The sequence below is a fragment of the Pontibacter sp. CAU 1760 genome (genome assembly GCF_054482735.1).
Window position 1 is genome coordinate 288,357 of the sequence record NZ_JBTLRL010000003.1, and the last position, 57,671, is coordinate 346,027.

Here is a 57,671-nt window from a genome sequence, read left to right on the forward strand (position 1 = left end):
TGACCAGCATTGCATTCCTGTGCAGATTTAGTTAATATTAGCCTACACTTTTAGCTCCATGTATTACCGCTTCATCACCCTACGTTTACTTTGCTTTTCGGCCCTCGTTACTTTTGCTGCCTGCCAGGAAGACAGCCGCACCGTGCAGGAGGGGAAGCCCGCAACTGACGCAGCGGCCGTTCCAGCACTCTTCAGCCTGTTGCCTGCCGCTACCACCCACATCAGCTTTACCAATACCATCCAGGAAAACCCATACGGTAATATCCTGGCCTATCAGTATTTCTACAATGGCGGCGGCGTGGCCGTTGGCGACCTGAACAACGACGGTCTGGACGATATCTACTTTTCCGGCAACATGGCCCCTAACCACCTATACCTGAACCGGGGAGACATGCGGTTTGAGGAAGTGAGCGCACAGGCCGGGGTGGCAGGGCGACCGAATAACTGGAAAACGGGTGTGAGTTTGGCCGATGTGAACGGTGACGGACTGCTGGATATCTACCTATGCTACTCCGGCAACATGCCTCCGCAGGCACGGGCCAACCAGCTGTTCATCAACAAAGGCGTGGACAAGTCCGGTATGCCGCGGTTTGAGGACCAGGCACCTGCCTATGGCCTGGATGATGCAGCCTTCAGCACCAGCGCCACCTTCTTTGATTATGACCTGGACGGTGACCTCGACATGTTCCTGCTGAACCACAACCCAACCACTTTCCAGAACCTAGATGAGATCAGCATACAGGAGATACGGAAGCAGACGGAGCCGACCATGCGGGTAAAGCTATACCGGAACGAGGACGGTAAATTTACGGATGTGTCTGATAAAGCAGGGCTTGAAGGTTCGCCCTTCACGTATGGTTTGGGAGCTGGCATTGCAGACCTGAACCAGGACGGATGGCCGGATATCTATGTGTCCAACGATTACTCTGCCCCGGACTACCTGTACATCAACAACCGCAACGGCACGTTCAGGGAGGAACTGAAGCAGCGCCTCGGGCATACCTCGCTCTACTCGATGGGCAACGACATCGCGGACATCAACAACGACGGCTTTCCGGACATTTATACCCTCGACATGTTGCCGGAGAATAACAAGCGCCAGAAGCTGCTCTTCTCACCGGACAACTACGAGTATTTCGACGTGTTTGTGAAGGCCGGCTTCAGTCCGCAGTACATGCGCAACATGCTGCACCTGAGCAACGGCGACGGCACCTACAGCGAAGTAGGGCAACTGGCCGGGATTTCGAACACCGACTGGAGCTGGGCCCCGCTGTTCGCGGATTTCGACAACGACGGCTGGAAAGACCTCTTTGTGTCGAATGGCTTTCTACGTGATTTCACCAACCTGGATTTTATCAAATACAAGAGCTCCTTTATGCAGGCGCAGCGCGGCAGGCCTAACCCACGGGCCATTCTAGATGTGCTGCAAAAAATCCCGTCCTCCAACGTGACCAACTACATTTACCGCAACAACCAGAACCTCAGCTTCAAAAACCAAAGCGCCGCCTGGGGGATGGAGGTGCCGTCTAACAGCAACGGAGCCGCCTATGCCGACCTGGACAAGGACGGGGACCTGGATTTGGTGGTGAATAACATTAACCAGCCAGCCTTTATCTACCGCAACGACGCGAACGCCCAGCTAAAGCACGGCTACCTGCGGGTAAAACTACAGGGAGAGGGCAAGAACACGTTTGGGGTGGGTGCAAAGGTGCTGTTGTACCAAAAAAGGCAGCAGCAGTACCAGGAGCAAATGCCCACGCGTGGGTATCAATCCAGTGTATCGCCGGTGCTGCACTTTGGAACAGGCGAAAGCAGTACGATCGATTCGGTGCGGGTAATATGGCCAGGCGGGAAGCAGCAGGTGCTGCGTGACGTTAAATCAAACCAAGAGCTCACGCTCCGAGAGCAGGATGCCGCAGGCACGTACCGTTACCCAAAGCGTGCGTCCGACCCTGCCTTTGAGGAAGTGAAGTCGCCGGTGGTGTTCACGCATCAGCAAACGGGTATAAACGACTTTAAGCGGCAACCCCTGTTGGTAAACCCTGTCTCAGACACCGGTCCGGGTATGGCCAAAGCCGATGTAAACGGTGATGGCCTGGAGGATGTGTTTATAGGGGGAGCCGCGGGGCAGGCAGGCAAATTATACCTGCAGCAGCGCAACGGCCACCTTGTACCGCAGCAGGCAAGCCCTTTCGAAGCAGACAAACTGAGCCAGGATGCCGCTGCTACCTTCTTCGATGCAAACGGAGACGGTAAACCCGATTTATATGTATGCAGTGGGGGGTACGGAAACTTCGCGCCAGCCGATGCTGCTTTGCAGGACCGGCTGTACCTGAACACGGGAAACGGGAAGTTCTCTAAAAGCACAGGCGCGTTGCCTGCCATGTTGACCAGCAGCAGTACGGCCCGGGCCACCGACATCAACGGCGACGGGTATTTGGATTTGTTTGTGGGTGGCCGCGTGATTCCGGGCCGCTACCCGGAAACCCCGCGCAGCTATGTGTTGCTAAACAATGGGCGTGGCGAGTTTAAGGATGCGACAGCGACGGTAGCACCCGGTTTGCAGCAAATGGGCATGGTGACAGACGCCGCCTGGCATGATTTAGATGGCGACCGGCAGGCAGAGTTGGTGATAGTGGGTGACTGGATGCCGGTAACGGCGTTTAAAAACAAAAGCGGGAAGCTGTCCGATGCAACAAACCAGTACTTCGCCAAAGCGCAGCGCGGCTGGTGGAACACGCTTGCCATCGCCGACTTCAACGGCGACGGCAAGGCTGACTTGCTGGTGGGCAACATGGGCCTGAACACGCAGGTACGGGCATCCGAAAGCCAACCGGCAGAGCTGTTCTCCAAAGACTTTGATGAGAACGGCTCTGTTGATCCGATCCTTACTTTTTACATCAAAGGCCAGCAGTACCCTTACGTTACCCGCGACGAACTGCAGGAGCAGATCAGCATGATGCGGACCCGCTTCAGCAGCTACGAGGCCTATGCCAACGCCACGCTGCAGGATATCTTCACGGCAAAGGAACTGAGCGGGGCAAAGCGATTGTCTGTAAATAACTTACGCACCACGTATTTCGAGAGCACCCCTGACGGCAAGCTGCGGGAAAGGCAACTGCCCATACAGGCACAGTTTGCACCGGTGTTTGCCATACAGCCGGTTGATTATGACCAGGACGGCAACCTGGATGTCGTGTTGGCGGGGAACATGGCCCGCGCCCGACTGCGCTTCGGGAAATACGACGCCAGCTATGGCGTGCTGGTGCAGGGCGACGGGAAGGGAGCCTTCCGGTACGTGCCGCAGGACCAAGCGGGCTTGCAGTTAAAAGGTGACGTGCGTGGGATCCTGCCTATCGGCAACGTACTGCTATTTGGGCTGGATCAGGCGGAAATTAAAGCTTACAAACTGACGCGATGATGAGAAATGTACAGTCTTGCTTCCTGCTATTGCTCCTGTTGTTCGGTTGCACAGCAAAGGAGCAACAGCCCCCGGAGTTTACAGCACAGCATATCAGCCAGGTGATCGATGAGATGACGGACCTGATGGTGAACGACGTGACCAACCCACCTTTGGCTGCCCGCTTTTTCGCCTACGCCACCCTGGCCGGGTATGAGGTGATGGCCCAGCAGGACAGTGCCCGCCCCAGTATGCACGGGGTGCTGCGCGATTTTCCGAAAATCGCCTCACCCGCCACCGACAGCCCCTATGCTCCGCAGCTTAGTGCCTTGCTGGCCATGCTGGAAACCGCACAAAAAATGCAGCCGTCCGGTGCCTTGTTGGCCACTTACGAGGAACGGTTGCTGGATTCCTGCAGGAAAGCCGGCGTTTCAGAGGATTTAATTACAGCCTCGTTAGCGCATGCCCAGGCGGTGAGCCGCGATATCCTAGCCTATGCCAAAGCCGACAGGTATAACCAGATGAGCAATTATACCCGGTATACCCCATCCGGAGAAACAGGTGCCTGGAAACCGACCCCTCCTGGCTTTTTTGCGCCCGTGGAGCCTTATTTCAACACCATCCGCTCGCTTACCCTCGATACCTGCAGCCAGTTTAAGCCGTCGGCACCTGTGGCCTTCTCCACCCAGCCGACGTCAGCGTTCTATGCCATGCTGCGCCAGTGCCAGTCCAAAAGCGCCACCAGCCTGACGGAGGAAGAAAAGACAATCGCGGCTTTCTGGGACTGCAACCCCTTTGCCCTGCAGGACAACGGCCACCTGATGGTGGGGATGAAGAAAATATCTCCCGGCGCACATTGGCTGGGCATTACCGGCATCGCTTGCCAGCAGGCAGGCAAGAGCTTTGCCGAGGCAATGGAAATCAACACCATGGTGTCGGTGGCGCTGCTGGATGGCTTTATCGCTTGTTGGGATGAGAAGTACCGCAGCAACCGCGTCCGGCCGGAAACGGCCATTCGCCAGCACCTGGACACGTCCTGGAAACCGTTCCTGCAGACGCCGCCCTTTCCGGAATACCTGAGCGGCCACTCGACCATCTCTGCAGCCTCGGCCGTGGTGCTGACGCATTACTTTGGGGAGGGGTTTTCTTTCTCGGACACCGTAGAGGAACGTTATGGCCTGCCCGCCCGCCAGTTCCGCTCGTTCGACGAGGCAGCCGTAGAAGCAGGTATCTCCCGGTTCTATGGCGGTATCCACTTCATGGACGCGATCGAAAACGGGCGTACCCAGGGCCTGCAGGTAGGGGAGTGGGTGCTGTATAAAACCGGTAAGAAGGCCACTCTTTCTCCGGCAGTTCTTGCCCGGCATCGGTAGCAAAGCCCCGCGAGCACAGCATCAGCACAAAACCCAGCCCTGAAAAGGAGACCTGTTAACCCCGAAGGCATACATCCGAAACATACCGCCCCCTGTTCCCTGGCAGCAAAAGCTTACTTTAGCCTTGCCAGTGCAGGCGCTTTGCGTCAGGTGCTGGGCAGGTACAATCCATGTCAGATAAAACCAGATAGGTAAATGAAAAAAACAATACTCAAGCAGGTCCTTTTCGGTTTATCCGTAGGGTTGTTATGCGCTTGTTCTAGCGCGTTTCAAACATCAGGCAGCAACACCGAGCAGGTGCAGCAGCAATTGACCGAGCAAATCCGGCTGAACCAGGTAGGTTTTTACCCCAATGCGCCCAAGCTTGCCGTGGTGGTGGGAGAACATGCTGGCGGGGCCTTTCAGGTGAAGACGGCAGATCAGCAGAAAACGGTTTTTACAGGGGAGCTTTCCGCAAGTAAACCGAATGAGTTCTCGAACCGCCCCACCCGTGTAGCCGACTTCAGTGGCCTCACCACGCCGGGCAAGTATGTGCTGTCTGTTCCCGGAATCGGGCATTCTTATACCTTTGAGATAGGGGCCGATGTGCACCAGGAGGCGGCAGCGGCGGCTATCAGAGGGTTTTATTACCAGCGCGTCTCCACAGATTTGCCTGATAAGTACGCCGGTGCCTGGGCCCGCCCTGCCGGGCATCCGGATGACAAGGTAATGGTACATGCCTCGGCTGCCACCACTAAACGACCGGCCGGTACTGTCTTTTCGTCGCCGCGCGGGTGGTATGATGCCGGGGATTATAACAAGTACATCGTCAATTCCGGCATCACGATGGGTACCTTGTTTTCCGCTTACGAGGATTTTCCGGCCTACTTTAAGGAGCTGGAGCTAAACATACCAGAAAGCGGCAACGCTGTGCCCGACCTGCTGGATGAGGCGCTCTGGAACCTGCGCTGGATGCTAACGATGCAGGACCCCAACGACGGCGGGGTATACCACAAGCTCACCAACCCGGCTTTTGACGGGATGGTGATGCCGGACAAGGCCACGAACCCGCGCTATGCGGTGCAGAAAGGCACTGCCGCTACCCTCGACTTCGCCGCCGTAATGGCGCAGGCCAGCAGGGTATATCGAAACTATAACCAGGCGTTTCCGGGCTTGGCGGACTCCTGCCTGACGGCGGCCACCAAGGCCTGGGCCTGGGCGAAGCAGCACCCGGATGTGAAATACGAGCAAGACGCACTGAACAAGCAGCACCAGCCCGCCATCTCAACGGGGGCTTACGGTGACGGAGAGTTTGGCGATGAGTTTATCTGGGCGGCCGCCGAACTGTACGCCACCACTAAACAGGATGGTTACTACACCGCCGTGAACATGCTGCCGGATGCCCAGATGCCGCTGCCAAGCTGGGCGCAGGTACGCCTGCTGGGCTATTATACCCTCATTCGTTCCGCCGGTTCGCTGACCCCGGTGGCACAAAAAGACTTGCCTGAGCTGAAAGCGCGTGTGATCGGGATGGCCGACGACCTGCTCGCGGATACGGATACGCGAACCTACAGAACCGTGATGGGCAAGACGGAGAAGGACTACATTTGGGGCAGCAGTGCGGTGGCGGCTAACCAGGGAATTGCCCTACTGCAGGCCTACCAGCTAACCGGCGACAGAAAATACGTGCATGCCGCCCTGGGCAACCTGGACTACCTGTTGGGCCGCAATGCCACGGGCTATTCTTTCCTGACGGGCTTTGGCAGCAAACCTACCATGCACCCGCATCACCGGCCATCCATTGCCGATGGCATCGTGGCACCTGTGCCGGGCTTGTTATCAGGCGGCACCAACGCACGCGCCGACAAGCAGGACAACTGCACGACCTACACCTCAGCGTTTGCCGATGAGATGTATACCGACGATGATTGCTCCTATGCCTCCAACGAGATTGCCATCAACTGGAATGCTCCTTTTGTATACCTGGTGGGTGCTTTGGAAGCACTGCAGAGCAAGGCAGCTTTATAGTAAAATCGCCTCAGCCTAAAAGCCCGGCACCTGCTTTTCTCTAAGCAGGTGCCGGGCTTTTTTAACCTTGGCCAGGAGTGTATAAATCTTAGATGATGACGCAGGAACTGGAGTAGTTCTGCCGGAACTCCTTGGGTGTGCAGCCTTTTTCGCGCTTAAAAATGCGGTTGAAGTAGGACAGGTTGTTGAAGCCGCACTTATAGGAAATCTCAGAGATCGTTTCGGTCGTGTCTATCAGCATGCGCGAGGCGTGGCCCAGCCGAATCTCGTTCAGGCTCTCGATGAACGTTTTGCCAGTGCGCTTTTTAATGAACCGACTGAACGACACCTCCGGCATGCTCACCACCTTGGAGAGGTCGGCCAGCGAGATGTCCTTGTCATAATAAGTTTGCATGTACTCAAACGCTTTCTCGATCCGGCGGCTATAGTAGCTGAACTGCTCGGAGGTAAAGGAGCTGTTCGACAGGGTGCGCATGTTGCGCGAGGTCGACAGGTCGTGCAGGATCGAGATCAGCTCCAGCACCGAATCGAAGCCGCTCTTTTGCGCAAGCTGCTCAAGGCGGGGTTTAAAAGCCTCCTTCGTTTCGCGGGAGAAGGTGATTCCTTTGGCAGAGCGCTCCAGCAAGGTCCGGATAAAGCTGAGTTGGTTGCGCCGCAGGAACTTCTCGTCAAACAGATCGCGGTGAAACTGAATCGTGATCTCATGGATATTCTCGCTTTTGCAGTTGTGGGTAAACCAGCCGTGGGGAAGGTTGCTGCCCACTAACACCAGCTCCAGGTCATCGAGCTCCTCCATGTGGTCGCCCACCATACGCTTGGCACCGGCTGCGTTCGAGATGAAATTCAGCTCATACTCCTCGTGGTAGTGCAACGGGAATTTAAACTCCTGCTTGTTCCGCGAGAAAATCGTGAAGCAGTCGTGTTGGGTCAGCGGGGTGATTTCTCTATAGACAGTTGTCATTTTATATAGTGCGTTGGCGGGAAGTCCAGCTAGCGCGCTTTTGCGCTTATAAGTCCTTGCCGATAGCCTTACTTCATTCAAAATTCAGCCACAAGCTACCTGTTTTATGCTTAATAAGGTGCGAAAGGTGTCGAAATATTATGGTGCACCTTTAAACAGCTTTCCATTAGGGTATAAGACTGATTACAAGTTGTATAAAAATAATGAATACCTGATAAAGTTACTTGTTAATCAGCGGGTCTGGAGTATAAAAGCAAGAATTTGATAAAATTGTGTCATAAATCTGCTACGATTCTACTTAGTTTTGTTAGCAGCCACTTGATAGGATTCAGGCATACAGTCCAGCCTTATTTTTTATCACCGGACACACCCAAAACCCGTGGGGAATGAAACCGGCTATTGCTCGCTGAAGCTGCCAAAGGATTGTTTTAAAATAGGTATACCACCCTTATTCATCGATAGAACTTGCCGCCTATGATTGCCCGCGTATGTATTGCCCTTTTAGCAACAGCCCTTTTCCTGCAGACCGGGTGCTCCCCCAAGATGTATGGCCTGGAGCCGGAGGATTTACCCGTGGACCCAAAGGCGACCAAGGAAACCAAGTTCCTTTACGCCAACCTGAAAAGGGTGTCGCAGGAAGGAGTAATGTTCGGCCACCAGGATGATTTGGCCTATGGCCTTGGCTGGAAATACGAAGAAGGAAAATCAGACATCAAAGCTGTGGTAGGCGAGTACCCTGCGGTAGTGGGTTGGGACCTGGGGCACTTGGAGCTGGATAAAGCAGCCAACCTGGACAGCGTTCCTTTTAACCAGATGCGCCGCTATGTCCAGCAGGTATACGTGCAGGGAGGCTTGAATACCTTCAGTTGGCACCTGAATAACCCGCTTGACCCCGAGAAAACCAGTTGGGACCCGATGGATTCCACGATCAGCCGCCTTTTTACAGACAAAGCAGCCTTGAAGCGCTATGACGACTGGCTGAATAAAGTCGCCGGTTTCCTGACGAGCCTGAAAGGAGCCGAGGGAGAACTGATACCTGTCGTCTTCAGGCCGCTGCACGAGCATACAGGCAGCTGGTTTTGGTGGGGCCGCAACCATGTTTCCCCGGAAGACTACAAGAAGATGTGGCGCTATACCATTGACCGGCTTCGCCAGGCGGGCGCGCACAACCTGCTCATCGCTTACTCCACCGACCGCTTTACTTCAGCCGAAAATTACCTAGAGCGCTACCCCGGCGATGACTATGTGGACATTCTGGGCTTTGACCTGTACCATCGCCCGAAGATAGACTCCACAATAATTGCTCCGGCACCAGACACGGCTTTTATACAGGATGCCCGCCGGATGGTGGAAACGGTGCGCCAGTTGGGGCAGCAGAAAAACAAGGTATGGGCCTTTACAGAAACGGGTTTAGGGAACCTACCCCTGGCCGAATGGTGGACGAACACCCTGCTGCCGGTAGTGCAGAATTCCGGGCTGGCTTATGTGCTGGTCTGGCGAAACGCGAATAACAGCCATTACTTTGCGCCTTTCCCGGGGCAAAAGAGTGCGGTTGACTTTAAGGCCTTTTACCAGCAGCCGGGTGTGTTGTTCATGCAAAAAGTGAAACGCGCCCAACTCTACAAAGCGCCAGCCACCCTGTAACGCGATCAAAGAAACGAACCTCCAAAGAAGATAAATATGAAACTAACTGCACTTGACGTCGGAATAGTGCTCCTGTACCTGGTAGCCGTGGCCGCAATCGGGCTGGTGATGCAGCGGCGGGCGCGGGAGAACAAAAACGCGTACCTGCTGGGGGGGAACACCCTGCCCTGGTATGCGCTGGGTCTCTCGAACGCCTCCGGTATGTTTGATATCTCCGGGACGATGTGGATGGTGATGTTGGCCTTTGTATATGGTCTCAAAAGCATCTGGATTCCCTGGCTCTGGCCTTCCTTCAACCAGGTGTTCCTGATGATGTTTCTGGCTGCCTGGCTGCGCCGCTCAAACATAACTACCGGGGCCGAGTGGATGCTGACGCGCTTCGGGAGGGGCGGCTATGCCAACAAGTCGCACGGCATTGTGGTGGTGTTTGCCCTGATCAGTTGCCTGGGTTTCCTGGCCTACGGCTTCATCGGCCTCGGCAAGTTCGTCGAGATTTTCGTTCCCTGGGCCTTGGTGCAGCCCTACCTGCCCTTCACGATCCCGGCGGAGTTTGTGCCGCACTTCTACGGGTTGGTGTTCACTTCTTTCGCTGTTTTCTATTCGATCCTGGGGGGGATGGCCAGCATTGTGTGGGCCGATGTGCTGCAGTTTGTCATTATGACGGTGGCAGCAGTAGTGATTGGGGTGATGGCGATGAACAACCTGGAGGCTGCCTCGCTCAATGTACCCGAAGCCTGGAAGACGCCCTTCTTCGGAGCAACGCTTGACGACCTGAACTGGGTGGGCATTATAGATGAAGTAAACGATAAAATACAGCAGGACGGGTATTCGCTGTTCGGGATTTTCTTTACCCTGATGGTGTTTAAGGGCATCTTGGCAAGTATTGCGGGACCTACGCCAAACTACGATATGCAAAAGATCCTTTCGTCGCGCTCGCCCCAGGATGCCGCCAAGATGAGCGGCTTCGTGTCGCTGGTCCTCATCCCGACGCGTTACCTGATGATTATGGGGTTTACGGTACTGGCTCTCCTGAATTACGAGCAATTGAACTTGCAGTCGGCCTCAGGCATCGATTTTGAGCGCATCCTGCCAGCGGCCATCCAGAACTTTGCGCCTACCGGTGTGATGGGCCTGATCTTAGCCGGCCTGCTGGCAGCCTTTATCGGCACGTTTGCGGGCACCCTGAATGCTGCCCAGGCCTACCTGGTGAACGACATCTACCTGAAATATGTAAACCCCAACGCCTCGAATCAAACCGTGAGCCGCATGAACTATACTACCGGTATTGTGGTGGTGCTGCTCAGTGTGGTGATCGGATTTTTTGCCAAAGACGTAAACACTATCTTACAGTGGATTGTAGCCGGACTTTACGGCGGCTATATCTCGGCCAACGTGCTGAAGTGGTATTGGTGGCGCTTTAACAGCAGTGGCTTTTTCTGGGGGATGCTCGCCGGGATTGTGCCGGCTCTGGTGTTCCCGTATATTTTTGACGGGCTGGACTTATACTATTTCCCGCTGTTGCTGTTGCTGTCGCTGGCCGGCAGTATCATCGGTACGCTAACATCCCCGCCAACCGACGAGAAAACCCTGAAGAGCTTTTACAGCACTGTGCGGCCATGGGGTTTCTGGAAACCGATTGCAGAACTGGTGAAGGCCGAGAACCCGGAGGCAACTGAGAACAAGAACTTCCGGCTCGATATGTTTAACGTGCTGATCGGGGTGTTGGGGCAGATGTGCCTGACGCTGGCGCCCATTTACCTGGTTATTAAGATGCACACCGAGTTATACATCACCACCGGGGTTTTGCTGGTGGTGTGCCTGATCCTGAAGAAGACCTGGTGGGACAAGCTGGATACAAACAACGCCGCCATCCCCAAGCCGAAGAAAGACACGCTGGTTACCCGCTAACGGAAGCCAGCCACAACATACAGCCCGGCAGGGTATAGCCTGCCGGATCAATTCCATACTATTAGCAAAGTTTCCATGAAAACTGCATTTAACCAAAGACTGGAACAACTCCAACGTGCACACCAATCCCTGCTGGTCCGCCCTAATGCGCCTGAAGCACTGGGGAATGGCATTTATGAGCGTTATACATACCCGATTCTTACGGCCCAGCATACGCCGCTTGCGTGGCGCTACGACCTGAACCCGGAAACAAACCCTTACCTGATGGAGCGCATCGGCATCAATGCCGCGTTCAATGCAGGCGCCATCAAGCTGAACGGCCTTTACCTGCTGGTCGTGCGGGTAGAGGGGGCGGACCGCAAGTCGTTTTTTGCCGTGGCGGAGAGCCTCAATGGCGTAGACAACTTCCGGTTCTGGGACCGCCCGATCACGCTTCCGGAAACGGGGGAGCCGGATGTGAACGTGTATGACATGCGCCTGACGCAGCACGAAGACGGCTGGATTTACGGCCTGTTCTGTACCGAGCGCAAAGACCCTAACGCGGCACCGGGAGACGAATCGGCGGCAAACGCCCAGTGCGGTATTGCCCGCACCAAAGACCTGATAGCCTGGGAGCGGCTGCCCGACCTGAAAACCAGTTCGCCGCAACAGCGCAACGTGGTGCTGCACCCCGAGTTTGTGGAGGGCAAGTACGCGCTGTATACCCGTCCGCAGGACTCCTTTATCGAGGCGGGCACACGGGGCGGTATCGGGTTCGGGTTGGTAGACTCGATGGAAAACGCGGTAGTGCCTGAGGAGACCATCATAGACGAAAAACGCTACCACACGGTGTATGAGGTGAAAAATGGCCAAGGCCCCGCCCCACTGAAAACAGCAAAAGGCTGGCTGCACCTGGCGCATGGCGTGCGCAACACCGCAGCCGGCCTGCGCTATGTGCTGTATGTGTTCATGACCGCCCCCGACGACATCACTAGGGTGATACATAAGCCTGCGGGCTACTTTATTGCGCCGGAAGGCGAGGAGCGCGTAGGGGACGTGTCGAATGTAGTATTTGCCAACGGCTGGATACTGGATGATGACGGAACCGTGTTTATTTACTACGCCTCCTCTGATACCCGCATGCACGTCGCTACCTCCACTCTCGACAGGCTGCTGGACTATACCCAGAACACCCCAGAGGACGGCCTGCGGTCTGCAGCCTCGGTAGCGCAGATCAACAAACTGATTGACCAGAACCTGGCTTACCTGGAAACTGCCCAGGCAGCGCCGCTGGCGCAGCACTAAAAACAGCCCGCATGGAAAAAGCAGTGACAGACACGGCAAGCACCCTGGCGGCCTTTCGGCAAGAAGCCGCGGCTGAACTCGACCGGATACTGGATTTTTGGATGCAGCATGCCGTGGATGCAGCACGGGGTGGTTTTGTGGGGCAGATGGATCATGCCGGTCGCGTTAACCCGGACGCCCCCAAGGGTGGCGTGCTGAATGCCCGCATCCTTTGGGCCTTCTCGGCGGCATACCGGCACACCCAGGACCCCGAGCACCTCTGGATGGCCGAGAGAGCCTTTGACTATGTGCAACGGTATTTTCTGGACGAGGAGTTTGGCGGCACTTACTGGGCTGTGGATGCAGTGGGTAATCCGCTCAGCACCCGCAAACAAATCTATGCCCTGGCCTTTACAGTGTACGGCTTAGCTGAATACTACCGGGCAACGGGCGAGGAAAAAGCACTCGCCTCGGCTAAAGCACTCTTCTTTTGGATAGAGCGGTATAGCTTTGACCCGGAGCACGGCGGGTATTTCGAGGCGTATAGCCGGGAAGGCGAACTGCTGGAAGACCTCCGGCTGAGTGAGCGGGACCGCAACGATCCTAAGACGATGAACACGCACCTGCACATCCTGGAGGCTTATGCGAATCTATATCGGGTATGGCCGGATGCCCGTTTGGCGCAGCAATTAGAGGCTTTGCTGCAGCTATTTTTGCAGCATATCGTGGCACCCGACGGCCATCTAAAGCTTTTTTTTACGGCGGATTGGACCCCAACCGCTAACCTGGTATCGTATGGGCATGACATCGAGGCTGCGTGGCTGTTGCAGGAGGCGGCAGAGGTGCTCGGGAAACCGGCATTGTTGGCTGAGGTAAAGTCGGTTGCCTTGCAAATGGCCAGCAAGACGGCCGCCGCTTTGCTGCCCGACGGAAGTTTATACCACGAGCTAAACCGCGACGAAGCGCACTACGACAAGCACCGGGAATGGTGGGTAAGTGCCGAGGCGATGGTGGGTTTCCTGAACGCTTACCAACTCAGCCAGCAGGACGCTTTCCTGGGGTATGCCGTGAATGCCTGGAAGTTTGCCGAAATGCATTTGCTGGACAAAACGCGGGGAGAATGGATTTGGGGCGTGAACGATGACTATAGCCGCATGGGAGCCGAAGACAAAATCGGGTTTTGGAAGTGCCCCTACCACAACACCCGGGCCTGCCTCGAGGTAATTGATCGCATCGAAGGGCTGCTACCTCACTAAATATGTGTAACTTCAGGTATGGCAGGGCATTTTGAAAGCCACTCGTAACTGTCAACCAAACTTATAAACAAATCAGACGCATGAAAAGACTAGCAACGTTTCTTCCTGTCCTGGGCATGCTCCTGCTGGGTATTGCTCCGCTGGCGAAAGCCGTGACGGTTCCTTCCATCTTCGGTAGCCACATGGTGCTGCAGCAAAATGCTGAAATCACAGTCTGGGGATCTGGTAAGACTGGCGAAGAAGTCACCGTGACAGGCAGCTGGGACAATAAAGCCATCACTACAAAAGCCAGCAACCAGGCCAGGTGGCAGGTAAAGCTGAATACGCCCGCTGCCGGCGGGCCTTATACCGTGACCATCAAAGGGTATAACACCATCGTGCTGGAGGATGTGCTGATTGGGGAGGTATGGCTTTGCTCGGGGCAGTCGAACATGGAGTGGTCGGCGGCGGCAGGTATAGAACACGCGGAGGAGGAAGTGGTTAAAGCAGACCACCCGGAGATACGCTTTTTCAGCGTAGCCCACCAGACAGCCGACGGCCCGCAACTGGATGTACAGGGCGAGTGGGTAGTGAGCACGCCGGAAACGATGAAGCAGTTCAGCGCTGTGGGCTATTTCTTTGGAAGAGAGGTACAGCAGGAACTGAATGTGCCCGTGGGCTTGATCAACAGCAGTTGGGGCGGCACCCCGGGCGAGGTATGGATGAATCCGCAGACCATTGCTCAAGACCCGGTGCTAAAAGCGGCGGCCGCCAAGCAGCAGGAAGTGCCCTGGGGGCCAAGCCAGCCAGGCAAGGCCTACCATGCCATGATCGCGCCCCTGGCTCCGTTCCGCATTGCGGGGGCTTTGTGGTACCAAGGCGAGTCGAACACCGGCACACCGGAAGCTTATGAGACGTTGCTACCAACCCTGATCAAAAACTGGCGCAGCGACTGGGGGTATGAATTTCCGTTTTACTTTGTGCAGATTGCCCCTTACAAAGACTACGGCCCGCAGGCGGGTGCCATCCTTCGCGATTCCCAGCGCAAAAGCCTCCAGACACCTCAGACCGGTATGGTGGTCGTGTCCGACATCGGCAACAACGACGACATCCACCCCAGAAACAAGATAGACGTAGGCAAGCGATTGGCGAATCTGGCGCTGAACAAAACCTATGGCAAGACCGATCGCCCGGCTTCAGGCCCGTTATACCAGGCAATGCAGGTAAAAGGCAACAAAGCCATTATATCCTTCGACCATGCCGATAAAGGGCTGGAGGTAAAGGGCAAGTCACTGCAGAACTTTGAAGTTGCCGGTGCAGACAGGAAATTTGTGAAGGCGCAGGCGAAAATTGTTGGCAACAAGGTGGTTGTACAGGCAAAAGGTGTAAGGGAACCTGCTGCTGTGCGCTTTGAGTGGAGCAACACGGTTACCCCCACGCTTTTCAACAAAGCTGGTTTACCGGCCTCTTCCTTCCGCACCGATTCCTGGCCGATACACCCGGAGCAGGCAGAGGCAAAAGCTGAATAGTGCCCGGACTTATAACGCAAACAGCGCCACCCATCTGGAATGAGTGGCGCTGTTTGCGTTTGTATAGCAGTGGTTTTACTCGATGAACACCCTTTTTGGTTTCTCTTCCTGATGCAGGTACTTGCTGGCCAGGAAGCCTCCTAACACCACACCTCCAATAGCTAATGCGCTTTTCAGTACGCTGCCGCGGTGCAGGCTGAGCCATACCTGTGGGCTGGAATAAGTTGCCTTGTCATCGAAGGTGCCGTGTGCGCCATGGTCGCCGGGGATCGGCTCCCAGAGGTTGTGCTTGCGGTTCGGATCCTCGGGTTCATTCGTCTGCTGTCCTTCGATGCCGGTTTTGGCCAGCACATAATCGGCAAACCCAGGCGCTATCTTATTGCCGATGATCGCTTGCAGCGTAGGATACCCCACACGGTATTCGCGGCGGTTGTGCTCTGCGGCATACAGGATGGTTTTCGCGGCTACTTCCGGCTGATAGATCTTGCCCATGGGTTGCGGCTTGTTGGGCAGGCGCGATTTCACGAAGCTGAACTGCGTGGTGTTCATGGCGGGGAGCTGCACCATCGTTACCTGCACATTGCTCTTGTCGTGCATCAACTCGGTGCGCAGCGAGTCATAAAAGCCCTGGATGGCATGCTTGGAACCGCAGTAAGCCGACTGCAGCGGGATACCACGGTAAGCCAGCGCGGAGCCTACCAATACAATAGAGCCTCTGTCGCGGGGCAACATGCGCTTCAGTGCTGAAAGGGTGCCGTATACCTGGCCCAGGTACGTTACATCGGTTACGCGCTTATATTCTTCGGCTTTCATCTCCTTTACCGGGCTGAAAACGCTGTTCATGGCGTTGTTCACCCATACATCAATCTCGCCCAGCTGCTCCTCGGTTTTGGCAGCGGCATTTTCAACGGCATCGGCGTCAGCCACGTCCACTTCAAAATACACTGCTTTTCGGCCCAGGGCCTCTACTTCCTTTTTCGCACCTTTCAGGCCATCCACCCCGCGGGCCAGCAGGGCAACGTCGTAGCCGTTGCTGGCAAACTCGCGGGCAATAGAGCGGCCCAGGCCGGCAGAGGCGCCCGTTATCACGGCCACACCTTTGCGGCCTTTGTTCTCATAGTTATCCATAGTTCTTAAGCAGATTTGTCGTTTGTTTTTCTCTTGCTGATGGTACGCCTGCCCAGCGCACTTAGTTGTAAGCGGGCCGTATGATACCCAGGAACCCATACCCCAGGCACGCGTAAACCCTTGCAAAACCTAACAAGCTATGAAAACAGAAAAATCATTGATAGACGACCTCCGCAAGCAGTCCTCAGAAGCACACTCCTTTCGCCGCCAGATTGCGGCCACCTCGGCCATAGGGCTGGTAGATTTCAGCCTGATCTCCCTGTTTCAGTTGGGGGCTATCAGGCACCTGCCGGATGTGCCGGGCAGAATATTTGACACCGAGCAGGTGAACAGCTCTAAAAACGCTGAACTCATGGGTATGCCCGACGGCGTCATCAGCCTGGGGAGCTATGCAGCCACTATGTTCCTGGCCACGGCCGCCAACCGGTTTAACAGGCAGTCGCGGGTACTGGACGTGGCTATGGGCGCCGTGTTGATCGGCCAGGCAGCCGGAGCGGCACAGTACCTCTACAAGATGGCGTTCGTGGAGAAGAAAGTCTGCGTGTACTGTGTAGCAGGTGCGGTTCTGAATTTTGCCTCCCTCAGCCCGCTGTACAAACTGTTCAAGCGCCGCGGGTAAAAGATATCAGCAGAAGGTGTTTTGACGTTACCTCATCCTTGCCAATCTATACCCTTTGGCTGCTGATTACTGCCTCTTACTGACAGGGCACAATCACAGACAGGCATGAAGGAAGGTGTAAGGAAGTGCACAAGAAAAGAGCCGGAACGATTAGCTAATTGGCAATCGTTCCGGCTCCTTATATGCTTTGCAGCGGTGGCTGTATGGGTCTACGCTGCGGTTTCCTCGGCTTCCTCCAGGTGCACGAGGTAACGGGTCAGTTTGTCCCATTGCAGTTCCTGCACCCCGGCCCAGCCGCCCTCGGCCACCAGCGTGTTCATCAGGGCGCGGTCACCAGCCTCTTCGCCCTGGTTATTAATGCCCTCATTCTTGCCGATCTCATACCCATACAGGGTGTTACCCTCGCGCACTACCCGAAACGTACTGCTGGCCTCTTTAATAAAAAAGTGCTCGATCACGGTATCGTCGTGGCTAAGCTCGGTGGGCTTCTCGCTGGGGTGCACCACAAATTCAGCAAAGTCCTCCTCATCCCGCACAGCGGTTACCTTCACCCAGTTTTCCAGGCGAGAGGCAGGCAGGATGATCTCGATATAATAGCCCACCTTGGGGCGCGTGGCCGTGGTGCGCCGGCCCCGGTTGTCGAAAAGGTGAAACTCGGAATTGAACCCCACCATTTTAGACCACATGTTCACATCAAAGAGCTTCTGCTTTGCCCGTTCAAACGCTTTTTTAGCCGTGGCCTCATCGGCGAACTGGTTGCTGTTGCTGTAAAGCTTATCCTTTGTTTCCTCACCCTGCATCACCTTAACCTCTTTCTTGAGGCTGTCAAACATATCCTTTATTCCCATAGCATTCTGCTTCCTCCGTAAGCTTTTGTTAACACTTTTTTGTACGTAAATCCAGAGAGAATACGGCTGCAGATGGCATAAGTTGGTCTGTATGGGGAGTATAGACGCGAAATATCCTTGCAAGCTCTGTCAGCGTATGCCCAAAAAACGTGTTATAAGATTGTAAATTTCCGAACCTGATACCATGGAGCAAAACGAACAGCAGGACAAAGGCAAAAAAGGGGAGATGGGCATGCGGGGTGTTACGCGCCCGATGGCAGAGAAGGAGGTGCGGCAGCATCAGGAGAAAATGCAGCAAGGCGACCAAAAAAAGGAGAAAGGAAACCACCACAGCGCGCACAAGCGGGGCGACTACCAGCACGGCGACACACAGAAAACCAAAAGCGAGCACCACATGAACATGACCTCCGAGATGCGTGAGCAGATGCTGAAGATGCACCACATGCAAACGCTCTGGGTGTATTGGATGATTATTATACTAGGCGCTTGGGTGCTGCTCTCCCCTTTTACCTTCGATTACAGCATCGGCACGGTAGAGCCCTCAGGCGGGCGCAGCGTGTGGCTGTCGCTCGACCAGCGGATTGCCGTGATGAAATGGAGCGATATCATTAGTGGCGCGCTGTTGATTGTTTTTGGCTGGCGCGGCCTCACGCCCAACCGACCGGTCAGCCTGTGGATTTGCTGTTTTATAGGCATCTGGCTGACCATGGCCCCGCTGCTTTTCTGGGCACCCACGGCCGTCGCTTACCTCAACGATACTATGGTGGGGGCCTTGATTATTGCCTTAACCATTTTGATACCGGGTATGCCCAACATGATCCTATACATGAAAATGGGCCCTGATACCCCTCCGGGCTGGAGCTATAACCCCTCTAGCTGGCCGCAGCGCTGGATTATGATGGTGCTGGGTTTTCTGGGTTGGGTGGTGTCGCGGTACCTGGCGGCTTTCCAGCTAGGGTATATCGATTCGATGTGGGACCCGTTTTTTGGAATTTCCAGTGAGCAGGTCCTGAACTCCAGCATGTCGCACTCCATGCCCATCTCAGATGCAGGCCTTGGCGCAATCGCCTATACATTCGAGTTTCTGATGGGCTGGATGGGGGCACCTTCGCGCTGGCGTACCATGCCCTGGATGGTGGCCATCTTCGGCATCCTGGTGATTCCGCTGGGGCTGGTGCATATATTTTTAGTTATCAGTCAGCCTATTATCGTGGGGGCCTGGTGCACGTTCTGCCTGTTGGCGGCTATCATCATGCTCCCGATGATCCCGCTGGAAGTGGACGAAGTAGTGGCCATGGTGCAGTTCATGAAAAAGAAGATGCAGCAGGGCGAAGGTTTCTGGAAAATCTTCTGGAAGGGCGGCACAATTGAGAGCGATGCCAAAGACGAGGCCCCTGACGTGATGGCCCTGCCCGATAAACCCATGGCAGTGTATAAGTCCTCTATCTGGGGTATGAGCTTTCCCTGGACGCTTTCGGTGGCCACGCTGCTCGGGGTGGCTTTGGTGGCAGCACCGGCAGTTTTCGGCGTAGGTATTCAGGAAACCGTGGCCGATGTCTTTCACCTGAGCGGCTCGCTGATCGTGGTGGTGTCGGTGGTATGTATGGGAGAGCCCCTGCGGGCCGGCCGTTACCTGAACATCCTGCTTGGGCTGGTGGTGGCAGCGGCTCCCTGGTTTCTGGGGGGCAGCCCTACTGGCCTCAGCTTAGCAGGCGTGGTGCTGGGCCTGGCCGTGGCAGCATTGGCGCTGCCTTTGGGTCCGGTTACCCAACGCTATGCGGGCTGGAACGCCTACATCAAATAAGTCATTCATTTCAGCAGCTCAAAGCACACCACAGTGGAGGTATTATCCGACGAGGAAATAGAAAAGCAGGTACGGGATATCCTGTACCAGAACATGATCGAGGGCCGGAACGGAGGGTATACCTTTCACTATACCAAGCCATCGCCGGGCACATACCCGTTCCAGTACTTCTGGGATACCTGCTTCCATGTGTTTACCCTCACAAGCCTGAGGGAGTATGACATGGCCAAGAAGCATATCCGCAGTTTATTTAAGCTGCAGGAGCCAGATGGCTTTGTCGGGCACATCCTGTACTGGAAGCGCACGTTCCCGGCACGGGCTACGGATATTTTCCAGCTGAAACCTGCCGTGCTGCTCCGGTTGGGCGAACCCCACATGTCGGCGCTGGTGCAGCCGCCGCTGGTGGCGCAGGCAGTGCAGCGCATCTACCAGCACACCCACGACAAGGGCTTTGTGCAGGAGATGCTGCCGCCGCTAAAAAGTTACTACAAGTGGCTGATGCGCAACCGCGACTTTGAGCAGGAGGGTTTGCTTACCATTATCACACCCTATGAGTCGGGTATGGATTGGAAAGCGAGTTTTGACACAGTGTTGGGCTATCAGAAACAGAAGGCGGGCCCCTGGCTTTTCCTGAAGGTGCTGTGGCTGGAGATGGGTAATTTCAGGAGGAGGTATAACCTGCCTAAGATTTATAAGGCCGATAACTTTATTGTGAAAGATGCGGCTTTTAACACGCTGTATGTCCTGAACCTGCTGGCCCTGGCCGACCTGTGCGCGGAAGTGGGAGACAGCGAGGAACAGCTTTTCCGGGAAAAAGCCCAGCAGTGCAGCGACAGCATTTTGCGCTATATGTACAATGCCGACGACCAAGCCTTTTACGATCTCGTCGGTCATGGACTGAAGCAATTGAAGACGGCCACTGCCACCATCTTCTTCCCGGTTGCGCTACCCACAGTGCCCAAAGACATTTGCAAGGCTGTTTTAGAGCGTCACTTGTTTCAGGGGGATGGCTTTGATGTGCCCTACCCTGTTCCGTCCCTATCCACAAACGAGCCTGCTTTTAATCCAGACGAGTCGGTATACATATGGCGTGGCCCGACCTGGGTGGTCTTTAATTGGTTTCTGCACCAGTTTCTGCTCCGGAAGGGGTATGGCCAGGAGGCCGGCAAGCTGCTGCAGAGCGTGAAGAAGCTGATCTCTAATGGGGGCTTCAGGGAGTACTATGATCCGTTTACCGGCAAAGGGCACGGGGCGAAAGCGTTCACCTGGTCTGGCCTGGTGCTGGACATGATTCAGGCGCAGGACCGTTACCAGGAGCAGCAGAACCTTGAGTAGGATTTTTTAACTTAAACCATATCAGCTCGTTAGTAAAAAAGCAAATAGGATTTAATCAAAAAACAGTAAAACTATGGACTCAGCCGGAGAATTTTTCTTAGGGTTTGGCATCATCGGGATTGTGCTCGCACTCATAGGATTTGTGCTTTACCTCTGGAGCATTGTATGGTCGTACAAAGACGCTGAACGCCGTCGCCGTCCGGGCTGGCTTGTAGCCTTAGTCGTGGCATTTCTGGCCTGGCCGGTGGGCTTGATTGGCTGGCTGCTTATCCGCCCGAAAGACGAAGTGAACTACCGTCGCGATTACTAGCAAGGCTTAGCTTTGCCTAACCCAAAGCCAGGGGTCTACTTGCGGTTGATCAGGTATGCCCCTAAAATCAAGCTGGCTACGCCTACTAATCGTGTGAGCGTGATCGGGCTCTGCCGCACGCCCAACAGGCCAAAATGATCATAGATAAGCGCCATCACAAACTGGCCTGCCACCACCAGGGCAAAGATGTTGGCCACACTCAGGCGCTGCACCGAAAGGATGATTATGGTGATAAATATTGCACCGAGCATGCCACCCATAAATTTATAAAGCTCAATTTCTGACAGTTGCCTCAGGGACGGAAGTTCCTGTTTGGTTACGAGCACCAAAGTTCCCAGCAAAACAGTGCCGACGCAGAAAGAGATAAAAGCGGCCACCAAAGGGCTGTGTACCGCGGTGCGCAGTTGTCCGTTAATGGCTGTTTGGGTGGTAACGGCTATACCGGCCACAAAGGGGAGCAGAATAAACCAGTTCAGAGGGATTGTAGGCATCGTTGATAAGCTTAGAAACCTAAAGATAGCAAATTATGCCGGGTCAGTTTTCTGGCTACTTACATATCAAGCAAAAGAGCCACAGCTTATGCCGTGGCTCTTTTGCGTACAATACTTTTTCTGTTGCTTAATTCCCGCCGGTTCGGTTCAGTTCCTCCAGATTGGTGTTGCGTTTCTTTGACTCAAACTTTGCGCCTTTACTAAAGCGGTAGTTTAGGTTCAGGCGCACATCCTGCTGGCCCTGGTACTGGGTGATGGTGTTCTTGTTTCCGTTCATCTCGGAGTCTACCACCATCCAGCGGCTTTTAAAGATGTCGCTCACGTTCAGGGAAACACTCAGCTTATCATCCAGGAAACTGCGCTTGATGCCTGCATCTAACCACGCCTGAGGCGAGATGTTGTAAAGCCCGAAGACCATGGCACTCTGGTAGTTTGCGCTTGCCTCCATCCGGAAGCCGTGCGGCAGCAGCAGGGTATGGTTGGTATTGGCAATCACCGAAAACTGGTCTTTTACTACAGCTTCTCCCTGCGCCATGGTGGTGTACTGTTGGTACATACCTGTCAGGTTGTTGCTGATCTCCCACTTGTCCGAAACTTTGATGGGGGCTACCAGAGTGGCGTTGGCGCTTTTCAGATCCCGGATATTGCGCTGCTGGAACACAGTTACGTTGGTTTCAGCATTTTGCTCAGGCACCTCCCCAATAAAATCCTTCGTCAGGGCATAACCCAGCACCAGGTTGTAGCGCTGCTGGTAGGTATGGGTCATTTCAAACGAGTTGATATACTGCGGGCGTAATTTTGGGTTGCCTTGTATATAGCTATAAGGGTCGACGTAAAAGATGAACGGGTTCAGGTTCTCGTAGTAAGGGCGACTGATGCGGCGGCTGTATTTATACCCTACCTGGTAGTTCTCATTCACCTTCTGCTGCACAAACAGGGTCGGGAAAAAATTCAGGTAGCTTCGGTCGTTTTTCTCCCGCTTCGTCAGGGAGTTACCGCTGGAGTTGGTTTGCTCGGCACGCAAGCCGGCTTGCAGGCTCCAGGCATCGCTGAGGGTGGCAGACAAGCTGGCATAGGCCGCATAGATGTTCTCCTTATAAATAAAGTGGTTGCTGCGCTTGCTGTCCTGGGTTTCCTGCTCATCATTCATCTCAAAAAAGCGCAGCTCGTTGTCAGAGGTCACATGGCTGGCTTTGGCGCCCAGTTCCAGCTTGGCTGCTTTGCTGAGTTGCTTGGTGAAGTCTACTTTGGCGGCGTAAATGTTATAGCGGGCAGGGTTTTCGTTGCGGAGCAGCTGCATCGAGTCGGGGGTTGCGTTAAGGGCTGGCGCAAAGGTGTTCAGGAACGAGGCCTTTTCCGTATTGTCGATCCGCACGTAGTCCAGGTCGGCAGAGAGCTGGGTGCCCACGGTATCCAGCTTGCCCATGTAGTGCACGTTAAAGGTGTTGTTGGCGTAGTTGCCCTTGCTGGTGTTGGTGGCGTCGATGTAGCGGTTCTGTTCGGTGCGGAGGACAGACGCGGTGTTAAAAGCCATTTCGTTCTCGCTCAGGTATAAGTTGGCAAAGCCGCCAACACTGTGGTTTTCGTTCAGGTCATAATCCGTGCCCAGGCGCAGCGACGGTTCCAGGCGCTCCATCTGCTGATACCCCTTCTGAGTGAATTTCGCAAGGCTACCTTCTGTGCCCAAGAACACCCGGTCCATCTCCATGTCGCGGTAGCGCATGCGGTCGTTCAGGTTCACGCTTCCAAACGAGCTCCAGTTCCCTTTTTTGTGGCTGATCTCCGCACCAGAGGTAAATGTGCTCAGGCTGTTATACTGGTATCCGCCATACACGCTTCCGTGCATCCCGGTTTCCTTGCCTTTTTTCAGGTTGATGTTGATGATGCCCGAGGCGCCCTCCGCATCGTAGCGGGAGGAGGGGTTCGTGATGATCTCCAGGTCCTTCAGGTTCTCGGCAGCCATGCCCTGCAGCAGACTCTGAAGCTCTTTGCCCGACAGGTAAGATTGGCGACCGTTCAGCATCACCTGCACACCGCCCTTGCCGTTCAGTTGAATGTTGCCATCCTGGTCTACCCATACCCCCGGCGATTTGGCCAGCACATCAAAAGCTGTGTTTCCGGCAGCCATAGCCGTGTTCTCCACGCTCACCACCATTTTGTCGGGGTGTGTGGTAACAGTGGGGCGCAAGGCCTGTACCTGCACTTCGCGCAGGGTTTGCACATCCGGTTTTAGCTGAAGCTTGCCGAAGTCCTTGCTGGCGTTGGCCCGGGCTATGTCAAAGGAAGGGGACAAGTACTCGAGGTAGCCCAGGCCATTTACTTTCAGCCTATACTGCCCGGCAACTGGCGTTTTGATCTGGAACAGGCCGTCCATGTCGGCAATTGCTCCGGTTACTACCTTGCCGCTGGCAGTTTCGATTACCGCCACATTAGCAAAGCCCACGGCCTGGCCATTCTCTTCCACAATGCTTCCGCGCAGCAACCCGTCTGTTTGGGCAGCTACTAGGTTGGGTAAGCTGACCAGCAGCCAGGCGAGAATCAGGTATACTTTTTTCATAGTTGTATTTTATTGCGTGTAATAGGTTGATTATCTGGTGTAAAATTAATCTATAGTACTTGGTAATGCAAGGTACTGTTTGTTTCTATTCCCTTGTTTTCGACGAACTCCCTGAAATTATCTTTGAAATCTCGCTCCTGACAGACAGTCAGGAAATCTTCATTTTATCCGGGCGTGGGGTAACAGTGGGGCGCAAGGCCTGTACTTCCACCTTTCTTTGCAGGCTTAAGCGTCGGTTATACTCGAATAACTGTCTTGTTCTTCGGGTGTCAGTATTGCTATAAACTGTTCTGCTATAAATCGCTTCCATTACTTTAATGCTTAAGGTCTTTAACTTTTTACATCAGGATGACGGGGAGTGCAGGTAAAAGACGCAGGCCAGAAGAAATATTTGTTTGCTCCACCCTGGTTCAGACAAACTCCCTGGCATTGTCTTCGAAGTGTCGCTCCTGAAGAAGAGTTAGTAAGCGCGGGCAGGCGGGCTGTTTTTACCTATCCGACAAAAAGATGCCGCGTAATTGTGCAGGGTTGCATGGGCCTTAGAAAAAAAGTTGAGTACTGTTTTACAGCTTTGGTAATCAGTATTGTACCAAAAGCCTGTGAGTGGTTAGCGCACAAAAAAAGGCGGTATAGCCTGAGCCATACCGCCTTTTGAGAAGCGAGGTTTGTGCAAACGGGTTATTTTTTGAAAACCTCCTCGGTGCTGCCGCAAGTCATCATCTTCGCCCCGAAATATGGGTTTTTGATGTCCTTGTCGGAGCTTAGCCAGTAGCCACCTTTGTTGTTGTTGGCCATTGGGCAGTGCTGGTAGTACAACTCACTGTCTGCAGCGCCATAGGCTTTAGCCATCGAAAATACTGCCTCTGAGAGTAACTCCAGGCTTTCGCGCTGTCCTTCAATGGCGCTCGCCCCAGCAATTTTCGCGGCGCTGCTCACCACTTCTGCGGTATGCTCCTCGGCAAAAGCCTTTTCGTCGGTCGTGAGCGTGGCGATAGGCATTGCCTTTGCCACCCGTAGTACTTCGTTGGCTGCGGCTTTTGCCTCCTCGGCATTCGAGCTAACCAATGCGTTCTTCAGCTTCATGTATTCGCCCACCAGTTCTTCCACTTGGGTCCGGAAAGGTGCAGCCACCGACTCAAAACGCGGTGTTTCTACAACCACTGCGGAGGTCATCTGGGCATGGTCCATCCCTTCGTGCTCCATCCCTTCGTGGTGCTCCGTGCTGGCTTCTGTGTGCTCGGTTGTGCTCTCAGAACAAGAGGTAAAGGTAAATGCTGCGATAACTGCTGCTGCTAATAGGGTCTTTTTCATGTTTAGAATGTTGAGTGATAAAATTAATTGATTTAGGTTAAATGTATGCTTTCTGCGCCAGAGCTAAAGTCCAGCTCCGGCACTCTTGATTTCTGGATTAATGGTTATGGCCAGCCATCGGGTTGGCTCCTTTCTTCAGCACAAACTCGCTATAGAGCAGGTAAGCACCGGAGGTAACTACTTTTTCGTTTTCCTGCAGCCCGCTCAGGATAGCGACCTGCTCTGTGCCTTCTTCGCCCAGCGTTACCATGCGTGCCTGGAAGGTTTCCTTCCCTGTCTGCACCCATACATGGCTGCCGCTCTCATCCCGGATCACCGCATCCGTGGGCAGCACCAGGTCATTGCCGTTTTTTCCTGGCAGCGTCACACTGGCTTGCATACCCGGCAGGTATTGGCCATCAGGATTTGGCAGCTCCGCCCGAAGCGTGGCTACCTGGCTGCCCTGCCGGTATTCGGGGCTGATAAAGGTAACCTTGGCCGGCACCGCCTGCGCATGCCCCTGCACCGAAACCAGCACCTGGTCACCGGCATGCACCGTGGCGACCTCCTGGGGGTATAGCTCGGCCTCTACCCAAATCTTCCCCAGTTTGCCCAAACGGTACAACACAGAGCCCTCACTGACATACTGCCCCTCTGCAGCGGCAATGTCCGTAATCACCCCCGAAGAAGGCGCAACCAAAGTCACGCGGGCATCTACGGCTCCACTTCTGGCCAGGCTTTTCACCTGGCTTTGGGTAAGGCCAAAAAGTAGCAGTTTTTGCTTCGCGGCTTCTAAAAAGGATGCAAATCGCGGATTTTCCCGGCCAAGCGCCTGTTGCTGCTTCAAAGCCAGCAGGTACTCCCGCTGCAGGGTCAGGAGTTCCTCGGAGTAAAGCTCGTACAGCGGTTGCCCTTTCTGCACCGACTGCCCGGTTTCCTTGATGTATAAACGCTCCACACGGCCCGTGGCCCGGCTGCTGATGACATCAGTCTGTGTTTCATCCAGCACGAGCTTGCCAGTCAGAAGGATATTGCTGCCCACATCCCCTAATTTTACGCGCTTCGTCTGGATATTGCCCAGCGCCATCTGGCTTTGGCTCAGCATCAGCTCTCCGGTATCTTTGCCGCTCTGCGACACCGGTACCAGATCCATGTGGCATACCGGGCAAAGGCCGGGCTCATTCTGGACTACCTGTGGGTGCATGGGGCAGGTATAGGTCGTGCCTTCCGCGTGCTCATGTTCCTGCTCCGAGCAGGCACTGAATGCCACGAGCAGTAAGAGAAATAGTATGTTCAGGTATCGTTTCATGTTTTTCTAATTTTGATTGAGTGATTGAGTGAATGTGCGAATAGAAATAGAAATCACTCACTCGCTCATTCACTCATTTATTTTTACAAAGCTCTCGCTGTCTATCATAAACTGGGCGTTGGCGGCAATACGGGTGTCTGGGGTCAGGCCCTCCAATACCTGCACTTGCTTGCCGCTGGTGTTGCCGATTGTAACGGCCGTAGGCTTGAACACGCCATTCGCGTATTGAAACACGACTGAACGGGTGCCTGCATCCAGTACCGCCTCGCGGGGCACCCAGAGGGCCGCAGCAGCGGTATAGGTGGCTATGCCCGAAACCAACTGCCCCACGCGGGCAATTTTCTGCTGGCCAGGCAGGTATGCCCTGATCTTTGCAAAGTTCTCGCCAGCTTCGTAGAAGGGCTGCAGAAAATCTACCTGCGCCTCCAGTTGCTCGCCCGGCAGTTGTGGGAAGGAGATCTGCACGGGTGTTCCCTTAGCGATAGCGGTTACCTGGCCTGCGGGTATATTAAACTCTGCCCACAGCTGGTTCGGGTTCACGACACGCAGCAGCGGCTGGCCGGTGGAAATATACATGCCCTCGCGCAGTTGCAACTCGCTACCCGGTGCCGGTGTGGCCGTTGTCGGGTTTGCCGTACCGGAGTTTGCCGTGCTGCCCATACCACTCATACCGCCCGCATTGGCGGCTGTAACAGAAGTGGTGCTCGGAATAGCCGAGGGGGGCGTAGTGTTCAGCCCGACCACATACCCATCGTAAGGGCTGTGAATGGCAAAGGTATAACTGGCCTCTCCTGACCGAATAATGCGCTTCAGCTGGTCGTCTGTTGCTCCGAGCAGGCGTAGTTTCTGCTTGGCCGCCTCCATGAGCATTTGGTCCTCCGGGGCCGACTTAACCAGGTATAGCAGCTCCTTCTGAGCCGTTACCAGTTCCGGGCTGTATACCTCCAGTAGTTTCTGGCCTTTGGCGATGGGCTGGTAGTTGTACTTTACAAACAGCTTCTCAATGCGTCCGCCCACCCGCGCCGGGATGGCGTAAATGCGGCGCTCGTCGTAGGTAATCAGGCCTTCCATTTCCACAGAGTCAGGCACGGCTTTCATTTCCGGGGTAATGGTCCTGACATCGGAAATGACGGTTTCGTTGGTAGGCTGCAGGAGGTAAGCCAACTCGTCGGTCACCTCCGTTTCGGTATCCGCTACTGATTGCGGCACCAGGTCCATCCCGCAAACCGGGCAGGAGCCAGGCTCGTTCCGGATCACCTCCGGATGCATGGGGCACGTATACGTGATGCCTTCCGGGTGCTCATGCTCCTGCTCCGAGCAGGCGCCGAAAACCACCAGTACTAGCAAAAAGAGTATGCTCAGGTATCGTTTCATATTTTTCTAATTTTGATTGAGTGGTTGAGTGAATGTGTGAATTAGAAATTAAGAATCACTCATGCACTCATTCGCTCAATCACTTATTTATTTCTCCAACTCCTTCTCGTAGGTCACGGCCAATTGGTACAGGGCCTGCAGGTTATTCAAGTACTCTAATTGGGCCATGTTCAGGGCTTCCCAGGCATCAATCACCTCGGGCAGTTGAGCGCTGTTTTGCTCATAGGCCAGCATTGTCACGTCGTAATTCTTTTTAAGCGCGGGCAGGATCTTGGTGCGGTAATTTTCTACCTGCTCACGCTTGGTGTTCAGCTCCAGGGCCATGGTCCGCACCATTCCCTGTGCCTCATTCAGGATGCCTTCGCGTTCCCGTTGCATGGCCTCAATCTCCAGGTTCATGGCCTTGGTATTGGCCTTGTACATCTTGCTCGACCAAGGCGCAATCGGGATCGTGACCATTCCCATGGCCGTGAACATGCCTGGCATCATGCTGTTGCGCGGGGTCATGTGGTCGAAGCGAACGCTGAAGTCGGGTTTGCGCTCCAGCTTTTCCTGCTCCACGCCCAGGCGCATGCTTTCAATGGTGGTGTCAAGTTGCCGAATGTCGCTGCGGGTGCTGTTAAGGTATGCTGTGTCGGCGGCCAAGGCCACGGGGCCCGGAATACTGAGCAGGGTATCCACTTCCAGGGTGCGCTCTTTCGCTGCATTCATGAGGGTGTTCAGGGTCACAGTCTGCTGCAAAAGTTCGTTCCGGGTCATCAGTTGCATGTTCTCCACTTCGTGCAACCGTGCCTCGGCTTTGTAAATGCTGCCTAGTTTGCCCTGGCTGTAAGGGTAGCGGATGCGGGCCAGCTTCAGCATGTAGGCCATGATTCGCTCGCTATCCTCCAGCGCGTCCATTTTTTTAGTCAGCACTACAGCGTTATAGTACGCCGATTTTGCCTGCGCCCGAAGGTCATTGTACAGCACTTCTCCCTTCGCCTGCTCAATCGCGGCCTTCGAGTCGAAAACTGCTTGCCTGGCGCGCTGCTTGGCCGGGTTTGGGATGGCCTGCTCCGCCGAGAGCATATAAGAGCCCTCGCGCTCATCGCGTTCCACATCCTGGCGGGAATAGGGAGTCATGAACATACCTCCGCCTACCATCGGGGCCATCCAGCTCGTAGCCCCTTCGGCGTAAGCGTCCTGTGCTTTGGCGCGCAGGTCATACTGCTGCAGCATGGGATTGTTTTTCCGGATCGCCTGCAGCACACTGTCCAGGGGCACAGGCTTTTGCTGCGCGTGCACCGCTATACTGCTCCACACAACAAAGAGCAGTGACATAGCTGCCAGCAAACATCCCCCTGCCCCCTTTGAAGGGGGGCTCATCGACAAGTATTTTTCATTAGTGCTTAACATCGTAGATCTCTAGTTTTCCGTGTTTCTTCAATTCATGTTGCTTCGTCATCTCGAACACCACCGGCGTTACCAGCAGGATGTGGATAGATGAAGTAAATACACCGCCAATCATCGGCAGCACAATCGGCAGCATTACATCCGTGCCCACGCCAGTGGCCCAAAGCACAGGGATCAGGCCAAACAACGCCACCGAAACAGTCATGATTTTCGGGCGCAGGCGCTTGGCAGCTCCCATGAACACATAGTCGCGGATGTCCTGCTTCGTGATGGTTTCGGAGGAATTGCCTTTGGTGTCCACGAGTTGCTTCATCGCCTCGTTCAGGTATACCACCATCACCATGGCTGTTTCGATGGCCAGGCCAAAGAGGGCAATAAAGCCCACCGCCACGGCTACCGACAGGTTCACATCATAAAAGTAGACGATGAACACGCCACCCACCAGCGCAAAGGGGATAGTGATCAGGTTCAGCAAAGCCTCTTTCAATGACTTAAATGAAAAATAGAGGATAAGGAAGATGATGACCAGCACCAGCGGGATAATGAACTGCAGCGTTTGGGTCGCCCGTACCTGGTTTTCCCATTGCCCGCTCCACTCCAGGTAATAGCCGTCCGGCATGATCTTCCCCTCGGCATTAATCTTCTCCATCGCTTCTTCTACCGTACTGCCCAAGTCGCGGTCGCGCACGTTGAAGAGCACGGCCCCGCGCAGTTGCGCATTTTCTGAATTGATCATCGGCGGGCCATCCGTAAAGTGAATATCGGCTACCGCGGAAAGCGGCACTGTACCCGCAGCGGCAGTCTGCAGCGGAATACGCTTGATGCGCTCCACACTGTTGCGGTAATCCTGGGCTAGCCGCACATTGATGGCAAAACGCTCCCGGCCCTCGATGGTATTGCCGATAGTGGCACCACCCAAAGCCGACTCAATCACCAGGTTCACATCATCCACGGTCAGGCCATAGCGCCCAAGGGCACTGCGGTTGATGTCGATTTCCAGATATTTGCCTCCCGTAATCGGGTCTACGTACAGGTCTTTTACGCCCGGAACTGTCTCCAAAGCCGACTTTACCCGCTCGGATACCACATAAATTGAATCGAGGTTCTGGCCATATACCTTCACGCCCACATCGGTACGGATACCGGTAGCCAGCATGTTGATGCGGTTGATGATCGGCTGAGTCCACCCGTTCACCACCCCCGGGATCTGCAGTTTCGTGTCGAGTTCCCGGATGATATCCTCCTTCTCGATCCCCTCGCGCCACTCGCTCTGCGGCTTCAGCATGATGATGGTTTCGATCATACTGATAGGGGAGTTATCGGTGGCAGTGCTGGCCCGTCCGGCTTTTCCCAACACACTCTCTACCTCGGGCACGGACTTAATGATCTTGTCCTGCACCTGTAGGATGCGCTTGGCTTCGGCATTGGACACATCAGGCAGCGTAACGGGCATGAACAGGATGGAGCCCTCATCCAGCGGCGGCATAAACTCCGTGCCCAGGCTAAACAGCATCGGGATGGCCACGAGCAATGCCAGGATATTGATGCCGATCGTGGTCTTGCGCCACTTCATGCACCATTTCAGCACTGGCCCGTAAACCCGCTCCATTCCCCGGTTGATGGGGTTGGCATTATCGTCCTTAAACCTGCCCTTCAGGAAAAAGGAAATCAGAACCGGGGTCAGCGTGATGGCCACCACGGCGTCTACGATCAGGATAAAAGTCTTTGTCCAGGCCAGTGGGCTGAAGAGCTTGCCTTCCTGCCCTGTCAGCAAGAATACCGGCAGAAAGGAGGTGATCACGATAATCGTGCTCCAGAACACACTCGGTCCCACCTGCTTAGAGGCTTGCTCGATGATGCGGAGTCTTGTTTCTTTATCTAGTTTCATATATTAGTTTCGAATGAGCGGGTGAGTGAATGAGTGAATTTATCTGGTAGTATTTTTTCTGGCCTTTGCCAAAACAGATAAAATCTCGGTTGTTTCTTTTACCAGTGGTGTTGTGGTCAATTTGCTGGTGATGCCAGATTCCTCAAGTAGCTCAAGCCAGAAAATTGTTTCATCAGCCTCCTCAATCACGATGCTTATCTTGGAGTAAAATTATGCTGCTGACCTTGCGCGGCAAGCGGCTCTATAATTTGCTCCTACCGATGTGGCTGAGCGCAATAATTGCCTTTTCATGATGTTAGCCTCCTCTGATTTGGGTAAGCTTTGGCTAAAGCGAATGACATCGAGTGCAAGTTTTTTGGTTCGCTGGCGGAATCGTTCAACAAACTCTTCCTTAGGGGTATTATTTAAATCACTCATGGCTAACCCATTTAAGATTCACGCATTCACTCAAACACTCATTCATAATTAACTATTCACCTCATCGTCCATCCACTGCTTGCCCTTAGCGGCGTCTGCCAAGTGGCGATAGGAGTTTTCGACCATCACGATGGCATCGTCCACGATCACGCCGACAGACAGGGCGATGCCTGTGAGTGACATGATGTTGGAGGAGATGTCGAAGGCGTTGAGCAGTATAAAGCCGATGGCAACGGAAAGCGGCAACTGAATGAGGATGACCAGGGCGCTGCGCCAGTGGAAGAGGAACAGGAACACCACAATGGAGGCCACGATCATCTCCTCGATCAGCGTTTTTTTAACCGAGTTGATGCTTTCATTGATCAGACCGCTGCGGTCGTAGACGATGTTGAACTTTACGCCCTCGGGCAGACCTTTAGAAACCTCCGACATCTTTTCCTTCACATTGCCGATCACCTCTTCGGCGTTCTCGCCGTAGCGCATTACCACGATGCCGCCCACCGCTTCCCCTTCGCCGTTCAGGTCGAAAATGCCAAGGCGGCTCTCACCGGTCATCTGCACGGTGGCCACGTCCTGTACCCGCACCGGTATGGTGTTGTTGGTGGTGATGGCTATGTTTTCGATTTCTTCGGCAGACTCAAGGTAGCCGGTGGTTTTGATGATATAGCCAATGTCAGAGCGCTCGAACTTGCGGCCACCCGCCTCGTTGTTGTTGGCGCGCACGGCCTGTATCACTTGTGGCACCGTGATGTTGTAGTAGGTGAGTTTATTCGGGTCTACGGTAACCTGGTATTGCTTCTGAAAGCCGCCAAACGAAGCCACCTCGCTTACCCCATCCACGTTCTGGAGCGCAAACTTCACATACCAGTCCTGCACGGCACGCTGCTCCCCCAAGTCCATCCCCGGCGCATCCAGGGTATACCACAGGATATGGCCCACACCCGTGCCGTCTGGTCCGAGGGTAGGGGTTACCCCTTCGGGCAAGGCATTGCCCACCGAGTTGAGACGCTCCAACACCCGTGAGCGGGCCCAATACACATCGGTGTCATCCTCAAAAATAATGTAGATGAAACTCATCCCGAACATGGAGGTGCCCCGCACATACTTCACGTCGGGCAGGCCCTGCAGGTTGGTCACCAGGGGGTAAGTGACCTGGTCCTCGATGATCTGCGGGCTACGGCCCATCCATTCCGTAAACACGATGACCTGGTTCTCCGAAAGGTCTGGGATGGCATCGATCTTATTGGTTTGCACCGAGTAAACACCCCACCCAAACAGGATGGCGGAAACGAGCAGCACGAGTACGCGGTTGCGCAGCGAAAAAGAGATTAACTTTTCAATCATGAAAATGATGTTATAGAGCTTAACAGAAAGCATTGTAGCCACTTACAGGAGGCGGCAAGCCAGGAAAGGGTCTTAGGAAACAGGTAGCGCGAAGTGGCACTGCCAGACCACTAGGGTCGCAGCGACGCGCAATGCCTGTCCGGCACCGGGTTCTGTTAAGCTATAGCAAGAAAGACTGCACCAGCACAGGAATGTTGCGGGGCAATGGGGGAGACTCGTAAAGCGCATAACGGGGCGCTTCGGTTTGCTGATGCGGATAAAATTGCAGCACCACCGCCTTCACCACGGCGAAAAGCTGCAGTTGCTGGATTTTGCTGAGGGTTGTTATTTTGTGCGGGAAGGCATCCCCCAACTCTCTTACCTGAAGTTCGTGGTCTTCACAGCAATTTTGGGCAGCCTTTTTCTCTTTAGGAGCATGGCACGGTGGCAGGGCCTCCTTCTTTTCCATCGGGCAGTCAGCCTTGGTGCCAAAGAAGGTTATGTCGCGCAATTCACCGCCACACACATGCATCCCCATGGCCATACCCGTCGAAGAGACGAGCACAAGCAGCGTAAGGGTGAGCAAAAGTAGCTGGCGGTATAAGTTCATGCGTTTGTTCTGTGCTACAAAGATAACAGCCCTGCAGCGCGGGCTGTTACAAAATTAGTAAAAAGATTTACATATAAGGGGTGTCAGCCCAAAAGGAATCTACCTGCTGATCATGAACAGGTATACCCGCAAAGAAGTTGCAGCAATCCCACTGCCAGCAAACTATACCATGGTCAACCTTTGTCGCTGAAGCCGGGGTAAAGTGTCATGCCGCCGTCCACATACAGGGTGGTACCGGTAATGTAATCTGCCTCGTCGGTGGAGAGCCAGACGGCCACTTTGGCAATATCCTCAGGCTCCCCGATACGGCCGTAGGGTATCAGGGAAAGCATGTCCTGCCGGCCCTTCTCTGTTTCCCATACCTCCTGGTTGATGGCGGTTTTAATGGCACCGGGCGAGATGCTGTTCACCCTTATTTTGTTCGGAGCCAACTCCTGGGCCAGCGTTTTCATCAGCATCTGCAAGCCTCCTTTGGCCGTGGCATAATTCACGTGCCCTGCCCAGGGTATAATATCATGCACGGAGCTGATGAACAGGATATGCCCGGCGGCCTTGCGTTCCATAGGGTTCACTTTCCGCTTTACAAACTCTTTGGCAGCTGCCTGCGCGCACAGGAAATGCCCCGTCAGGTTCGTGCTGAGCACCTGGTCCCAGTCCTCCAGCGACATCTTCAGGAAATCGGCATCGCGCTGAATCCCGGCGTTGTTCACCAGAATGTCCACTGTCCCGAAATTATCAGTCGCTGCTTTAAAGAGTCTGGCTACATCAACCGGGTTACCGGTATCAGCCTGTACCACCACGGCCTGGCTGCCTGCCTCCTCGATCTGCGCTTTCAGTTCCTGTGCAGGTACCTCCTGGGTGTGGTAATTGATGATGACGTTGGCGCCTTCCGTGCCCATGGCCAGGGCGATTGCTTCCCCGATGCCCGAGCTGGACCCCGTTACGATGGCCGTTTTTCCTTTAAGTCGCTTGTTCTCCATAATCTGTGGGTTGAGTACTCCGCAGGGCGCGTTGACGCTTGCCTGTAGTACTGCCCATACGTGCTGTGAGGTTATGTAGCCACGAAATCTTTTATAATGCCGCTAAAAAAGCCGGTGGCGCTTTCAGCAAAGTCGTGGGCTGCGCTGGCATCCTGAGGGAAACCAGTGGGGTGGCCTGTTATTTGCTTCTCCACTACCTCCATAAGTAATTTGACTGCTAAATCATGTCACCTGTAAATCGATTTTAGTAGTTTTGAGGAAATCATAGAACGATGAGTGCATTCATTTTCCGATTTAAGTTAGCCCGACTAGCGCTCTTACTGCTCTTTTTCCTGGGTATAGCTTTTGCCCCGGTACTGGCGGCCCCAACACCGGCGGCTGGCTTCCCATACGTGCAGAACTTTGAGAAGCGCCTTTACCAGGCAGGCAACCAAAACTGGTCTGTTACCCAGTGCCCTTACGGTGTGATGTACTTTGGTAATTCCAACGGTTTGCTGTCTTACGACGGGAGCCACTGGCAATTATTCCCGCTGCCCAATAACCAGATTGTGCGTGCCGTTGCCTCCGATAACAAAGGGCGTATCTATACCGGTGCCTACGGCGAGATGGGGTATTGGAGCCACAACAAGGCCGGGCGCTTTGTTTATACCTCCCTGAAAGACCTGATCCCGGCAGGATATCCCCTGAACGATGAGATATGGAAAATTTATACCGACGGAAACCGCGTGCTTTTTCAGTCGTTTGGCAGCATCTATATTTATGAGAATGGCAGGATAGATGTGGTCAAGGCTGCTGGTCCTTACCTGTTCCTGCTGCAGGCCGGTGGCCGCTACTTTGTGGAGGTGATCGGCAGAGGATTGTATGAACTGAAAGGCAGGAAACTGGTACAACTGGTGCCTGCCGGTGAGCCGGGTACCTCCGGCATTCTGTCGGTGCTGCCTTTCCGGGAAGGGCAGTTTTTGATCGGCACTAACCGGCATGGCCTGTTTCTGTACGATGGGCAGTCGCTGAAGCCCTGGCAGAACGAGGCCAACCAGCTGCTGATGGAGAACCAGCTCAACAACGGGGTGCGGCTCCCGCAGGGCGTTTTCGCTTTCGGTACTATTCTGAAAGGTGTCGTGATGGTGGATGCCGCTGGCAAGCTGGTGCAGCAGATCAACAAGAACAGCGGCTTGCAGAACAACACTGTGCTCAGCCTTTTTTCGGGGGCGGACAACAACCTATGGCTGGGCCTCGACAATGGCATCGACCACATTGATGTCAACTCGCCGCTGTACTTCTACTTCGACAAGACTGGCAAGTTCGGGACGGTATATGCCAGCAAGATCCACCGGGGCAAGATATACCTGGGCACCAACCAAGGGCTTTTTTACAGTGATTGGTCTGGCAATAGCCCTGCCCTTTTCCAGAACCTCGACTTTAAGATGATTCCCGGCTCACAGGGGCAGGTATGGGACCTGTCGCTGCAGGACGGCGAACTGCTTTGTGGCCACAACGACGGTACGTTCCGGGTAGAAGGGGACCGGTTGGTGAAGATATCGCACATCAAGGGCGGCTGGGTGATCCAAAAACTGCAGGCCAACACCGATTACCTCCTGCAGGGCACTTACAACGGGCTGGCGCTGTTCCGGAAAGATGCCCAGGGGCATTGGGAACTGTGGCGCCAGGTAGAGGGCTTCGGGGCACCCTCGCGGCACGTGGAGCAGGATAACAGCGGCCACATCTGGGTGAGCCATGCCTACAAAGGGCTCTTCCGGCTGACGCTGGGCAAGGAGCTCTGGAAAGTGAAGGAAAGCACCACTTTCAACGAAGCCCAGGGCCTGCCTAATGATTACAAAGTCAATATCTCCCGCCTGTTCAACCGCATCTTGTTTTCGTCGGATAACGGCTTTTATATGTTTGATGAGGTAAGCAATAAGTTTGAACCCTACCGGGAGCTCAACCGAAAACTGGGCAGCTTGGCCACCTCTAACCGCGTCATCAAGGCCAACGACTCTACGTATTGGTTCATCAACCACGGCAAAGTGGCGCTGGTAGGCTTTGGCGGGGCGGGCAAACTCCGCATCAACACCAACCAGTTCAGCATCCTCGACAACCGCATGGTGCAGCAGTACGAGAACATCAGCCAGATTCGCACCTCCGACTACCTTATCAGCACCGACAACGGCTTTGTGGTATACAGCAACAGCACGCCACCGCCGTCGCTGCAGCTGCCGCAGGTCCTGATACGTAAGCTGGAAAACACAACCGATGGCACCAGACTGCTGCGCGACAGCGGGGATAGCAGCCATACCCAACTGGAACTGCCCTATGCCAGCAACAACATCCGGATTGCCTATGCGCTGCCGCTGTACCAGCAGGCAAACGTGAAGTTTCAGTATTTCCTGGAAGGCTACTCGAAACAGTGGTCAGGATGGAGCGCCGCTGCCCAGAAAGAATTCACCAACCTGCCCCACGGCGATTATGTGTTCCGGGTGAAAGCCCGTGTGAACGACCAGTTGCAGACCGAAGCGGCTTCTGTGGCGTTTCGGGTGCTGCCGCCCTGGTATGCTACTACCTGGGCTTACCTGGGGTATGGGGTGCTGGCTCTGCTATTGGCCCTGCTGCTGCGCAGGCTCTATTTCCGGAAGCTGCAACGCGACCAGGCCCGCATGCAGTACAGGATGGAGCAGGAGAAGCAGGAGCAGCTGCGGCAGGAAGCCCTGCTGCACGAGCAAAAGCTGGTGAAGCTGCGCAACGAGCAGCTGAAGTCGGAGCTCTCCGGGAAGAGCCGCGAGCTGGCGAACACCGCCCTGAACATTGTGTACAAGAACGAGCTGCTGCAAAACCTGAAGGTGGAGCTGAACAAACTGGAGGACTCCGAAGGGAAAAAGATTCCTTCGGCTAAGCTAAGGAAAATTCAAAAAATAATAGAGGAGGGTATGGGCGAGAAGCAGGACTGGATGCTGTTCGAGAAAAGCTTCGACGAGGCCCACGAGAACTACTTCCGGAAGCTGAAAGAGGGGTATCCGGAGCTTACGCCAAACGACTTAAAATTGAGTGCTTACCTACGCATGAACATGAGCAGCAAAGAGATCGCGTCGCTGCTAAATATTACGGTGCGCGGGGTGGAACTTCGCCGCTACCGCCTGCGCAAAAAGCTGAACATGGAGCATGACAAAAACCTGGTGGAGTTCTTCATGGAGCTGTAACACCACTCATACGGTGCGAAAACACTACATCATTACCACTCACAGCCCCTGTAATTTGCCTTACAGGGGCTTTTTGTTTTCAGAAGTCGCCTGAGGCATACCCAGCGACGTATACCCTTTAATAGCCCCAAAACCTTGTTTACCGACGAATAAGTGTTTGCTCACCTTTTGCTGTGATGTTATTTTGGGTGTGATGTGGCTTTGTAGAGGTGCCTTTTTTGGGGCTCTCATTTTATAACCTGAATTTTGATTCACTTATCAGTTCATACAAACCATAATCTAACAGCATATGAAGAAGTACTTTTTACTATTCTGTATGTGTCTGCTTACAGTTGGGATGCTCTACGCACAGGGCGATATTACTGTGCAGGGCAAACTGACGGACGCAGGCAGCGGCCAGCCTCTCATTGGAGCAGGGGTGAGCGTGAAGGGAACGACACGCGGCACGCAGACGGATGCAACCGGGAATTTTACAATTACGGCTCCCTCCACCGGCACGCTTGTCGTGAACTACCTGGGCTACGAGCGCAAAGAGGTTCCGATCAACGGGCAGCAAACCCTGAACATCCAATTGAACTCTGATACCAAGCTCTTAGAGCAAGTGGTGGTAGTGGGGTATGGCGTGCAGGAGAAGCGCGACATCACAGGTTCCATCAGCTCGATAGAGGGAGAGGAGCTGAACAAGCAGGCGTCTCAAAACCCGGTTAGCTCGCTGCAGGGTAAAGTAGCCGGTGTGCAGATCACGAACAGTGGCCGCCCGGGTTCTTCGCCAAGCGTGCGTATCCGTGGTACGGGCTCTGTGTTCGGTAGCGTGGAGCCGCTTTACGTGGTAGACGGTACCTTTGTGGACGACCTGAGCTTCCTGAACCCGAACGATATCGAGTCGATGGAGGTGTTGAAAGATGCTTCTTCGGCTTCTATCTACGGTTTGCGTGCTGCCAACGGCGTGATCTTGGTAACCACCAAGCGCGGCAAGGAAGGCAAGCCACGCATCAACTACAACGGCTTTGTGGGAACAAAATCAGTTACAAACAAGCTGGAGCTGGCCAATGCCAGCCAGTATGCCACTTTGCTGAACGAGAAACTGAACACCGACCGCTTTAACCCGAATCAACCGTCCACGGACTGGTATGACGAGGTATTGCAGTCGGCTACCGTGCATAACCACCAGCTGAGTCTCTCGGGCGGTTCCGAGAAGATCAGCTATAGCTTTAGCGGCGGTTACCTGAACGAGGAAGGCATTGTGAAGGGCAACGATTACGAGCGCATCACGGCCCGTTTGCAGACAGACGCCCAGCTTTCTAACCACATCAAAGTAGGCTACAACGCCATCTTCAGCGATTATGACTCGAAGGATGTGCCGACCGGCGTGTTGTACCAGGCTTTTGTGGCCCCGCCAATCCTGCCGGTTTTCAAGGCAAACGGCAACTACGGCGACCCAAATGATATCGGGGTGGGTAACTTTGCCAACCCACGCGCCACCCTCGACCGCTTCAACCAGATTTCTGGCGGACAGCGCCTGGTAGGAAACGCTTTCGCCGAAGTGGACTTCCTGAAAAACCTGAAGTTCCGCACCAGCCTTGGTCTGGAGTATGGCATCAACGAGTTCAGAAACTACCAGGCGAAAGACTCATTAACGACAGTGCAGTTCTCTGACAGGAGTTCCCTGACCAAGGGCCGCTCGAAGAACACACTGTGGTTATGGGAGAACACCCTGACCTACGACAAAACGTTTGGCGACCACGACTTTACGGCCTTGATAGGTACCTCTGCCCAAGAGAAGCGCGGCGAATCCTTTACCGGTACAGCCAAAGACGTGCCTTTCGACTCAGAGGCAACCCTTTTCCTGGAGCTGGGCGACCCAACGACCTATAACCTCTCGAACGGTGCTTTCCTGGAAACCCTCAACTCTTATTTCGGTCGCGTGAACTACTCTTTCATGGACCGCTACCTGCTGACGGCAACACTGCGCTTTGATGGTTCTTCTAAATTCCCGCGAGGAAGCCGGTGGGATGAATTCCCTTCCATCGGTCTGGGCTGGATCGTGTCGGAGGAGGCCTTTATGCAGGACATTACCTTTATCGACCAGTTGAAGCTACGCGCCAGCTGGGGTAAACTGGGTAACTCGGGTGTGCCTGCTAACATCACGGACCTTGTCGCTTCTTTTGACCCGCGCTATACTGCCATCTTCGGTAACCCGCCAACACCTTATGTCGGGGCGAGCATTGTGAGCGCTGTGCCAGACAACCTGCTTTGGGAAGTAGTGAAAGAACTGGACCTGGGTGTGGAGTTGGCGATGCTGAACAACCGCCTGACCTTTGAGGCCGACTGGTACCAGAAGAAAACAGAGAACGCGATCTTCCGGGCACCGATCCTGAGCTCTCAGGGAACAACAAGCCAGTTTATACTGGGTAACTTCGCTGACTTTAAAAACACGGGCCTTGAGCTAGTAGCCAATTGGAGAGACGATATCACCAACGACTTCAGCTACAACATCGGGGCTAACGTGTCCTTCAACGAGAATGAGGTGACTGACCTGGCAACCGGGCGCACAGACCTGTTAGGGGGTGGCCTTCCGGTAGGTGGATACCTGACAACCGTGTCGCGCGTGGGGCAGCCAATCGGCTCTTTCTACGGGTATGATGTAGTAGGTATCTTCCAGAACGAGCAGGAAGTAGCTAACTCAGCGCAGCCAAACGCCCAGCCGGGTAGCTTCCAGTACCGCGACCAGAACGGTGACGGTGTGATCGATACCAAGGACAGAGTGTTGCTTGGCAACCCAAATCCAAGTGTGATCTACGGCATCAACATGGGGGCTAACTACAAGAACTTCGACTTCCTGCTGGACTTGCAGGGCGTGGGTGACGTGGATGTGTACAATGCCAACAAAGGTATTCGCTTCGGAAACGAGAACTATACCCAGGACTTCTTCGAGAACCGCTGGCATGGCGCGGGTACTTCTAACTCTTACCCATCAGCAAACCTTTCCGGCGCTAACCTGGACCCGAACAGCTGGTATGTAGAGGACGGAAGCTACTTCCGTATCCGTAACATCCAGGTGGGTTATACCCTGCAGAGCTCGTTTGTGAGCAGCCTGAAATTGCAAAGCGTGCGCTTTTATGCCAACGCGCAGAACCCGGTTACCTGGTTCAGTTACAACGGCTTTACGCCAGAGGTGGGTGGCCCGCCAACCAGCACAGGTATCGACCTGAATGTGTACCCGCTGTCGGCTACCTACAACTTTGGTGTAAACGTGAACTTCTAATTCAGAACGAATATGAATACGATCCTCAATAAATCGAAAAGAAAAATTACCATGCTGGGCTGCGTGCTGGCCTTAAGCGGGCTTTACAGCTGTAAAGAGGACTTTCTGGATGTGGACCCGCAGGGGCAGCCACGCAGCGAGGACTTCTTCGTGACGCCGGAGCATGCGGTGCAGGCCGTGAACGCCATCTACGGAAACCTGCGCGAGTGGAAGCTGGCGGCGTTTGCCAACCTGGCTGTAACAAACATCGCCTCCGACAATGCCGACAAGGGCAGCGACCCGGGCGATGCCACGTTCATGAACGACTTCGACAACTTTACCTTCACCTCCACACAGTTTATCCTGAACGATTACTGGTCTGGCCAGTACCAGGGCATCAACCTGACGAACCAGGCGCTGGCCAACATCCCGAACATCTCGATGGACCAGCAGCTGCAGCAGCGCCTGCTGGCTGAGGCGAAGTTCCTGCGGGCACACCACTATTTTAACCTGGTGCGCGCCTTTGGCGATGTTCCTTTGATCACGCGACCGCCACAAACCGGTGAGGAACTGAACCCTGTGCGTGCTCCTAAGGAGCAGGTATACCAGCAGATCATGACGGATTTGCAGGAGGCGGCTGCTGTGCTGCCGGTTAACTATAATGCCGCCAACGTGGGCCGTGCCACCAAAGGCGCTGCGCTTACCTTGCTGGCTAAGGTGAACCTTTACCAGAAAAACTGGCAGCAAGTGCTGGACCTGACCAACCAGGTAATGGGTATGGGCTACTCGCTCACCCCAAACTACTATGACGTGTTCCGCATTTCGGGAGAGAACAACAGCGAGTCGATCTTCGAGGTGCAGGCGCAGACCTTGCCAGGCAACTGCGGCGCGTCGAACATCCAGTGGGCCGAAGTGCAGGGCGTACGCGGCCAGTTCGGCTGGGGCTTTGCCATACCGTCAGAGGACCTGGTGAACGCCTACGAAGAAGGCGATGTGCGCAGAGACGCGACCATCCTGTTCAGAGGCGAAACCACACCGGAGGGAGACAAGATCCGGGAAGACGCTCCAAACCCATACTACAACCAGAAGGCCTACGTGCCGAGTTTCGTTTCCCGCGACTGCGGCTACGGCAAAGACCAGAACATGCGCATCCTGCGCTATGCCGAGGTACTGCTGATGCACGCAGAGGCAGCCAACGAACTGGGTATGATAGCGGAGGCGCTGAACTCGCTGAACAAAGTGCGCGTACGCGCCGAGCTTGCTCCAATTGAGTCGGCTACCCAGCAGGAACTCCGCAACATGATCTGGCAGGAGCGCCGCGTGGAGCTGGCCCTAGAGGGCGACCGCTTCTTCGACCTGGTGCGCCAGGGCAGAGCCGCCGAGGTGCTGCAGGCCGCTGGCAAGCAGTTTACCGCCGGCAAAAACGAAGTGTATGCGATTCCGCAGTCTCAGATAGACCTGAGCGGTGGTACGCTGACACAGAACCCAGGATATTAATTAGGGTGAATAGTGCGGATGGGGCCATATTGGGGTATGGCTCCATCCTTTTTTTGCTTTAGAAAAACCGATTTTACGTCAGCATGATTCAAAAACAGCTTTGGTCCTATTGCCTGCTCCTGCTTTGCACGCTACTGTCCTGTTCCGGCGATGCTGAGAAAACACCGGTGCCCGACACCACGACCGACCCTGTTACGCCTACCTACACAACCGCCGAAGATCGGGCATTGCTCGACAAGGTGCAGGAAACAACTTTTAGATATTTTTGGGATTATGCCCACCCCGCCAGCGGCATGGCCCGCGAGCGCACCGGCTCCGGCGACGTGGTGACCACGGGCGGCACGGGCTTCGGCATACAGGCCATCATTGTGGGCGTGCAGCGCGGCTGGATTACCAGGGCGCAAGCCACCGAGCGCCTCACCAAACTCACCGACTTTCTGGCCAGGGCCGACCGTTTTCATGGGGTATGGCCGCATTGGCTGAACGGCAGCACCGGTATGGTCATTCCCTTCAGCCCAAAAGACAACGGGGGCGACCTTGTGGAAACCTCCTTTCTGATGAATGGCCTGCTGACGGCCCGCGCCTATTTTAACGGTGCCGGCGAGGAGGCCGCCCTTCGAAACAAGATCACGCAACTCTGGGAAACCGTGGAATGGGACTGGTACGCCTCGCGGGGCGACGGCCTGCTGTACTGGCACTGGAGCCCGAGCTTCGGTTGGGAGATGAACATGCCGCTGCGAGGCTGGAATGAGGGCTTGATTACCTATGTCATGGCACTTTCCTCGCCCACACATGCCATCTCGCCGGCTGTCTACCAAAAGACCTGGGTAAACGCTAGCTTTGGCCAACCACAGGACTTTGCCGGTTACCCCCTGAAGATGGGCCCTAGCTTCGGTGGTCCGCTTTTCTTTGCGCACTACTCTTTCCTGAGCCTCGACCCGCGGCAACTGGAGGACAGTTATACCAATTACTGGCGCCACAACCAGAACCATACCATGATAAACCGCAGCTACAGCTTGAAGTTCGCTCCGGCGGGCTACGGCTATACCGAAAGTTTCTGGGGCCTCACCGCCTCCGACGACCCGGACGGCTACCTGGCGCACTCGCCCACCAACGACAACGGCACCGTGGCCCCCACGGCCGCGCTCGGCTCGTTCCCCTATACCCCCTACTACAGCATGCAGGTGCTACGCAACTTCTACAAAGGGCTCAGCAGTAAGATGGTGGGGCAATATGGCCTGAAGGATGCCCACAACAAAACCCGCAACTGGACCGCCACCGACCACCTGGCCATAGACCAGGGACCGATTGTGGTGATGATCGAGAATTACCGCAGCGGCCTGCTTTGGAGCCTGTTCACCGATTTGCCCGAGATTCAGGCGGGGCTGGCTAAGATCGGTATACGCAAACCCGTGTATGAAACCGGTTTCCCACTGGTGGTGCCCGATGCCTATACAAGCCAGGTAGACCTGCTCAAGCACCCAGACAAGGAGAATTACCTCATCGACGTGGCCACCAAAGAGGCAGGGGTTTATACCCTGAAACTGCTGAAGGAGGACGGCTCGGAGGCAAAAACGATTTGGAACGCTGAAAACAAACCGGCAGGGCTGGAGCACGTGCTGCTGGGAGCAGAGCTGAAGCCGGGCAAGTATAAACTGGTGCTCAACGCGGCGGCCGCATCCAAGGAAATCAATTTACACCTGTATTAACCTGACGATACTAAACAATTGAAACCGAACATGAGAAAACAACTCTTAGCCATACCCCTGCTAGCAGCGCAGCTATTCTACAGTTGCCAGGGCGCAAAAGAAACCACTACGGCGGTAACTGAAATAACCACCACAGAGACGAAAACCCTCACCGACGACGAGTTACTGACCCAAGTGCAGGAGCGCACCTTCCAGTATTTCTGGGAGGGCGCCGAGCCTACTTCCGGCCTTGCCCGCGAGCGGATCCACATGGACAATGTATACCCGCAAAACGACCGCAACGTGGTAACCACCGGGGCCACGGGCTTTGGCTTGATGGCGATACTGGTGGGTATAGAGCGCGGGTTCATCACGCGCGAGGAAGGCGTGCAGCACCTCCGCAAAATGGTAAACTACCTCGAGACTGCTGACCGCTTCCATGGGGCCTGGCCGCACTGGATTCAGGGCGAGACGGGGAAGGTGAAGCCCTTCGGCAAGAAAGACAACGGCGGTGATCTGGTGGAGACGGCCTTCCTGGTGCAGGGCCTGCTGACGGTGCGCCAGTATTTGCAGGACGGCAACGCGCAGGAGCAGGCGCTGGCCGGCAAGATCGACAAGCTTTGGAAAGAGGTAGACTGGAACTGGTACCGCAAAGGCGGCGAAAACGTGTTGTACTGGCACTGGAGCCCGGAGTATAACTGGGAGATGAACTTCCCGGTGAGCGGCTACAACGAGTGTCTGGTAATGTACGTGCTGGCGGCTTCGTCGCCGACGCATGGCGTGCCCGCCGAGGTATACCACGAGGGTTGGGCGAAGAATGGCGCCATCAAGTCGGATGCCACCCAGTATGGCCGCGAGGTGGTGCTGAACCATAATGGGGCGCCAGGCACGGTGGGGCCGATGTTCTGGGCGCACTATTCCTACCTCGGCCTGGACCCGCGCGGCCTGAAAGACAAGTATGCCGATTACTGGAAACTCAACCAGAACCACACCATGATCCAGCACGACTACTGCGTGGACAACCCGAAGAACTTCAAAGGGTATGGCGAAGACTGCTGGGGCTTGACCTCGAGTTACTCGCCGGATGGCTATGCCGGTCACAGCCCGTCGCATGACCTAGGTGTGATTTCCCCGACAGCGGCTTTGTCGTCTTACCCCTACGCTCCGAAAGAATCCATGAAAGTGATGCGCCACCTCTACGAAGACCTCGGCGACAAGGTATGGGGCGAGTATGGCTTCTACGATGCCTTCTCCCAGGAAAAAGACTGGTACACGCCGCGCTACCTGGGCATCGACCAGGGGCCGATTGTGGTGATGATCGAGAACGGCCGCAGCGGCATGCTCTGGGATTTGTTTATGAGCGCCCCCGAAGTGCAGAGTGGTTTGAAAAAGCTGGGCTTTGAGAGTCCGAAAATCAAATAAAGGAGGCTATCAGAGCTTTTGCGATACCTATAAGATCGACGGGTGCATAGAGTTCTAAGGCTTAAACTGGTCGTATGCCACACTGCCGTCGGTAGGTATAATACTGCCCGTGTAGTGAGGGAAATCCAGGTAATTGTGTAACTTATTATCATTCAGATTTATACCGCGGATTGAATGGCCGCTAACCAAAAAAAGACACTATGAAGCACAGCGCATTTGAAATTCTGGGCAAGCACATAGCCCTCATCTTTCTAGTACTCGGGTGGTTGGTATTGCCCAAAGCGCAGGCCCAGGACAACAAGCCAGCGTTCTGGGACGAGATACAGTCCTACAAGCAACAGGACAGGCAGCAAATGCCACCCTCCAATGCCGTGCTGTTTGTGGGCAGTTCGTCGCTGCGGATGTGGCAGGACATGCAGGAGATGCTGCCTGCCTATACCGTTATTAACCGCGGTTTCGGGGGCTCTAACCTGCTCGATTTAAAGCGCTACCTGCCGGACATCGTGTACCCCTACCAACCGAAGCAGGTCGTGATCTACTCCGGCGAGAACGACATTGCCGATGGTACGGTGCAGGCGCCCGAGGTGCTGGCACGGTTTAAAGTCGTGTTTGAGTCAATTAGGGAGGAGATGCCCCAGGTGCCGGTGGTGTTCATCTCCATCAAGCCAAGTCCCTCGCGGTGGCACTTTGCGCCCATCATGGAGGAGTCGAACCGCCTGATCCGGGATTACCTGAAAGCGCAGCCCAAAACCAAGTACGTGGATGTATACCACAAGATGCTGAATAAACAAGGCAAACCGATGCAAGACATCTTTCTGGAAGATAACCTGCACATGAACAATAAGGGGTATCAGATCTGGACGAAAGCCCTGACCCCGCACCTACTCAAGTAAAGAATGACTAACAGGAACAACATGTATAAAATCACTACTGCCGCTACACTGCTACTATTGGCCGGTTGTGCCCAAAGCGTCACGCAGCCAGACACCAACGCGCAAACAACCACGCCTTCGCAGGCAACAACCGTTACAAGACCATCCGCAGACCCGGCCATGGACAAGTTCGTGAGCGACCTGATGGCCAAGATGACGCTGGACGAAAAGATCGGGCAGCTGAACCTGGCGGCTGTGGGCTTCGACGTAACCGGCCCGGTGGTGAGCCAGAACGTGGACGAGAACATCCGCAAGGGCAATATCGGGGGCGTGTTCAACACCTTTACCCCGATAGCGGCTCGCAAACTGCAGCAAATGGCCGTAGAGAATACCCGCCTGCACATCCCGCTGCTCTTTGGGTATGATGTCATTCACGGGCACCGCACCATTTTCCCGATTCCGTTGGGCCTTTCCACGAGCTGGGACATGGGCGTGGTGGAGCGCAGCGCGCGCATTGCCGCCGACGAGGCCAGTGCCGATGGTTTGAACTGGGTGTTCTCGCCGATGGTGGACATTGCCCGCGACCCGCGCTGGGGCCGTATTGCCGAAGGTGCCGGAGAAGACAGCTGGTATGGCGCACAGGTGGCCAAAGCCATGGTGCGCGGCTACCAGGGCAACGACCTGACCAAGGAAAACACCGTGATGGCCTGCCTGAAGCACTTTGCGCTGTATGGTGCCGCCGAAGCCGGCCGTGATTACAACACGGTGGATATGAGCATGCTGCGCATGTACCAGGAATACCTGCCGCCCTACAAAGCAGCGGTAGAGGCGGGTGTGGGTAGCGTGATGACCGCTTTTAATGAGGTGAACGGCGTGCCGGCCACAGCCAACAAATGGCTGATGACCGAGTTGCTTCGCGAGGAGTGGGGCTTCGACGGTTTTGTGGTAACCGACTATACCGCCATCAACGAAATGGTGCCGCACGGCCTTGGCACGGAAGCTGAGGTTGGCGCTCTGTCGCTGAAGGCGGGCGTGGACATGGACATGGTAGGCGAGGTGTTCCTGAAGCACCTGAAGCAGCAAGTGGAAGCCGGCGGGGTGAGCGTGGCGGACGTGGACAAAGCCTGCCGTCGCATCCTGGAGGCCAAGTACAAACTGGGTTTGTTTGAGGATCCCTACCGCTACATCAACGACCAGCGCGCCACCGAGACCATCATGAAGCCGGAGTACATAGAGGCAACCCGCGAGATTGCCCGCAAGAGCATGGTGCTGCTCAAAAACAACAAGCAGACCTTGCCGCTGAAGAAGACCGGAAGCATCGCCCTAATTGGACCACTGGCCAAAAGCCAGCGCGATATGATCGGAAACTGGAGTGGTGCCGGCGACTGGAAACAGGCCGTTTCGCTGGAGCAGGGGATCCGCAACGTGGCAGGTAACAGCCTCAAGATAAACTACGCCAAGGGAGCTAACGTGACCGATGATCAGCAGATGATTGAGCGGCTGAATGCACACGGTGGCGAAATAGAAATAGACAAGCGTACTTCGCAGCAGATGATTGCCGAAGCCGTGAAAGTTGCCCAGGCATCGGATGTGATCGTCGCCGTGGTGGGCGAGTCGCAGGGCATGACCGGTGAGGCCGCCAGCCGCGCCGACATCACCCTGCCCGGCCAGCAGTTAGAGTTATTGAATGCCTTGAAAAAGACAGGCAAGCCGCTGGTGGTGGTATTGATGAACGGCCGTCCGTTGGCCTTGAAGTGGGAAGAGGAAAACGCTGATGCGATCCTAGAAACCTGGTTTGCGGGCACGCAGGCCGGTAACGCCATCGCCGATGTCCTGTTCGGAGCCTACAACCCATCGGGCAAACTAACGACCACCTTCCCGCAGGTAGTGGGCCAGGTGCCGCTTTACTACAACCACAAAAACACCGGTCGCCCGTACGGTGGCCAGATGCTGGACAAGTATAAGTCGCGCTACATGGATGTTTCAAACGAGCCGTTATACCCGTTTGGGTATGGCCTGAGCTATACCACCTTCAACTACGGCAAGCCGCAGCTGAGCAAAGCCAGCATCAACCCAAGCGAGACACTAGAGGTGAATGTGGAAGTGAAGAACACCGGCAACTTTGACGGCGAGGAAGTAGTGCAGCTATACCTGCAGGATATACATGCCTCCGTAACCCGCCCAGTCAAAGAGCTGAAGAACTACCAGAAGATTAACCTCAAGAAGGGCGAGAGCAAAACAGTAACGTTCCAGATCACCCAGGAAGACCTCAAGTTCTATAACACCGACCTGGAGTATGTGTATGAGCCAGGCGAGTTCAAGGTGTTTGTCGGCACCAACTCCCGCGATGTGCAGGAAGCCAGCTTTACCCTACAAGAGTCCCAGTAAGACCCAGGTTGAACTGATCGGTTTCGGCCGTTCAAGAAGATTTTACCAGAAACGAAGTACCGGCACATCGCATCCTCTATTGGCAAGAGGGTGTATGTTCCGGAAATAACATAGCCTTAGCGAATGAGAAAACCATTAGACACAGACAGCTTATTCACCCGGTTGGCCAGCTTCACCCGCTTTACCTGCTCAGTTTTTACTGTCGCGGTGCTGGCTTGCACCAGCTGTAGCCCGGGAAGCGGGAAGAAGCAGCAGGCCTCTTCCGGCGAAGACGGTTTTGAGCGCGTGGTGGTGGACACCAATCCGTCTGCCACGCCTCTGTCGCCGGAGGAGAGCATGAGCAAGATCCAGTTGCCGCCTGGCTATCGCATCGAGCTCGTGGCCAGCGAACCTATGGTGCAGGAGCCGGTTGCCATGGCCTGGGATGGAAACGGCAGGCTGTATGTGGCTGAGATGAACACCTACATGAAGGATGCGGAGGGCAGCGGCCAGTTTGAACGCACCAGCCGCATTAAGCTGCTGGAGGATACCGATTGGGATGGCAAGATGGATAAAGCCACCGTGTTTGTGGATAGCCTGTTGCTGCCCCGCGCGGTGCTGCCGATGGGAGACCGCGTGCTGGTGCAGGAAACCAACCGAAAGCATATCTGGAGCTACCGCGATACCGATGGTGACGGCGTGGCAGACGAGAAGAAGCTGGTGTTCCGGAACAACGAAATTGACCTGCGCAACCTGGAGCACCAGAACGGCGGTTTGCTCTGGAACATGGACAACTGGATATACCCTACCCGCGACAACCTGCGCTACAAGTATAAAAATGGGGAATTGGTGGCCGATACCCTGGTCGACAACATGACCGGGCAGTGGGGCATCACCGCGAACGACTATGGCCGCCTCTTCTTTTCAGAGGCCGGCCCGGGCCTTCCGGCAGTGCAGATCGAGCAGATGCCAGCGTACGGCGCACTTAATTTCAAGGACCAGTATACCCCTGATTTCGCCGTGCCCTGGCCTATTATCGGCAATATAGACGCTCAGGGTGGCAAAGACGCGCTGCGGCCTGAGGACAACACCCTGCACCATTTCACATCAGGGGCAGGACAATCCATCTTCCGGGGCGACCGCATGCCAGCCGACATGAAGGGCGATTACTTTATACCCGAGCCGGTTGGCCGTATCATCAAGCGGGGCGAGATCGTGAACACCGACGGGAAGATACAGATCCGGAACGTGTACGAGGGCAAAGAATGGCTGGCCTCCGCCGACATGAACTTCCGCCCGATCAATACTTATACCGGGCCTGACGGCACCTTCTACATCGTGGACATGTACCATGGGATCATTCAGGAGAGCGAGTGGTCTGGGCCAGGCACTTATCTGTACAGCATCATCCAGGAAAAAGAGCTGTATAAGAACAGGGGTATGGGGCGCATCTACCGGGTGGTGCACAAGGATTTTAAGCGCGATCAGGAGCGGCCGAAGCTGCTGAACGAGAAAGCAGGCAAGCTGGTAACCTACTTAGAGCACCCGAACGGCTGGTGGCGCGACAACGCGCAGCAGCTGCTCGTGCTGCGCAACGACAAGTCAGTTGTGCCCGCGCTGAAGCAAATTGCCCAAGGGCAGAAGGCTACGCTGCGTGAGAAACCGGGACCCGTTACCCGTATCCATGCGCTTTGGACGCTGGAAGGTATGGGCGCGATGAGCAAAGAGGTTCTCTACCAGGCGCTGCAGGCCAAAGTGCCTGAGGTCCGTAAAGCCGCCGTTTGGATCAGTGAAATGTACATCCGCCAAAACGACCAGGAGGTGCTACAGAAGCTGAGCGCCATGAAAGGCGACCCCAGCCCGGACGTACGGATACAACTAATGCTCTCGCTCCGCAAAAACCAGACAACCGAAGCGCAAGCTACTGTGAAAAACCTGTTAGCCGCCAACCCGGACAATGAGTTGATGCAGGCCTCCTACAATTCCTTTGTTGACACACACCAAAAGATTGCCGCTGAAAAGGAACGCATCAGGAACATCAGCCCCGAAGACCGTGAGCTGATCGCGAAAGGTGCCGTGATCTACAAGCAGCTGTGTACGAACTGCCACGGCCCGGCTGGCAAAGGCATACAGGTAGGCGAGCGCATGCCGGCACCACCCCTTGCCGGCTCGCCGCGCATGAAGGGCTCCGACAGGATCCTGCCTATCGAGATTTTACTGCATGGCCTGCAGGGCCCTATTGACGGCGTGGAGTATACAGACATGATGCCATCAATGGCAGGGCAGAGCGATGAATGGATAGCAGCTGTGCTGAGCTATGTGCGCAACAGCAGTGAAGTGGGCAACAATGCCTCCGTGATTAAACCCGAAGAGGTAAAGCAAGTGCGCGAGCGCCTAAAGCCAATTCCGGGCGGGGCCACGCTGCAATACCTAGAGGTACACAAGGGCTACCGCACCACCCAACGCAATTGGGCAGCGGAATAAGCAAAATATCATGTATAAGAAACGTAGATCCTTTTTGCTGCTGCCGGTCCTCATGTTGTGCGGCTGCGCTTTCACTGCCCAGCAACCAACGAGCTATACCAATGCCCTCGGGATGGAGTTTGTGCGGATAGCTCCCGGCAGCATGGTCGTGGGCCGCTATCAGCCCACCGTAGGCAAGCCGAACCGCAGTAACACAGATCGAAAGTGGCTGCCGGACTCTGTGTACCAGGTCGCCACGGAAATGGCAGAGCAGGCGGCCATGCCCGGGTTTGAAGTTACCATAGCGCAGCCCTACTATATCGGCAAGTATGAAGTGACGCAAGCGCAATGGCAGCAGGTGATGGGCACCAACCCCTCCTTTTTTCAGGAAACGAAGGTAGACGACGACGCAAGCCTGCACCCGGTGGAGAATGTAACTTGGCAGGATGCCCAAGCCTTCATCCAGAAACTGAATGACCAGGACAAAAAGCACACCTACCGTTTGCCAAGCGAATTTGAATGGGAATATGCGGCCCGAGCCGGTGCTGAAGACGATATTCCGTGGGCCGAGATGAACAAGGTGGCGGTAAAAGGCGGGAGCACCACCAGCGCCGTAGGCCAAATGGAGCCCAATGCCTGGGGCATCTATGACATGCTCGGAAATGTGTGGGAATGGGTACAGGACTACTACAACGAGAAGATTTTTGCAGACCCCGTGCCGCCGCACACCGGGGAGCAGCACGTACTGAAAGGCGCCTCCTTCACTGGTGATGCGAAGAACGCAACGTATAAAACCCATGCTGCCGGACCAGGAAACGGGTTTGATGTGGGACTGCGGGTACTGATGGAGGCAAAAACGAAATGACCATGTTGCATAGCGATCGATTCGTGCGCTTTGTTTTCTTGCTGGCACTAGTAAGTTCACTGGCAGGGCATGTCGCCATGGCCCAGGTGCCTCCTGGTTTCGAGCGCATTTTTAACGGCGAAAACCTGGAAGGCTGGCATATCAGCCGCACCACCCACCAGGGCACCACCCCAGACGTACGGGTAGAAGACGGTGCTATCGTGCTGCGGCAAAACCCCTACGGGCAGGGCGGTGTGCTGTTATCTGACAGGAAGTACAAAGATTTTGAGCTGTATGTGGAGGCAAAGATAGATGCGTTCTCAAACGGCGGCATCTTCCTGCGCTCCTCCGAGAGCGGCATTGCCTACCAGGTTGAACTGGATGAAACGGCCGGCAGCACGGGCAGCCTGCTAGGGGAGCGCATGCCCGTCAGCAACAGCGTGAAAGCGCTGGGCCGCTCGGCGGTATGGAAACCGAACGACTGGAATTCCTTTCGGGTACGGATGGTAGGAGAGGTGCCGCACCTCACCCTTTGGATAAACGGCGTGAAAATGTGGGAGGTGCGGCAGCCAAAGAACGACTTTGTGGCCGGTGCCACCGAAGGTATGATTGGGTTCCAGTCGCACTGGACGGCACTTTTTTCTCCGAATGCCTTCGACTGGAACGGGCTGGAGTCGTGGGCGCCCGGGGCAACGCACCGTTTCCGCAACATCGCGATCAAAGAGCTTAGTGGCGAGCCTGTTGATTAAAGTCGGGTTTGTAACCTGACTGAATCACGGAACCAAAAGCATGTTTCCTGTCGCCAAACGTTTAGTACATTGAACAAACTGTAAATCCCTGGACTATGGAAAAATTCTATCTGAACAGAGGTGCCTTGCTGCTCTTGGCCCTGCTGGTTTGGTTGCCCTTACAGGCCCAGAAAAAGAAGCAGGCCGCAGCAAAGCCCATGAACGTAATCTTCATTCTGAGCGATGACCATCGGTATGATTTCATGGGTTTTATGAACAAGGTGCCTGGCCTGAAAACCCCGAACATGGACCGCATGGCCAAAGAAGGGGCGCACCTGCAAAACGCGTTCGTAACCACTTCCCTTTGCTCGCCGAGCCGCGCTTCCATCCTGACGGGGCAGTATGCGCATACCCATGAGATTGTGGACAACAGCGCCCCCTTGCCGGACGGCCTGACCTTCTTCCCGCAGTATTTGCAGGAGAAAGGTTACCAGACGGGCTTTTTTGGGAAGTGGCACATGGGCAACACCGACGACCAGCCGCAACCCGGCTTTAACAAGTGGGTAAGTTTTAAGGGGCAGGGCGTATACTACAACCCCACCTTTAACATCGACGGAAAGGAAGTGAAGCAGCCGCAAGACAGCTATACCACCGACCTGCTGACCGATTATACACTCAACTGGCTGAGGCAGCGCGACAAGAACAAGCCGTTCTTCGCCTACCTCTCGCACAAGGGCGTGCACTCGGAGTTTATGCCGGCCAAGCGCCACAAGGATGTGTACAAGAATATCCAGGTGGTGAGTCCGCCTTCTATGTACCTCACCGCCACCGACTCGAGCAAGCGCTGGGGCATGGTACAGGCGCCACAAGGCCCCGTGAACACCCGCGACATTCCGGAGTGGGTGCGCAAGCAGCGCAATAGCTGGCATGGTGTGGATGGTATGTATGACGGAGAGATTGCGTTCGACGACTTCTATCGGCAGTACCTCGAGACACTCCTGAGCGTGGACGAGAGCATTGGTCGCGTGCTGGATTACCTGAAAAAAGAGGGCCTGGACAAGAACACGATGGTCATTTACATGGGCGACAACGGCTTCCAGTTCGGTGAGCTCGGCCTGATTGACAAGCGCGACATGTATGAGGCCTCCATTCGGGTGCCGCTGCTGGCCCGTGCGCCTAGCGTGATCAAGCCGGGCACGAAGGTCGAGCAGATGGTGATGAACGTGGACATTGCCCCAACCATCATGGAGTTTGCCGGTATGGAAACGCCTGCGCACATGCAGGGCAATTCGTTTGTGCCGCTGCTGAGAGGCGAGCAGATTCCGTGGCGCAACAAGATGTACTATGAGTACTACTGGGAGTGGGCTTTCCCGCAGACACCGACTATTTTCGGGGTGCGCACCGACAAGTACAAGTACATCTACAACCACGGCGTGTGGGATATCAACGAGCTTTATGATATCCAGAACGACCCGCAGGAGATGAACAACCTGATCCGTAACCCGGCATATGAGGCGGTAGCCAAAGAAATGAAAGCCGACATGTGGAACTGGCTCGAAGCCACCAACGGCTTGCAGATTCCGCTCAAAAACGTGCCCTACAAGCGCATCGACCTGCCGTTTAAAGGGACTTATTAAACCGGCTTTCATTCAAACAAAGCACCTGATACTGTTCACTTGTTGCTCTGCTCCGCTGCCTTTCGGCCTGCCAGCCGGAGGGCAGCAGGGAGGCAGGGGATACTGCACAGGCTGATACCACGCAGGTGGCCTCCTGCACCGACAACTGGATGCCACCGAGGTGACCAAATGCCCAGTTTGCTAATTGTGTGGCGGCCACCGGCTACGTGACTACCGCAGAGCGGGCAACGGAAACGGCCCGGAAATACGCTAGAAAAGTAGAGCGCATTTGGGTGTTTTATGGCGAGGAAGACAGCTTGGTGCCCGTGGAGCACTCCCGCATCATGGCCAGGGCTATTGAGCGGAAAGGCGGCAACGTGAAGCTGACGGTATACCCCAGCGTGAACCACAACAGCTGGGAAAACGCCTTTAAAGAACCTGAGCTGCTGCCCTGGCTGTTCTCGCAGGAGAAGTGACGAGGATGTATAGCTACTGAATTGCTAAAGGAAAACCGGGTTATCCCGGTTTTTTTATTTTATACCCTTTGATGTAGAAGAAGCCTGCACTTTAATTAATGTGTTAGCGGAAGTTTTTTATTTCAATAAATTATAAGATTATTATATATCTTGATATGCGAACAGAAGCGTTGAATTCTGACAGTAAGTAAACTCCACACATAGTGCAGAAAGTAGGAGTAGGTACTCCTGCTGATACCCACAAGTTAGCAGCAACTTAAAATGAACTTCAATCAAATTCAACGAACTGACAAATGGATGGATGTTTGGGGAGCCTTTCTCTCAATTCAACCTCGAAAAGAAATTTTTGAACAAAATCCAGCAGACCATATTGCATCTCATTTTGCCATAAATGGGGAGTGGTCACCCATGAGGAATTTTTTCTTCGAGAGACTATCAGCAGCCGAATTTCATTGGTTTTTTGTACAAGGGGTAGACTGTATGTTCAATGAATATTATGTTCCTGCCGTATCCTCTTTACTTAATGGAATTGAAGCTAGTTTAAGAATTACAATTACACAAATTCAAAATCCTCAAAACGAAGTTATTGAGTTGACGCCATACAAAGTTTTAAGCAACAATTTAATTTTTGACGCAAAAGACTTGGGACTTCCAATTGAGGTGTTAGCATTTCCTAATGAAAAAGACTTTTTGACTAAGTTACAAACACAAAAACCTAATCTTGTTCCAGTCGAAGTTGTAAGACAACGGAATAACATCTGTCACGGAAATATTTTGGAATTTGTAAATACTGAACTAGGACAAGAAAATTCTTTCTTCACACCAGTTTCGTTAAGAATTCTTTGCTTTGAATTATTAAATGTTAGTGGACTTTGGGCGGAAAGATTGGGGGAATTTAGGAAGACCAATAAAATTTCTCATTATGACCCAAAATAAGCTGCTGCGAACAAGGGTTTTAAAATAGCGGGGCGAAACTGCTAAATTCAACATCAGTTCTTCGATTCAACTTTTGTACTTCGATTGCCCCACCATGATAAACCCCCGAAACGTTAAGCACAATTTAAAATAAAGAGAATGAATGAAAAATTATCTGAAAATCCATCCTTCAAAAAGTTTGAAAAGCAGCTACAAGGCTTTGAGTTATTGAGTACGGTCCTACCATTATTATCAGGCTTTGGCTTTTCAGACGAATCTCTTATTAGTGAAACAAATAAAATACCAGAACTCAGACTAGCCTTTAATGAACTATCGAATCTTCCTGAAAAGTTTAATAATCTCCTATCTGCAAGAGGTTGGATTGCTTATGAAAGCATGAATTTTGAGGTAATCAGAGAAACTGTTGATATAGCGGAACTTGGCGAATTAGATAAAGCAGAGCAGAAACTAGTTGAGTATTATAACCCAGATAACATTTACTGGAAAATAACAGCTTTGCAAGGTATTAAAGAGTTTAAGCCTCGTATGGAGCTGTTAGAAAAAGCTTTTTTAGATTATAAGGAAAGAAGATATTATGCTTGTATTCCTATAGTTTTGATGATGATAGATGGATTTGTTAATGACATTGAGCAAAAGGGATTCTTTGCAGAAGGAACTGATTTATCTGCTTTGGATTCAATAGCAGCTCATAGTTCAGGTCTGAATATTCTTGCCAAGGTATTTGGGCAAACCAGAAAAAAGACAAATTCGGAACCATTAACAATACCATTTAGGAACGGTATATTACATGGTCGTGATTTAAACTATGACTCTGACCTTGTTGCTGCTAAAACTTGGTCAGTTCTATTTTGCGTTGCAGATTGGGCTAGAGCAATTAGAAACGGCAAAAAGATACCTATACCTGAAGAACCACCAAAGGAGCTGAAGGAGCAGCTTTTAGACTTTGCAGAGATTCTTAAAGAATTTAAAGAGCAACAGTTTCAAAATAAAAAGCATAAAGAGCTTTTTGAAGAGTGGAAGCCAAGGAAATTGATAATTGGAACTGACATTGCATCTAATGGAAACATAGATGATTTTCTAGATAATACTCCAGAACGGGAATTAGTAATATTTCTTGAGAACTGGCAAAACAGTAAATATGGAATAATTGCAGGACGTATCTGGGATTTTCATAGTATTCCTGAAACCATAAGCAAAAAAGCTGGAAGAATAAGAAGTGCTTTAGAGAATATTGAGCTACAGTCTTTCAAAATTATTTATATAGATGACCAAGCTCCTGCAATTACTGAAATTAAAGTTGAGTTATATTTAAAATCAGCTGGACATGAGTAT

The 57,671-nt window shown here is 54.2% G+C and carries 40 protein-coding genes and 1 pseudogene (1 of these 41 only partly in view); 26 read left to right on the forward strand and 15 right to left on the reverse strand.

Annotated elements, in window-relative coordinates:
- The first annotated feature begins 58 nt into the window (after window positions 1-58).
- The 3 genes from ACXYMU_RS05950 to ACXYMU_RS05960 all read left to right on the forward strand — a co-directional run bounded on the left by ACXYMU_RS05950 (window position 59) and on the right by ACXYMU_RS05960 (window position 6,780).
- On the forward strand, window positions 59-3,421 hold the full coding sequence (locus ACXYMU_RS05950) for a VCBS repeat-containing protein (protein WP_458985444.1): 3,363 nt from the start codon (window positions 59-61) through the stop codon (window positions 3,419-3,421).
- Window positions 3,418-4,773, forward strand: a complete 1,356-nt coding sequence (locus tag ACXYMU_RS05955) for a vanadium-dependent haloperoxidase (RefSeq protein ID WP_458985445.1) — start codon at window positions 3,418-3,420, stop codon at window positions 4,771-4,773. Before ACXYMU_RS05950 ends, ACXYMU_RS05955 begins: the two co-directional genes overlap by 4 nt.
- 195 nt (window positions 4,774-4,968) lie before the next feature.
- Window positions 4,969-6,780 (forward strand): glycoside hydrolase family 9 protein, encoded by a 1,812-nt coding sequence (locus ACXYMU_RS05960; RefSeq protein WP_458985446.1) that lies wholly within the window; start codon window positions 4,969-4,971, stop codon window positions 6,778-6,780.
- Window positions 6,781-6,868: 88 nt separating this feature from the next.
- Here the strand turns inward: ACXYMU_RS05960 and ACXYMU_RS05965 are convergent, their stop codons facing one another.
- Window positions 6,869-7,741: an AraC family transcriptional regulator gene (locus tag ACXYMU_RS05965; RefSeq protein WP_458985447.1), complete on the reverse strand. Its 873-nt coding sequence runs from the start codon at window positions 7,739-7,741 to the stop codon at window positions 6,869-6,871.
- 474 nt (window positions 7,742-8,215) lie between these two features.
- On the opposite strand from ACXYMU_RS05965, the gene ACXYMU_RS05970 reads away from it, so the two are divergent.
- The 5 genes from ACXYMU_RS05970 (at window position 8,216) to ACXYMU_RS05990 (ending at window position 15,320) form a co-directional block, all read left to right on the forward strand.
- Window positions 8,216-9,385 carry a glycoside hydrolase family 26 protein gene (locus ACXYMU_RS05970; protein WP_458985448.1) on the forward strand — a complete coding sequence of 390 codons (1,170 nt, stop codon included), beginning with the start codon at window positions 8,216-8,218 and terminating at the stop codon, window positions 9,383-9,385.
- Window positions 9,386-9,421: 36 nt separating this feature from the next.
- The gene (locus tag ACXYMU_RS05975; protein ID WP_458985449.1) at window positions 9,422-11,293 is read left to right on the forward strand and encodes a sodium:solute symporter family protein; all 1,872 of its coding nucleotides are present in this window, start codon (window positions 9,422-9,424) and stop codon (window positions 11,291-11,293) included.
- A gap of 75 nt (window positions 11,294-11,368) precedes the next feature.
- Window positions 11,369-12,577 carry a glycoside hydrolase family 130 protein gene (locus tag ACXYMU_RS05980; RefSeq protein ID WP_458985450.1) on the forward strand — a complete coding sequence of 403 codons (1,209 nt, stop codon included), beginning with the start codon at window positions 11,369-11,371 and terminating at the stop codon, window positions 12,575-12,577.
- A gap of 11 nt (window positions 12,578-12,588) precedes the next feature.
- The gene (locus ACXYMU_RS05985; protein WP_458985451.1) at window positions 12,589-13,812 is read left to right on the forward strand and encodes an AGE family epimerase/isomerase; all 1,224 of its coding nucleotides are present in this window, start codon (window positions 12,589-12,591) and stop codon (window positions 13,810-13,812) included.
- A gap of 80 nt (window positions 13,813-13,892) precedes the next feature.
- A complete protein-coding gene (locus tag ACXYMU_RS05990; protein ID WP_458985452.1) occupies window positions 13,893-15,320 on the forward strand; it encodes a sialate O-acetylesterase in 1,428 nt (475 codons plus the stop codon).
- 75 nt (window positions 15,321-15,395) lie between these two features.
- On the opposite strand, the gene ACXYMU_RS05995 is transcribed toward ACXYMU_RS05990, so the two are convergent.
- A complete protein-coding gene (locus tag ACXYMU_RS05995) occupies window positions 15,396-16,448 on the reverse strand; it encodes an SDR family oxidoreductase (protein WP_458985453.1) in 1,053 nt (350 codons plus the stop codon).
- 139 nt (window positions 16,449-16,587) lie between these two features.
- Between ACXYMU_RS05995 and ACXYMU_RS06000 the strand changes: the two genes are divergently transcribed.
- The gene (locus ACXYMU_RS06000) at window positions 16,588-17,067 is read left to right on the forward strand and encodes a vitamin K epoxide reductase family protein (RefSeq protein ID WP_458985454.1); all 480 of its coding nucleotides are present in this window, start codon (window positions 16,588-16,590) and stop codon (window positions 17,065-17,067) included.
- A gap of 209 nt (window positions 17,068-17,276) precedes the next feature.
- On the opposite strand, the gene ACXYMU_RS06005 is transcribed toward ACXYMU_RS06000, so the two are convergent.
- Window positions 17,277-17,915: a hypothetical protein gene (locus ACXYMU_RS06005; protein ID WP_458985455.1), complete on the reverse strand. Its 639-nt coding sequence runs from the start codon at window positions 17,913-17,915 to the stop codon at window positions 17,277-17,279.
- 184 nt (window positions 17,916-18,099) lie between these two features.
- On the opposite strand from ACXYMU_RS06005, the gene ACXYMU_RS06010 reads away from it, so the two are divergent.
- From ACXYMU_RS06010 to ACXYMU_RS06020, 3 genes are all read left to right on the forward strand, one after another.
- Window positions 18,100-19,719 carry a vitamin K epoxide reductase family protein gene (locus tag ACXYMU_RS06010; protein ID WP_458985456.1) on the forward strand — a complete coding sequence of 540 codons (1,620 nt, stop codon included), beginning with the start codon at window positions 18,100-18,102 and terminating at the stop codon, window positions 19,717-19,719.
- Between the two features lie 33 nt (window positions 19,720-19,752).
- Complete coding sequence (locus tag ACXYMU_RS06015; protein WP_458985457.1) at window positions 19,753-21,054, forward strand: amylo-alpha-1,6-glucosidase; 1,302 nt, start codon at window positions 19,753-19,755, stop codon at window positions 21,052-21,054.
- Between the two features lie 73 nt (window positions 21,055-21,127).
- Entirely contained in the window at window positions 21,128-21,364 is a 237-nt protein-coding gene (locus ACXYMU_RS06020) for a hypothetical protein (RefSeq protein ID WP_458985458.1), read from the forward strand.
- Between the two features lie 35 nt (window positions 21,365-21,399).
- Here ACXYMU_RS06020 and ACXYMU_RS06025 read toward each other — a convergent pair whose 3' ends face one another.
- The 12 genes and pseudogenes from ACXYMU_RS06025 to ACXYMU_RS06080 all read right to left on the reverse strand — a co-directional run bounded on the left by ACXYMU_RS06025 (window position 21,400) and on the right by ACXYMU_RS06080 (window position 35,198).
- Window positions 21,400-21,855 carry a DMT family transporter gene (locus ACXYMU_RS06025; protein WP_458985459.1) on the reverse strand — a complete coding sequence of 152 codons (456 nt, stop codon included), beginning with the start codon at window positions 21,853-21,855 and terminating at the stop codon, window positions 21,400-21,402.
- A gap of 127 nt (window positions 21,856-21,982) precedes the next feature.
- Window positions 21,983-24,412: a TonB-dependent receptor gene (locus ACXYMU_RS06030; protein ID WP_458985460.1), complete on the reverse strand. Its 2,430-nt coding sequence runs from the start codon at window positions 24,410-24,412 to the stop codon at window positions 21,983-21,985.
- Between the two features lie 678 nt (window positions 24,413-25,090).
- The gene (locus ACXYMU_RS06035; RefSeq protein WP_458985461.1) at window positions 25,091-25,723 is read right to left on the reverse strand and encodes a DUF3347 domain-containing protein; all 633 of its coding nucleotides are present in this window, start codon (window positions 25,721-25,723) and stop codon (window positions 25,091-25,093) included.
- 97 nt (window positions 25,724-25,820) lie between these two features.
- A complete protein-coding gene (locus tag ACXYMU_RS06040) occupies window positions 25,821-27,011 on the reverse strand; it encodes an efflux RND transporter periplasmic adaptor subunit (protein WP_458985462.1) in 1,191 nt (396 codons plus the stop codon).
- A gap of 69 nt (window positions 27,012-27,080) precedes the next feature.
- Window positions 27,081-28,385: an efflux RND transporter periplasmic adaptor subunit gene (locus ACXYMU_RS06045; protein ID WP_458985463.1), complete on the reverse strand. Its 1,305-nt coding sequence runs from the start codon at window positions 28,383-28,385 to the stop codon at window positions 27,081-27,083.
- Window positions 28,386-28,472: 87 nt separating this feature from the next.
- The gene (locus tag ACXYMU_RS06050; RefSeq protein ID WP_458985464.1) at window positions 28,473-29,705 is read right to left on the reverse strand and encodes a TolC family protein; all 1,233 of its coding nucleotides are present in this window, start codon (window positions 29,703-29,705) and stop codon (window positions 28,473-28,475) included.
- A 61-nt stretch (window positions 29,706-29,766) separates the two neighbouring features.
- On the reverse strand, window positions 29,767-31,665 hold the full coding sequence (locus tag ACXYMU_RS06055) for an efflux RND transporter permease subunit (RefSeq protein ID WP_458985465.1): 1,899 nt from the start codon (window positions 31,663-31,665) through the stop codon (window positions 29,767-29,769).
- Between the two features lie 39 nt (window positions 31,666-31,704).
- Window positions 31,705-32,082 (reverse strand): annotated as a pseudogene (locus tag ACXYMU_RS06060) (four helix bundle protein).
- A 48-nt stretch (window positions 32,083-32,130) separates the two neighbouring features.
- Window positions 32,131-33,426: an efflux RND transporter permease subunit gene (locus tag ACXYMU_RS06065; protein ID WP_458985466.1), complete on the reverse strand. Its 1,296-nt coding sequence runs from the start codon at window positions 33,424-33,426 to the stop codon at window positions 32,131-32,133.
- 160 nt (window positions 33,427-33,586) lie between these two features.
- Window positions 33,587-34,015, reverse strand: a complete 429-nt coding sequence (locus ACXYMU_RS06070; protein WP_458985467.1) for an HYC_CC_PP family protein — start codon at window positions 34,013-34,015, stop codon at window positions 33,587-33,589.
- A gap of 173 nt (window positions 34,016-34,188) precedes the next feature.
- Entirely contained in the window at window positions 34,189-34,995 is an 807-nt protein-coding gene (locus tag ACXYMU_RS06075) for an SDR family oxidoreductase (protein WP_458985468.1), read from the reverse strand.
- 71 nt (window positions 34,996-35,066) lie between these two features.
- On the reverse strand, window positions 35,067-35,198 hold the full coding sequence (locus tag ACXYMU_RS06080; RefSeq protein ID WP_458985469.1) for a hypothetical protein: 132 nt from the start codon (window positions 35,196-35,198) through the stop codon (window positions 35,067-35,069).
- Window positions 35,199-35,267: 69 nt separating this feature from the next.
- On the opposite strand from ACXYMU_RS06080, the gene ACXYMU_RS06085 reads away from it, so the two are divergent.
- The 14 genes from ACXYMU_RS06085 to ACXYMU_RS06150 form a co-directional block, all read left to right on the forward strand.
- Window positions 35,268-38,186: a triple tyrosine motif-containing protein gene (locus ACXYMU_RS06085; RefSeq protein WP_458985470.1), complete on the forward strand. Its 2,919-nt coding sequence runs from the start codon at window positions 35,268-35,270 to the stop codon at window positions 38,184-38,186.
- Between the two features lie 289 nt (window positions 38,187-38,475).
- Complete coding sequence (locus ACXYMU_RS06090) at window positions 38,476-41,451, forward strand: SusC/RagA family TonB-linked outer membrane protein (protein WP_458985471.1); 2,976 nt, start codon at window positions 38,476-38,478, stop codon at window positions 41,449-41,451.
- A gap of 12 nt (window positions 41,452-41,463) precedes the next feature.
- Window positions 41,464-42,927: a RagB/SusD family nutrient uptake outer membrane protein gene (locus ACXYMU_RS06095; RefSeq protein ID WP_458985472.1), complete on the forward strand. Its 1,464-nt coding sequence runs from the start codon at window positions 41,464-41,466 to the stop codon at window positions 42,925-42,927.
- An 83-nt stretch (window positions 42,928-43,010) separates the two neighbouring features.
- Complete coding sequence (locus ACXYMU_RS06100; RefSeq protein ID WP_458985473.1) at window positions 43,011-44,636, forward strand: glucoamylase family protein; 1,626 nt, start codon at window positions 43,011-43,013, stop codon at window positions 44,634-44,636.
- A gap of 30 nt (window positions 44,637-44,666) precedes the next feature.
- On the forward strand, window positions 44,667-46,037 hold the full coding sequence (locus tag ACXYMU_RS06105) for a glucoamylase family protein (protein ID WP_458985474.1): 1,371 nt from the start codon (window positions 44,667-44,669) through the stop codon (window positions 46,035-46,037).
- A 200-nt stretch (window positions 46,038-46,237) separates the two neighbouring features.
- Window positions 46,238-46,930: a GDSL-type esterase/lipase family protein gene (locus ACXYMU_RS06110; RefSeq protein WP_458985475.1), complete on the forward strand. Its 693-nt coding sequence runs from the start codon at window positions 46,238-46,240 to the stop codon at window positions 46,928-46,930.
- Between the two features lie 3 nt (window positions 46,931-46,933).
- A complete protein-coding gene (bglX, locus tag ACXYMU_RS06115; protein WP_458985476.1) occupies window positions 46,934-49,297 on the forward strand; it encodes a beta-glucosidase BglX in 2,364 nt (787 codons plus the stop codon).
- Window positions 49,298-49,420: 123 nt separating this feature from the next.
- Window positions 49,421-51,760: a DUF7133 domain-containing protein gene (locus ACXYMU_RS06120; protein ID WP_458985477.1), complete on the forward strand. Its 2,340-nt coding sequence runs from the start codon at window positions 49,421-49,423 to the stop codon at window positions 51,758-51,760.
- Between the two features lie 10 nt (window positions 51,761-51,770).
- Window positions 51,771-52,604, forward strand: a complete 834-nt coding sequence (locus ACXYMU_RS06125; protein WP_458985478.1) for a formylglycine-generating enzyme family protein — start codon at window positions 51,771-51,773, stop codon at window positions 52,602-52,604.
- Window positions 52,605-52,606: 2 nt separating this feature from the next.
- Window positions 52,607-53,332 carry a 3-keto-disaccharide hydrolase gene (locus tag ACXYMU_RS06130; RefSeq protein WP_458985479.1) on the forward strand — a complete coding sequence of 242 codons (726 nt, stop codon included), beginning with the start codon at window positions 52,607-52,609 and terminating at the stop codon, window positions 53,330-53,332.
- 95 nt (window positions 53,333-53,427) lie between these two features.
- Complete coding sequence (locus ACXYMU_RS06135) at window positions 53,428-54,948, forward strand: sulfatase family protein (protein ID WP_458985480.1); 1,521 nt, start codon at window positions 53,428-53,430, stop codon at window positions 54,946-54,948.
- A 188-nt stretch (window positions 54,949-55,136) separates the two neighbouring features.
- On the forward strand, window positions 55,137-55,403 hold the full coding sequence (locus ACXYMU_RS06140; protein WP_458985481.1) for a prolyl oligopeptidase family serine peptidase: 267 nt from the start codon (window positions 55,137-55,139) through the stop codon (window positions 55,401-55,403).
- A gap of 261 nt (window positions 55,404-55,664) precedes the next feature.
- Entirely contained in the window at window positions 55,665-56,339 is a 675-nt protein-coding gene (locus tag ACXYMU_RS06145) for a hypothetical protein (RefSeq protein ID WP_458985482.1), read from the forward strand.
- 138 nt (window positions 56,340-56,477) lie between these two features.
- Window positions 56,478-57,671: the 5' portion of a hypothetical protein gene (locus ACXYMU_RS06150; RefSeq protein WP_458985483.1), read on the forward strand. It continues 123 nt past the right edge of the window; only the first 1,194 of its 1,317 coding nucleotides appear in the window; the start codon lies at window positions 56,478-56,480; its stop codon lies beyond the right edge, outside the window.

Coding starts and splice junctions, on each gene's coding strand:
- ACXYMU_RS06100 (WP_458985473.1), top strand. CDS start 43,011: ATGATTCAAAAACAGCTTTGGTCCTATTGCCTGCTCCTGCTTTGCACG.
- ACXYMU_RS06065 (WP_458985466.1), bottom strand. CDS start 33,426: ATGATTGAAAAGTTAATCTCTTTTTCGCTGCGCAACCGCGTACTCGTG.
- ACXYMU_RS05975 (WP_458985449.1), top strand. CDS start 9,422: ATGAAACTAACTGCACTTGACGTCGGAATAGTGCTCCTGTACCTGGTA.
- ACXYMU_RS06070 (WP_458985467.1), bottom strand. CDS start 34,015: ATGAACTTATACCGCCAGCTACTTTTGCTCACCCTTACGCTGCTTGTG.
- ACXYMU_RS05965 (WP_458985447.1), bottom strand. CDS start 7,741: ATGACAACTGTCTATAGAGAAATCACCCCGCTGACCCAACACGACTGC.
- ACXYMU_RS05990 (WP_458985452.1), top strand. CDS start 13,893: ATGAAAAGACTAGCAACGTTTCTTCCTGTCCTGGGCATGCTCCTGCTG.
- ACXYMU_RS05970 (WP_458985448.1), top strand. CDS start 8,216: ATGATTGCCCGCGTATGTATTGCCCTTTTAGCAACAGCCCTTTTCCTG.
- ACXYMU_RS06130 (WP_458985479.1), top strand. CDS start 52,607: ATGTTGCATAGCGATCGATTCGTGCGCTTTGTTTTCTTGCTGGCACTA.
- ACXYMU_RS06105 (WP_458985474.1), top strand. CDS start 44,667: ATGAGAAAACAACTCTTAGCCATACCCCTGCTAGCAGCGCAGCTATTC.
- ACXYMU_RS06010 (WP_458985456.1), top strand. CDS start 18,100: ATGGAGCAAAACGAACAGCAGGACAAAGGCAAAAAAGGGGAGATGGGC.
- ACXYMU_RS06145 (WP_458985482.1), top strand. CDS start 55,665: ATGAACTTCAATCAAATTCAACGAACTGACAAATGGATGGATGTTTGG.
- ACXYMU_RS06005 (WP_458985455.1), bottom strand. CDS start 17,915: ATGGGAATAAAGGATATGTTTGACAGCCTCAAGAAAGAGGTTAAGGTG.
- ACXYMU_RS06075 (WP_458985468.1), bottom strand. CDS start 34,995: ATGGAGAACAAGCGACTTAAAGGAAAAACGGCCATCGTAACGGGGTCC.
- ACXYMU_RS06125 (WP_458985478.1), top strand. CDS start 51,771: ATGTATAAGAAACGTAGATCCTTTTTGCTGCTGCCGGTCCTCATGTTG.
- ACXYMU_RS05995 (WP_458985453.1), bottom strand. CDS start 16,448: ATGGATAACTATGAGAACAAAGGCCGCAAAGGTGTGGCCGTGATAACG.
- bglX (WP_458985476.1), top strand. CDS start 46,934: ATGACTAACAGGAACAACATGTATAAAATCACTACTGCCGCTACACTG.
- ACXYMU_RS06050 (WP_458985464.1), bottom strand. CDS start 29,705: ATGTCACTGCTCTTTGTTGTGTGGAGCAGTATAGCGGTGCACGCGCAG.
- ACXYMU_RS06030 (WP_458985460.1), bottom strand. CDS start 24,412: ATGAAAAAAGTATACCTGATTCTCGCCTGGCTGCTGGTCAGCTTACCC.
- ACXYMU_RS06000 (WP_458985454.1), top strand. CDS start 16,588: ATGAAAACAGAAAAATCATTGATAGACGACCTCCGCAAGCAGTCCTCA.
- ACXYMU_RS06120 (WP_458985477.1), top strand. CDS start 49,421: ATGAGAAAACCATTAGACACAGACAGCTTATTCACCCGGTTGGCCAGC.
- ACXYMU_RS05985 (WP_458985451.1), top strand. CDS start 12,589: ATGGAAAAAGCAGTGACAGACACGGCAAGCACCCTGGCGGCCTTTCGG.
- ACXYMU_RS06025 (WP_458985459.1), bottom strand. CDS start 21,855: ATGCCTACAATCCCTCTGAACTGGTTTATTCTGCTCCCCTTTGTGGCC.
- ACXYMU_RS05950 (WP_458985444.1), top strand. CDS start 59: ATGTATTACCGCTTCATCACCCTACGTTTACTTTGCTTTTCGGCCCTC.
- ACXYMU_RS06080 (WP_458985469.1), bottom strand. CDS start 35,198: ATGGAGGTAGTGGAGAAGCAAATAACAGGCCACCCCACTGGTTTCCCT.
- ACXYMU_RS05955 (WP_458985445.1), top strand. CDS start 3,418: ATGATGAGAAATGTACAGTCTTGCTTCCTGCTATTGCTCCTGTTGTTC.
- ACXYMU_RS06045 (WP_458985463.1), bottom strand. CDS start 28,385: ATGAAACGATACCTGAGCATACTCTTTTTGCTAGTACTGGTGGTTTTC.
- ACXYMU_RS06095 (WP_458985472.1), top strand. CDS start 41,464: ATGAATACGATCCTCAATAAATCGAAAAGAAAAATTACCATGCTGGGC.
- ACXYMU_RS06110 (WP_458985475.1), top strand. CDS start 46,238: ATGAAGCACAGCGCATTTGAAATTCTGGGCAAGCACATAGCCCTCATC.
- ACXYMU_RS06090 (WP_458985471.1), top strand. CDS start 38,476: ATGAAGAAGTACTTTTTACTATTCTGTATGTGTCTGCTTACAGTTGGG.
- ACXYMU_RS06135 (WP_458985480.1), top strand. CDS start 53,428: ATGGAAAAATTCTATCTGAACAGAGGTGCCTTGCTGCTCTTGGCCCTG.
- ACXYMU_RS06040 (WP_458985462.1), bottom strand. CDS start 27,011: ATGAAACGATACCTGAACATACTATTTCTCTTACTGCTCGTGGCATTC.
- ACXYMU_RS06035 (WP_458985461.1), bottom strand. CDS start 25,723: ATGAAAAAGACCCTATTAGCAGCAGCAGTTATCGCAGCATTTACCTTT.
- ACXYMU_RS06055 (WP_458985465.1), bottom strand. CDS start 31,665: ATGAAACTAGATAAAGAAACAAGACTCCGCATCATCGAGCAAGCCTCT.
- ACXYMU_RS05960 (WP_458985446.1), top strand. CDS start 4,969: ATGAAAAAAACAATACTCAAGCAGGTCCTTTTCGGTTTATCCGTAGGG.
- ACXYMU_RS05980 (WP_458985450.1), top strand. CDS start 11,369: ATGAAAACTGCATTTAACCAAAGACTGGAACAACTCCAACGTGCACAC.
- ACXYMU_RS06085 (WP_458985470.1), top strand. CDS start 35,268: ATGAGTGCATTCATTTTCCGATTTAAGTTAGCCCGACTAGCGCTCTTA.
- ACXYMU_RS06020 (WP_458985458.1), top strand. CDS start 21,128: ATGGACTCAGCCGGAGAATTTTTCTTAGGGTTTGGCATCATCGGGATT.